The following is a 56,509-nucleotide window of genomic DNA, read 5'->3' as shown; positions in this document are numbered from 1 at the left end:
AGCGGATCGAAGAGCAATACATGGCGATGATCCACCGCATCCCGTCCTGCGAGGAAAGCGGTCTCAAGGACGATTTCAACGGCCCGATCTGCTACACGCCCGACGGCAACCCGCTGGTCGGCCCCGCGCCGGGGCTGCGCAACATGTGGCTGGCTGAGGGCTTCTCCTTCGGCATCACCGCTGCTGGCGGCACAGGCTATTACCTCGCGCAGCTGATGGTCGAGGGTGAGGCCGAAATCGACATGGCGAGCCTTGATCCCAAACGCTATTCCTCGAACTGGATGACCACCGAGTTCGCGGCGCGCAAGAACGAGGAGGCCTATGACCACGTCTATATCCTCCACCACCCTGACGAGGAACGCCCCGCCGCCCGCCCGCTGCGCACCGTCCCGGCCTATGACCGACAAAAGGCGCGCGGCGCGCAGTTCGGCTTTGTCAACGGCTGGGAGCGGCCCAATTACTATGGCCCCGTGGGCGCACCCGACACCTTCGACCATGACGCCCGCAGCTTCCGCCGGGGCGGCTGGTGGCAACATGCCGTGGACGAGGCAAAGGCGATCCGCGAGGGCGTCGGCCTGATCGACGCCACCGCCTTTACCAAGCACGTGATCAAGGGGCCGGGGGCCACCGCCTTCCTCGACTGGTTCACCTGCAACAAGCTGCCGAAAGTGGGCCGCATCAACCTGACCTATGCGCTCACCGATCACGGCACGACCCGCACGGAATACACCATCGTGCGCCTGAAGGAGCACGAATATTACTGCGTCTCCGCCGGAGCATGGACGGAATACGACGCCGATTACCTGCGCAAGGCGGCCGAGGACATGGCCCCCGAATTCGGCTATATCGAGATTCAGGACGTGACCACGCAATGGGGCGTCTTCGCCATCGCCGGTCCGAAATCGCGCGACGTGCTGCTTGAGGTGATCAAGGACGCCGACCCGGCAACGGCGCTCTCCAACAAGCGGTTCCCCTGGCTCTCCGCGCGGCAGATCGAACTGGGCATGTGCCCGGTCAACGCCATCCGCGTCGCCTATACCGGCGAGTTGGGCTGGGAATTGCACCATCCGATCGAGATGCAGAACTACCTCTTCGACCTGCTCGAAAAGGCGGGCGAAAAGCATGGGATGAAGCTGGTCGGCGCGCGCGCGCAAAACTGGCTGCGGCAGGAGAAATCCTATCGCGCCTTCGGCAATGAACTGGGCCGCGACGCCACGCCTTTGGAGGCCGACCTGCCCCGCTTTGTCGATCTCGACAAGGAGTTCCGCGGCAAGGCCAAGCTGGTCGAAACCGGCGTGCGGGTGAAATGCTGCACACTGCTGATCGACGGGCCCGAAGATGCCGATCCCTGGGGCCGCGAAGTGCTCTATACCGAGGACGGCACCCGCGTCGGTCGCCTGACCTCGGGCGGCTATTCGGTGGCCTTCGGGAAATCCATCGGCATGGGCTACGTCAAACCCGAACTGGCGGTTGAGGGCACGAAGCTGCAGGTCAAGATGCTCGACCGGCTCTGGGAGGCGACAGTCACCTGCGACAGCCCCTATGACCCGAAGAACGAGACCATTCGCAAGGATGGGTGAAACAAGCAGGGGGCACCTTCGGGTGCCCCCTCATTTTTCGTGCTGGCGCAACCACCTGCGCCAAGCGCCCACTGACCCGCGAAACACGTTGATATCAACGCCTCCCTCAACCCCCGGCACGATCCCGGTGCCGGTATATTGCCAGAACACCCAAGGGTGACCGGGATAGACCTGATCGGGCGTTTTCGCCACCGAGCGCAGCCAGAATTCCGCCCGTACCTGTCCGATGCCGGTCTGCGCATAGAATTCCGGCGTGGTGTAGATGATCGGGCGCTGGCCGTAGTGACGCTCGACGATATCGAGGAAGATCTCGGCCTGACGCCGGACCTCGCCCCCCGGCGGACGCACCGTGCAGGTGGGCGAAAACGGGTTCCATTCCATGTCGAGCACAGGCGGCAAGGCCTTGCCGCGTTTCGGCACATTACGGATAAACCAGCGCGCCTGCACCTCCGGTGCCGTGCAGAAATAGTAGAAATGATAGGCCCCGCGCGGCACACCGTGGCGCGCCGCCAGCTGCCAGTTGCGGTCGAATTGCGGATCTTTCAGATCGCCGCCTTCGGTCGCCTTGATAAAGGCAAATGCGGCCCCGGAGAGCGCCACGCGCCGCCAGTCGATCTCATTCTGGAACCGCGCCACGTCGATGCCGTGCACCGCATAGCTGGCCGGACCGCGCGGCCCGAAATCCACTGGATCGTAATCGCCAAACCACTCCGCCGAAACAGAAGGGGTGATCAGGCTGATCAGGCAAATGATAAAGACGCGCAACATCAGGCAAGACCCTAGAGCAATGAGGTTCACCAAAGGTTACCCGAAACGGGCCGAAAAGATCAGCCCGTTTCGCAAATATCTCGTGCCTCAGCGCATGAACTTGCCCAGAATATCGTCAAGCGGCGAGCCGTCGCCATCGGCATCCAGCATCTGGCTCAGCATACCGAGGCCGCCGCTTTGCTGATCCCCGGCCTTGCCGCCCATCAACCCGCCGATCATCCCCATCAGGCCCCCGCCCGAAGACCCGCCGGCCTGCATCATGCCGTCGATCTCGCTGTCGGGCATCTGTTTCTGCAAACCACCTTGCGCCATCGCGGCAAGCGCGGGCAGAAACTGGCTGACCGTACCCGCATCCACTCCGGCCCGGTTTGCTGCCTCCTGCGCAAGGCCCTCGGCCTCTTGCCGTCCGCCCATGATCTGCTCGAGAAACGCCATGCCCTGTGCCTGACCGTCCGGGCTGGCTGCGACAGAGGCATCGTCGAACATCTGCGCCTGCCCCTCGCCGCGCATGGCGCCCAGAACATTTTCCATACCGCCCTGCTGCACCCGTTGCTTGGCGGCGGATCCAATGGCCGGGGCCAGCATTCGAGTGAGCTGATCCGCAGTGCCCTGATCGAGCCCGAGCTGCGAGGCAAGTTGCCCCAGACCCTGACCGCCCTGCGCCTGCTGGAGAAGTTTCATGATCGACATTGGCTGACTCCTGTCACTGGTTAATCAATACTGTCAGCCAAGCATGGATCCATCCTATGACAAAGGGGAAGTTTCCGCCGCCCCGGCGCACGGATGCCTAACCTTGGCTCAACTCGTCATAGCAGGTGATCGCCTTGGCGGCATACATCATCGCCGGGCCACCGCCCATCTGGATCGCCATGGCGAGCACGTCGCCGACCTCTTCGCGGGTCGCCCCTGCGCGGATCAGCGCCTCCATATGCAGCCCGATACAGGGCTCGCATTTGGTGGCCACCGCGATACCAAGCGCCACAAATTCCTTGGTCTTGAAGTCGAGCATGCCGCCTTCCTTGACGGCCTTGCCAAGCCCGCCAAAGGCGCGGGCAGTATCGGGGATGAGCGCGTTGAGCGTGCGCAAATCCTCACGGGTGGTGTCGATGGTCTTGGACCAGCTCATGTCAGGGCCTTTCGGTGGCTGCGGTTGCACCTGCAAAACCACCCTTGCCGCGGCTTGGCCTTGATCCAGATCAGCCGGGACGCTCAGCCGCCAGAAAGAGGTTGTTGGCGGGCATGTGGCGAACCGGATGCAGGGTCAGACCCGCCTCGCGTAGCCATTCCTCCACCTCGGCCAGATCCTTGTATCCGATGGCCGGGTCTTGCGCCCTCAGGCTTGCATGAAACCGCGCGTCGCCCTCGGACGTGGCCTGCCCGTCGCGCAGAAACGGCCCGTAGAGCGCAAAGCGTTCGCCGGGGGCAAGCGCCTGCGCCGCCTCCGCGATGATCTGGCATGCCTCGGGCGTGCTGATGAGATGCAGAAGGTTGATCAGCACGATCAGCGCCTGACCCGCCTGCGCCTTGCCCCAGTCCGCTTCGGTCGCATCGAGCGCCATGGCGGCCCGCAGATTGGGCAGACCTGCCTCGGCGACATAGGCGTCGATGCTCGCACGCCGCGCAGGGTCGATCTCGGTCGGTTGCCAGATCAGGCCCGGCATCGCAGCGGCGAAGGCCACCACATGCTGCCCGGTGCCGCTGGCAATTTCCAGCGCGCGCCCCGTCTTGGGCGCGATCTCACACAGAGCTGCGGCAATCGCCGCCGAATTGCGCTCCGCCGAAGGTGCGTGCAGTTTCGCCCCCTCACCCGGATGCGCCACCGAGGCGGAAGGCGGCAAGGGGCGCGGGCCGTTCATCTCAGGCTTCTTCCGTGCGGTCGGTCGCAGGCGACGGCGCGGGGGTAAGTGCTGCAAGACGCTGATAAAGCGCGTCATCCAAGTCGAACGCAATCGCAGCCAGCGACGGCGCGATCTGCGCCGCCGAGCGGCCCGAGATGAGCGGCACAGGCCCGGCAGGATGGCGTGCGGCCCATGCTACGGCAAGCGTCGCGGGGTCGGTGCCAAGCTCTGCCGCGATTTCGACCAAAGCGACAGCTGCCTCGCGCATCCAGTCCTGACCGTAGCGGACAGCATAGCGTTCATTACCCGTCAGCCGCCCGGTCTCGCCGCGCGCATACTTGCCGGTGAGCAGCCCGCCCGCCAGCGGCGAATACCCGGCCACGACCATGCCCTCAGAGGCCGCCATCGGCAGGATTTCCACCTCGGCCTGCCGTTTGATGAGGCTGTACATCGGTTGCAGGATCGAGATTGCCAGATCAAACCGCGCCGCGATACAGGCCGCCTTCATCACCTGCCAGGCCGCGAAATTCGACAGACCCACATGGCTGATCTGGCCGCGCGACTTCAGGTCCGCGAAACATTCCAGCGTTTCCTCAAGCGGGGTGTCGGGATCGAACCGGTGCAAATACAGAATATCGACATGATCCATCCCGAGCCGCCGTCGCGAGAGATCGAACTGCGCGCGGAGATTGTCGGCCCCGGCCCCGCCCGAATACCCCGCCTTGGTGGCGATCACCAGCCGGTCGCGATGCGGTGCCGCGAACTGGCCCAGCAGGGTTTCGGACGCGCCATCGGTATAGAGATGCGCGGTGTCGAAATGGGTGATCCCCGCCGCGAGACAATCGTCGAACATGGCGCGGGAGGCGCTCTCATCCGCTGCATCGCCGAATTGCATGGTGCCAAAGGCAAAGCGGCTGGCCGGGGTTCCGTCGGGGGAAGTGATCTCTGTGCTCATAGAGTGAACATTGCCATGCGCGCCTTGCGAAGAAAAGGTGCCACCTTGCATCTCGCGGGCAAGAGTCATAGGCGGATGCGGAGTGAATGCGCCCCAAGGAGCCCACCCCGCATGAAGATGCACGAAACCTTCATCAAGCCGATGCACCCCGAGGGGCGCAAGTTCGTCGCGATCTTTGCCGCGATCACGCTGGTCCTGTTCATGCTCTGGGATGTGCTGGGCTGGGTGGGCGTCGGCCTCACCGTCTGGTGCTACTATTTCTTCCGCGACCCCGAGCGCGTGACCCCGCAGCGCCCCGGCCTGATCGTCAGCCCGGCAGACGGCATCGTCTCGCTGATCGAGCCTGCGGTGCCGCCCGCCGAGTTGGGCCTGGCAGATGCCCCGCTCACCCGGGTGAGCGTGTTCATGAGCGTCTTCAACTGTCACGTGAACCGCGCCCCGGTGGCGGGCAAGGTCCGTGCCGTCGCGTACCGCCCGGGCAAGTTTCTCAACGCCTCGCTCGACAAGGCGAGTGCCGATAACGAGCGCAACGGCATCGTGATCGAGATGGACGATGGCCGCCTGCTGCCCGTGGTACAAATCGCCGGGCTGGTGGCGCGGCGCATCGTCTGTTTCGTCGGCAAGGGCGGCGCGCTCTCGCGCGGCGAGCGGTTCGGGCTGATCCGCTTCGGGTCGCGTCTCGATGTCTACCTACCCGAAGGGATCGTGCCGCAGGTGCGCGTGGGGCAGACCATGGTCGCAGGCGAAACGGTGATGGCGGAGCTCGAGACGTGACAAAACCCCCGCGCAATACTCCCCGCAAGGAGGTTACGCTGGCGCAGCTTCTGCCCAACATGCTGACCGTGGCGGCGATCTGCGCGGGTGTCACGGCGATCAGGCTGGGGGTCCAGGGCGATTATGTGCGCGCGGTGCAGCTTCTTCTGATCGCAGGCGTGCTCGATGGGCTCGACGGGCGTCTGGCGCGGCTCTTGCGCAGCAGTAGCGCCATGGGGGCCGAGCTCGATTCACTGGCCGACTTCCTCAATTTCGGCGTCGCGGCCCCGCTGGTGATCTATTACTGGGGCTTGCAGGACGCGCGTCACGCGGGCTGGATCGCGGTGCTGTTCTTCGCCATCTGCTGCGTGATGCGCCTCGCGCGCTTCAACGTCAGCGCCAAGGAAGAGGGCGGCAAGGGTGGCTCGGGGGCCTATTTCGAAGGTCTCCCCTCGCCCGCAGGCGCGCTTTTGGCAATGCTGCCGATGTTCGTGACCTTTGCCGTGCCGGGCATGCCGCACCCGCCTGCGATCCTTGTCGGGATATACATGGCGGGCGTCGGCCTGCTGATGATCTCACCGGTGCCTGTCTGGTCGTTCAAGCGCACCAAAATCTCGCGCGAGAACGTCAAGTTCTTCCTCTTGGGCTTTGCCTGCGTCGCCGCCGCGCTCGTGCTTTTCACCTGGGCCGCGCTGATCGTGATGTGTCTAGCCTATGTCGCGATTGTCATCTGGGCGGCCTTGATCTGGTACCCAAAGGACCGATCTGGTTGAGTGGTGCAATGAGGTGAGCGATGGAACTTGATGCGGTAAGGAACTCCTACGCCCGATGGGCGCCGGTCTATGATGCGACCTTTGGCCGGATCACCCATGCCGGGCGGCGCGAGGCGGTGCGCCATATCAACGCGCGCGGCGGGCGCGTGCTCGAGGTGGGGGTCGGTACCGGTCTCTCGCTCGAGGCCTATGATCCTGCCCTTCAGGTCACAGGTTTTGACTACAGCGATGATATGCTGCGCAAGGCCCGCGCGCGTGTGGCGAGGCGCGGTCTGAAACATGTCGAGGCGCTGCACCAGATGGATGCGCGCAGCCTCGATTTTCCCGACTCCAGCTTTGACACCGTCGCTGCCATGCACGTCCTGTCGGTGGTGCCCGAACCCGAACAGGTGATGACAGAAATCGCCCGCGTCCTGCGCCCCGGCGGGCAGGTGGTGATCACCAACCATTTTCGGCACGAACGCGGGGTCTGGGCCGGTCTCGCCCGCGCCGCCGCGCCGCTCGAACGGGTTCTGGGCTGGCATTCGGATTTCGAGATCGACACTGTCCTGCAAGACCCGCGCCTGCACCTGATCACCCGCCGCGACCTCCCGCCGATGGGGATGATGACCTTCCTCGTGCTGGAAAAGCGGGTGAACTGAGCCCAAGAAAAAGCCCCGCCGGACGAGGCGGGGCTTTGGTTCGGCATATGGATGCGTATCAGTTCGGGATTTGCCCGCTGATCCCCTCGACATAGAAATCCATCCCCAGAAGCGTGCCGTCATCGGCGACCTCGCCCTCGGCCAGCCAGGCACTGCCGTCCTGCCGGTTGATCGGGCCGGTGAAGGGGTGATGTTCGCCCTCCGCCATCGCCTGCTTGAGCGCGAGCGCCTCGTCCTTCACATCCGCAGGCACCGCATCGGTGATCTCGCCGATCTCGACCATGCCCTTGTCGATGCCCTGCCAAACCTGCTGGCTCTCCCATGTGCCGTCAATCACCGCCTGCGTGCGCGCGATGTAATAGGGCGACCAGTTGTCGATGATCGAACTCACCCGCGGCAGGGGCTTGTATTCCGCCATGTCCGAGGCCTGCCCGAAGGTAATGACGTCGCCGGCCTTTTCCGCTGCCGCTTGCGGGGCGGTCGAATCGGTATGTTGCAGGATCACGTCTGCGCCCTGCTCGATCAGGGCCGTGGCCGCATCCGCCTCTTTCGCCGGGTCGAACCACGTATAGGCCCAGATGATCTTGAACTCGATCTCGGGGTTGACCTTTTTGGCGTGGAGATAGGCCGCGTTGATGCCGCGAATGACCTCGGGGATCGGAAACGAGGCGATATAGCCGACGATGTTCGACTTGGTCATCTTGCCCGCGATATGGCCCTGCACCGCGCGCCCCTCATAGAATCGCGCCGAATAGGTCGAGAGGTTGGGCAGGGTCTTGTACCCGGTGGCGTGCTCGAATTTCACATTCGGGAATTTCTCGGCCACAGCCACCGTCGGCTCCATGAAGCCAAAGGAGGTGGTAAAGATCAGATCCGCACCCTGAAGCGCCATCTGGGTGATCGCGCGTTCGGCATCTGCGCCTTCGGGCACGCTTTCCTGATAGACGGTCTCGACCTGATCGCCAAAGTGCTCCTCGATGGCCAGGCGCCCCTTGTCATGCTCATAGGTCCAGCCGCCATCACCGATGGGACCGACATAGATAAAGCCGACCTTGGTCTTGTCCTGCGCCACGGCCGTGGTCGCAAGGCCAAGCGCGAGCGCGGCCGAGGTCAGAAGATGCGTGAGTTTCATGCGGGGTCTCCCTGTGATTGATCTTATTGCGAGGCGTGAAAGATGCGGCCCAACGAGGCGGGCGCGCGTGATTTGTCGCCTGCCATGATGACCAGCACGAGGATGGTGATCAAGTAGGGCGACATGGAAAGATATTCGACCGGGATGGCAAAGCCAGCGGCCTGAAGATTGAGCTGCAGCACCGTGACCCCGCCAAAGAGCCACGCCCCCAGCAGAACCCGCCCCGCCTTCCACGAGGCGAAGACCACGAGCGCAAGCGCGATCCACCCGGCACCCGCCGTCATGCCTTCGGTCCACTGGGGCACACGAATGAGGCTGATATAGGCCCCGCCCAGCCCGGCGCAGGCCCCGCCGAAAAGGATCGCCGCAACCCTTATGCGCACCACCTTGTAGCCGAGCGCATGGGCCGCGTCATGGTTCTCACCCACCGCGCGCAGGATCAGCCCGGCACGGCTGTACTTGAGCACCCACCAGATCAGCCCCACCAGCGCGAGGCCCAGATAGACCATCAGGTCATGCGAAAAGAGAACCCGGCCCAAAAACGGGATATCGCCGAGCAGGGGAATATCCAGCTTGGCCACCGGCGGCGGCTTGATCCCCACATAGCCCTGTCCCAGCAGCGATGACAGGCCCAGGCCAAAGAGTGTCAGCGCCAAACCGCTCGCCACCTGATTGGCCAGCGCCACTTGCGTGAGCAAGGCGAACAAGAGTGCCAGCACCGCGCCGCCCCCCGCCGCCGCGACAAAGCCGATGGCAGGCGAGCCGGAATTGACCGCCACCGCGAACCCGCAGATCGCCCCGGTGATCATCATCCCCTCGACCCCGAGATTGAGCACGCCCGCGCGCTCCACCACCAACTCGCCCAGGGCGGCCAGCAGGATCGGCGTCGCCGCGACCATCAGCGAGGCGAGCAGCAGTTCAGGGCTGATCGATCCCATATCCATCACGCCACCTCCCGCCTAGCCAGTCGGATGCGGTAATTCGTCAGCACATCCACCGCCAGCAGGAAAAACAGCAGCATGCCTTGGAACAGCTGAATCGCGGCGGCAGGCAGGCCCATGTTGGATTGCGCGATCTCGCCGCCGATATAGGTCAGCGCCATCAAAAGCCCCGCCAGCAGGATGCCCAACGGGTGCAAGCGCCCGAGAAAGGCGACGATAATCGCCGTGAACCCATAGCCCGCGTTGAAATCAATGCTCACCTGGCCCGCAGGGCCGGACACCTCGAACATACCTGCAAGCCCCGCCAGCGCCCCGGCGGTGCCAAGGCACACCAGCACCAACCGCGCCGGGCGCACCCCGGCGAAGCGTGCGGCGCGCGGCGCCTGCCCGGTCAGGCGGATGTGATAGCCCAGAGAATGACGCGTCAGCAGCACATAGGCAAAGATCACCGCGATAAACGCCGCCACCACGCCCCAATGCATGCCTGTTCCTGTGATCAGTTCGGCGTTATGCGCGCTCTCGTATTGCCGCAGGTTGCGCGACCCGGGAAAGCCCATGCCCTCGGGGTTCTTCATCGGTCCGAGCGCCATGGCGGCCAACAACTGCTCCGCCACATAAACCAGCATCAATGACACCAGAATTTCATTGGTGCCAAAGCGCAATTTCAACACCGCCGGGATCATCGCCCATCCCCAGCCGCCAAGCGCCCCGGCCAGCACCATCAGCGGAAACACCAGCACGCTCTCGGTGGGGTAAAACGCCAGCCCCACCCCCGCGCCGGTCAGCGCGCCGACGATATACTGCCCCTCGGCCCCGATATTCCAGATCCCCGCCCGAAACCCGAGGCTGAGGCCGATGGCAATCAGGATCAGCGGCGCGCCCTTGATCAAAAGCTGCGGGCGGTAATAAAACGCGAACTCACCGAATAGCGGCTGCCAGAAGATCGTGGCGATCGCCTCGACCGGGTCCTTGCCAAGTGCCGCAAAAAGCGCGCCCCCCGCCAACATGGTGATCACCACCGCCAGAAGCGGCGTCACCCATGTCCAGAGCCGCGAGGGCTGCGGGCGCTTTTCGAACTTCAGCATCGCGCGCCCCCGGGTTTCTTTATGGCAGAAATACTCAAATCCGACGGCTCAGACATGCGCTACCTCCATGCCATGCGCGCCGCCCATCATCAGGCCGATCTCCTCGACGTTCAGGTCCTGCGCAGGCCGGATCTCCGACAACCGCCCCTCGTTGAGCGCGCCGAACCGGTCGGATATTTCCATCAACTCATCCAGATCCTGACTAATGCAGAGGATCGCGGCCCCATTGGCCGCCAGATTGAGCAGCGCCTGCCGGATCGCAGCGGCGGCGGCGGCATCCACACCCCATGTCGGCTGATTGACCACCAGCACTCTGGGGCGTTGCAGCACCTCGCGCCCGATCACGAATTTCTGCAGGTTGCCGCCCGACAGCGCCCGCGCCGCCACATCCGGCCCCGGTGTGCGCACATCAAACCGCTCGATGATGGCACGCGCAAACGCCCGTGACGCAGTCCAGCGGATAAACCCGCGCGCGGTCAGCCCCTCGCGCTGCGCACCCGTCAGAAACGCGTTTTCCGTCAGGCTCATATCCGGGGCGGCGGCATGGCCCAACCGTTCCTCGGGCGCAGCCAGCAGGCCCAATTCGCGCCGCGCGGTCGGACCAAACCGGCCGATGGGCGTGCCATTGAGCCGGATCGCCCCGGCGTCGCTCGGCAATTCCCCCGACAGCGCCGCCAACAACTCGTCCTGCCCGTTCCCCGCCACCCCGCCAAGGCCCAATATCTCGCCTGCCTGCACGCTCAGGTGAATATCCTTGAGCGCGGTGCCGAAGGCCGAGGGCGAGGCCACCGAAAGCCCGGTGATCTCAAGCGCCACCTCCCCCGGCGCGCGGGGCGCGCGTTCCGGCGCGGCAAAGCTCGATCCGACCATCATCTCGGCCATTTCGCGTGCCGAGGTCTCGCGCGGCAGACAGGTGCCCACGTTGCGCCCCTGCCGCAGGATCGTCGCCTGATCGCACAGGCTGCGGATTTCCTCCAGCTTGTGCGAGATATAGAGGATCGCCACCCCTTCGGCGCTCAACTTGCGCAGGGTCTGGAACAGGATTTCCACCTCCTGCGGGGTCAGCACGCTCGTCGGCTCGTCCATGATCAACAGGCGCGGGTCCTGCAACAGGCAGCGGATGATCTCGACCCGCTGCCGCTCGCCCGCCGACAGATCGCCGACAATCCGCCCCGGATCGAGCGGCAGGCCGTAGGTCTCCGACACATCCCTGATCCGCGTGGCAAGGTCGCGCAGGCGCGGCGGCTCTTCCATGCCGAGCGCCACGTTCTCGGCCACGCTCATCGCCTCGAAGAGCGAGAAATGCTGAAACACCATCGCCACGCCCGCCTTGCGCGCCGCATGCGGATCGGGCGGGGCGTAGGGCGCGCCGTGCAGGGCCATCGCGCCGCTATCGGGCTTCACCAACCCATAGATCATCTTGACCAGCGTCGATTTGCCCGCGCCGTTCTCACCCAACAGCGCATGCACCTCGCCCTCCATGATATCGAAGGACACGGCGTCATTGGCGACGACGCCGGGATAGGCCTTGGTCAGGCCCGAAATACTGAGCAGCGGCGTCGTCACGCGGTTGTCCCCTGATGGCGGGCGGCAGGTGTTTGTTGCCTCTTCAGTAACGCAGTGGCGGTGCCGACGGCAATGGCCTGCGGGTGTTTGCCAAGGCTTGGCTCACCGATCGGGCAGTCGATGCGCGCGATTTCGGCAGGCGCATGGCCAAGGGCCACCAGACGCTTGCGGAACCGCGCCCATTTGGTCGCCGACCCGATCAGCCCGCAACCTGCGAAACCGTGCTGCAAAAGGGCATGACAAAGCGCCAGGTCAAGCGCGTGCGAATAGGTGACGATCAGGTGCTGCGCCTCGCGCGGGGCATGCGCGACAAGCGTGGGCAGGTTGGGGGCGGGCCAGACCGTGACACCGTCCGGCACCACAGCCGGAAACCGCGCCGCGCCGGTATCGGCCCAGGTGACGCGAAAATCGGGCAGCGGGGCGAGTGTCGCGGCAAGCGCGCGCCCGACATGCCCCGCCCCCCAGATCCAGAGCGGGGCTGCGCGCGGGCGCACCGGCTCGACCATCCAGCCCTCGATCAGTTGCGGCGCGGGCAACTCGCCCCGGTCCCGCGCCCGCGCCAGCCTGCGCCGCACCGCGAGCGGGGTGTCATCGCCGCCCGTGACGGGGCGTGCAATCACGTCGCGCCCCTCCAATGTGGCAAGCCGCGCAGCATCATAAACCTCGCTCACCACCTCCACCGCGCCACCGCAGCATTGCCCCATATCGGGGCCCAGCGCATGGCGGCTCAGGCAGGTGGGTACGACTTGCGCCCGCGCGGCACGCGCCAGTTCATATTCCAGCGCCCCGCCGCCCACGGTACCCGATTGTCCCTCGTCCCAGACCAGCATCGCCGCCCCCACCTCGCGCGGGGCAGAGCCATGGGTCGCCGCGATCACCACCCGTGTCACCCGGCCATATTGCGCGACCGCTGCGTGTACGGCATCCAGATCAAAGCTCATGCGCGCATCCTCTCCACAGCCCGCAAGATTTGCTCCGGCGTCGCGGGGGCGTCGAGCGCCGGATAGCCCGTGCCACAGGACGCCACCGCATCCGAGAGCGCCAGAAAGGCCGAGATGCCCAGCATCAAGGGCGGCTCGCCCACGGCCTTGGAGCGGTAGATCGTCTCTTCCCGGTTTTGCCCCTCCCATAGCGCGACATTGAACACCTCCGGCCGATCCGAAAAGGCCGGGATCTTGTATGTCGACGGCGCATGCGTGCGCAGCCGCCCGGCCTTATCCCAGACCAGTTCCTCCATGGTTAGCCAGCCCGCGCCCTGCACATATCCGCCTTCGATCTGCCCGATATCGAGCGCGGGGTTCAGCGAGGTGCCGCAATCGTGCAGGATGTCCGCGCGCAGGATGCGGTTCTCGCCCGTCAGCGAATCGAGCACCACCTCAGTCACCGCCGCGCCATAGGCGAAATAATAGAACGGGCGGCCCTGCCCCCTGATCCGGTCCCAGGCCAGCTTGGGCGTCTTGTAGAACCCGGTCGAGGACAGGCTGATGCGATGCTCGTAACACAGCCGCGCGGCCTGCGCGAAACTCATCTCATGTGCGCTAACACGCACCGTGCCGCCGTCGAATGTCACGGCCTCGGGCACCTCCTGATGATAGCGCGCAAGGAACTCCGCCATTCGCTCTCGTATGGTGTCACAAGCGACCTGCACCGCCATGCCGTTCAGGTCACTGCCCGAACTTGCCGCCGTGGCCGAGGTATTGGGCACCTTGCCGGTATCGGTGGCGGTGATCCTGACCGCCTTCAGCGGCAGGCCGAACCGCGCGGCCGCCACCTGCGCCACCTTCTGAAACAGGCCCTGCCCCATCTCAGTGCCGCCGTGATTTAGCTGCACCGAGCCGTCCTGATAGACATGCACCAGCGCGCCCGCCTGATTGAGATGGCTGAGCGTGAAGGAAATCCCGAACTTCACCGGGCTGAGCGCGATCCCCTTCCGGAGCACCGGGTTACGCGCGTTCCACTCCGCCACCGCCGCGCGCCGGGCGTGATAGTCGGATGTCTCGACCAGCACGTCGGTCATCTCATGCAGGATGAAATCCTCCACCTCCTGCCCATAGGGCGTGCACTGTTTCTTTTTGGCGGAAATACTCTCGGGGGGAAGCGCAGCGCGGGGGGCGGACAGCCCCCCTCCATCCGCTGCCGCATAGTAGTTCCGCTGCCGCACCGCGAGCGGATCAAGCCCCAGCTCATGCGCCACATGGTCCATCACCCGCTCGATCCCGAGCATCCCCTGCGGCCCGCCGAACCCGCGAAAGGCCGTGGCCGAGGCAGTATTGGTGCGCAACCGGTGGCTCTCGATCCGGGCAGCAGGCAGGTGATAGGCATTGTCGGCATGCAGCATCGCACGGTCGGCCACCGGCAGCGACAGGTCCTGGCTCCAGCCGCAGCGCGCGTAATGGACGAACTCCACCCCTTTGAGCCGCCCGTCGGCGTCAAAGCCCACGCGATAGGTGATGCGGAACTCATGCCGCTTGCCGGTGATCACCATATCGTCGTCGCGGTCATAGCGCATCTTGCAGGGCCGCCCTGTCGCCATCGCCGCGACGGCACAGGCGACGGCCAGCGCATTGGCCTGGCTTTCCTTGCCGCCAAACCCGCCGCCCATGCGCCGCGTTTCGACCCGCACGGCATGCATGGGCTGCCCGATGGCATCGGCCACCTTGTGCTGCACCTCCGATGGATGTTGGGTCGAGGCATGCACCACCATGTCGCCGCCTTCCTGCGGCAGGGCGAGGGCGGCCTGGCCTTCGAGATAGAAATGCTCCTGCCCGCCCATCTCGATGACCCCGTCGATCCGGTGCGGCGCGGTAGCGATGGCTGACCCTGCGTCGCCCTTGGCATAGACGCGCGGCCCCTCTTCGAAACGGCTGTCAGCGGCGAGGGCGTCGTCGATGGTGAGGATCGGCGTAGCCTCATCATAGGCAACCTCCGCCTGCCGCGCCGCGCGGCGCGCGGCAAGGTGGCTCTCGGCGATGACCAGAAACAGCGGCTGGCCGTGATACTGCACCGCGCCGGTGCAAAGCAGCGGCTCGTCATGCGCCGAGGGCGAGCAATCGGCACCGTGCGGCAGATCGGCGGCCGTCAGCACCGCCACCACACCGGCGCTCTCACGCACGGCTGCCAGATCCATCCCGGTCACCCGCCCGCATGCAATCGCGCTCAGGCCAAAGGCCAGATGCAGCGTGCCGCGCGGGGTGGGGATATCGTCGACATAACGCGCAGCGCCCGTCACATGCAGGCGGGCGGCGTCATGCGGAAGCGGTTTGGCCACGCTCATGCCCGCACCTCCTGCACCGAGATGGCTGCGCCCTGATCCTCGAAGAAATAGCGCCGCAGGAGATTGCCCGCGACGCTCAGGCGGTAGTCCGCAGAGGCGCGCATATCCGAAAGCGGTGCGAAATCCTCGGCCCAGGCCTCCTGCGCGGCGTCGATGGTCGCCTCCGTCCAGGGCTGGCCCAATAGCGCCGCCTCGACATGGGTGGCGCGCTTGGGAATGCCCGCCATGCCGCCGAAACCGATGCGCGCGGCGCGCACATGGCCCTCCTTGACGGTGATGTTGAAACAGCCGAGAACCGCCGAGATGTCCTGATCGAACCGCTTGGAGACCTTGTAACAGCGCAGCCGGTCGGGTTGACGTGGCAAGCTCACCGCCTCGACAAACTCTCCAGGGCCGCGGTCCTGCTTGCCGTAGTCCAGAAAGAAATCCTCCAACGGCATCGCGCGGCGGGTATCGCAGTGACGCAGATGCAGTGTCGCACCCAGCGCGATCAACGCGGGCGCGTTGTCGCCGATGGGCGAGCCATTGGCGATATTGCCCCCCAGCGTCGCCGCCGCGCGCACCTGCTCGGAGCCGTAGCGCCGCAGCATCGCCGCATAGGACGGGTGATGCTGCGCGATCACCTCCATCAGCCGGGCGATGGTCAGACCGGCACCGAGGCGGATCTCGGTGTCACTGATCTCGACTGCCTGTAGATCGGCACAACCGTTCAGGAAAATCGGCCTCTCCAGATCGCGCAACTGCTTGGTCACCCAAAGCCCCACATCCGTCGCCCCGGCAATCAGCGTGGCGTGCGGATGAGCGGCAAAGAGCCGCGCCAGCTCATCCGTGGTTTTTGGGCGCCACGCCCGAGGGGGGCTGTCCGCCCCCCGCCCTTCGGGCCCCCCCGAGAGTATTTCTGCCAAGAAGAAACCAGGGTCGTCGCGCATCCAGTCCGGCACCGGCGCATTCTCGGCGGCGCGGGCGGCGCGCAGGATGGGGGCGTAGCCGGTGCAGCGACAGAGATTGCCGGCAAGCGCGCGGTCGTGATCGGTCTCGCCATTCATATGCGCGCAGGCCATGGAGGCGATGAAGCCCGGCGTGCAAAAGCCGCATTGCGAGCCGTGGCACTCGATCATCGCCTCTTGCACCGGGTGCAGCGCGCCATCCGGCCCGCTGATGCCTTCGACGGTGCGCACCGCCTTGCCCTGCAGCTGCGGCAGCAAGAGGATACAGGCGTTGAGCGGGCGCGCGCCGGTCTCGTCGCTGACGATCACCGTGCAGGCGCCGCAATCGCCTTCGTTGCAGCCCTCCTTGGTGGCGGTGAGGCCGCGCACCTCGCGCAGCCAGTCGAGCAGGGTCGTGGTCGGGGGAAGGCCCCCCGCATCCACGCACTCTCCGTTCAGAAGAAACGTGAGGGTCATGTCCGGTGCCTGCCGCCTTACCGAATACCTGCCCGTGATGTGCCTGACCTTCGATGCGGCGTAGAAGGCGGCGGGCCTGTCCTGTCGGTCTTCGATGAAAACGGTCGAACCGGCGTTTGGCAAGTCTTTTGTTTCGCGCGCGCCCTCAGTAAGGTTACCCTCATGAGCGCCAATCCCCGATTCATTCACCTGCGTGTCCACACCGAATATTCCCTGCTCGAAGGGGCGGTGCGGCTCAAGAAACTGCCCGGCCTGTGCGAGGCGGCGGGCATGCCCGCCGTGGCCGTCACCGACACCGGCAACATGTTTGCAGCCCTAGAGTTTTCCGTCTCTGCGCAAGCGGCGGGCGTGCAGCCGATCATGGGCTGTCAGGTCGACCTCGAATATGTCGCCACCAGCCCCGGAGAGCGGATCAAGCCGCCCTCACCCGTGGTCCTTCTGGCCCAGAACGAACGTGGCTACGAGAACCTGATGAAGCTCAATTCCTGCCTCTACCTGCGCGGCGACGGGCAGGTGGCGCACATCACGGTCGAGGAGCTGGAGCACCATGCCGAAGGCGTGATATGCTTGACCGGCGGGCCCGACGGCCCGGTGGGGCGGCTCTTGCAGGGTGGGCAGCGCCCGGCAGCCGAGGCGTTGATGGGGCGGCTGGCAGCAGGCTATGGCGACCGGCTCTATGTCGAATTGCAGCGCCACCCGGGCGAGAGCGGCGCACCGGAATCCGAGCGACTGACCGAGCGCGGCCTGATCGAGATGGCCTATGCGATGGACCTGCCGCTGGTGGCGACCAATGACGTCTATTTCGAGACACCGGACATGTACGAGGCGCATGATGCGCTCCTCTGCGTGGCCGATGGGGCCTATGTCGATCAGAGCGAGCCGCGCCGCCGCCTGACCCCTCAGCATTATTTCAAGTCGCAGGAAGAGATGGCGACGCTCTTCGCCGATCTGCCCGAAGCGTTGGAGAACACTGTCGAGATCGCCAAACGCTGCGCCTTCGGATGCTACCGGCGCGACCCGATCCTGCCGCGTTTCGCCGATGACGAGGTCGACGAATTGCGCCGTCAGGCACGCGCGGGGCTTGAGGCGCGGCTTGCCGTCATTCCCCATGCCGCCCCGGTCGAGGACTATGAAAAACGGCTCGATTTCGAGCTTGGCATCATCGAGGGCATGGGTTTTCCCGGCTATTTCCTGATCGTCGCCGATTTCATCAAATGGGCCAAGGACCACGATATTCCGGTTGGGCCGGGGCGTGGGTCCGGCGCGGGTTCGCTGGTGGCCTATGCGCTCACCATCACCGATCTTGACCCACTGCGCTACTCGCTCCTCTTCGAGCGGTTCCTCAACCCCGAGCGGGTGTCGATGCCCGACTTCGATATCGACTTCTGCATGGATCGCCGCGAGGAGGTGATCCAGTATGTGCAAGGAAAATACGGTCGCGACCGCGTGGGGCAGATCATCACCTTCGGTGCCCTGCTCTCCAAGGCCGCCGTGCGCGATATCGGGCGGGTGCTGCAAATGCCCTATGGGCAGGTGGATCGCCTCTCGAAGATGATCCCGGTCGAGGGCGTCAAACCGGTCAGCATCTCACAGGCGCTGACGCAGGAAGAGCGGCTGCGTGAGGCCGCGAAATCCGAGGAGGTGGTGGACCGGCTGCTGAATTACGGCATGAAGGTCGAGGCGCTGTTGCGCAACGCCTCCACCCATGCCGCGGGGGTGGTGATTGGCGACCGGCCTCTGGATGAACTGGTGCCGCTCTATCAGGATCCGCGCTCCGACATGCCCGCCACGCAGTTCAACATGAAATGGGTGGAACAGGCGGGTCTGGTCAAGTTCGACTTTCTCGGTCTGAAAACCCTGACCGTGATCCAGAACGCGATCGAGCAGATCCACAACGAGGGGCGCGACCTGCATATCGCCGCCGATGGCAGCACCATCTACGAGCCCTTCCCGGGGGCCGAAAACGATATCGGGCAGATCCCGCTCGACGACGAAAAGACCTACGAGCTTTACGCCCGCGCCCGCACCGTCGCCGTGTTTCAGGTGGAAAGTTCGGGCATGATGGACGCGCTCAAGCGGATGAAACCCACCTGCATCGAGGATATCGTGGCACTCGTCGCGCTCTACCGTCCCGGCCCGATGGAGAACATCCCGAAATACTGCGAGGTCAAGAACGGGCTGAGCGCGCGCGATAGCCTGCACCCCTCGGTCGATCACATCCTCGACGAGACGCAGGGCATCATCGTCTACCAGGAACAGGTGATGCAGATCGCGCAGGAAATGGCGGGCTATTCGCTTGGCGGGGCCGACCTCTTGCGCCGCGCCATGGGCAAGAAGATCCAGGCGGCGATGGATGCCGAACGGCCCAAATTCATCGCCGGGGCCAAGGACAACGGCGTCGACGATGCCAAGGCGCTCGAAGTCTGGAACCTGCTCGATAAATTCGCCAATTACGGCTTCAACAAGTCCCACGCCGCCGCCTACGCGGTGGTCAGCTATCAGACCGCTTGGCTCAAGGCCAATCACCCGGTGGAATTCATGGCCGGGGTCATGAACTGCGATATCCACCTCACCGACAAGCTGGCGGTCTATTTCCAGGAGGTGAAAAAGGGGCTGCGCCTCGACTGGCTGCCACCCTGCGTGAACCGGTCCGAGGCCACGTTCGTGGTGCGTCAGGGCGTGCTGCACTACGCGCTTGGCGCGCTCAAGAACGTGGGCGTCGAGGCGATGAAGCTGATCGTCGAGGGGCGCGGCGACAAACCCTTTGCCACGCTCTACGACATGGCCCGGCGGGTGGATTTGAAACGCATCGGCAAGCGGCCGCTTGAAATGCTGGCGCGCGCGGGCGGCTTCGACGAGCTGGACCGCAACCGCCGCCGGGTGTTCGAGAGCATCGAGGCGCTGATGAACTATTCCGCCGCGATCCATGAGCAGAAGAATTCGACGCAGGTTTCGCTCTTCGGTGACGCCGGTGAGGATCTGCCCGAACCGCGCCTTGTCCCGGTCGAGGATTGGCTGCCCGCCGAACGCCTGACCGAGGAATTCAAGGCCGTCGGCTTCTACCTCTCGGGCCACCCGCTCGACGATTACATGACCGTGCTCAAGCGACAGGAGGTCAGGACGCTCGACGAGGTGACCGCCCGCGCCGAGCAGGGGCCGTTTCTGGCCAAGATGGCGGGCGTCGTCGCCGGGCGGCAGGAACGTAAATCGGCGCGCGGCAACCGGTTTGCCTTTGCGCAACTCAGCGACACCACGGGCGGGTATGAGGTCACTATCTTTTCCGATGTGCTCGAGAAATCCCGCGATTTCCTGGAAACCGGCGCGCAGGTCGTGATCAGCGCCGAGGCCACGATGGAGAGCGATCAACTCAAACTCCTCTGCCGCTCGGTGCAGCCCATCGACGGGATGGTCCCCGATGCCGGGGCGGTGGGCTTGCGGATTTTCGTCGATCAGCCGGGGGTGATCGGATCGGTCGCGACGGTGCTGGAGGGGGCAGCCAAATCAGCCCGCGCCGGGGCCCCCGGACCGATCCATTTCCGCCTGATGGGCGAGGGTTTGCCCGGCGAGGTCGAGATCGACAGTGGCGTGGAATACCCCGTCACCCCCCAGATCAAGGGCGCGATCAAGAGCCTGAGCGGCGTGGTGATGGTGGAAGAAATCTGACGCCTTGATGGGCGTCATCCCGGGCTTGACCCGGGATCTCTGAGCCGCACGAGACTCCGTATCAAGTCCGGGGTGACACGGGTCTTCACAGGCCCCGTATCAGTAATGCGGCGGGCGCTCGTCGCCAAGGAACACGCTGCCCTCATTGTCCTCCCGCCGCGCCGCCTCGCGCTCCAGCAGCATCTGCACACGCCCGCGCAGCCAGTCGATCTCGCGGTCCTGCCGCGCGATGACATCCGACAGGTCATCGACGCTGCGCATGAGATGGGCGAGTTTCTCTTCCAGATCGGTCATGGCATCGCCTTACGCGCACGTGCGGGCGCGGTCAATCATGCGGCTTGCCTTGCCCCCGCGCAGCCCTTCGGCTAGACCGCGCCACGACAGCCGCCGCAAGGACGACACCCATGGCCAAGCCCAAGAAACAGCCCCGCCCCAAGGCCGAAACGCCGAAAGGGTTTCGCGATTATTTCGGCGCGGACGTGACCGAGCGCGCCGCGATGCTGAACGCCATCGCCGGGGTCTATCATCGCTATGGGTTCGACGCGCTGGAATCGAGTGCGGTGGAGACGGTCGAGGCGCTTGGCAAGTTTCTGCCCGACGTGGATCGCCCCAACGAGGGCGTCTTTGCCTGGCAGGACGAGGACGAGAAATGGCTGGCGCTGCGCTATGACCTGACGGCGCCGCTGGCCCGCGTCTATGCCCAGCACCGCAACGACCTGCCGACGCCGTATCGCCGCTACGCCATGGGGCCGGTCTGGCGCAACGAAAAGCCGGGGCCGGGTCGGTTTCGGCAGTTCTATCAATGCGATGCGGATACGGTGGGCACCGCGTCAATGGCCGCCGACGCCGAAATCTGCGCCATGCTCGCGGATGCGCTGGAAGAGGTCGGCATCCCTCGTGGTGACTACGTGGTGCGGGTGAACAATCGGAAAGTTCTGGAAGGCGTGTTGGATCGTATCGGACTAGCGAAAACCAAGATACAAGCCAATCCAAAGGATTTAGATGCAACTGTTTCAGATGCCTATGATGTGGCTATACGAAACGCCGTTATGCGCACCATCGACAAGTTCGACAAGGTGGGCGAAAGCGGGGTTCGAGAGCTACTGACAACTGGGCGTGAAGACGCCTCGGGGGCATTCATCGACGGGGTGGGTCTTTCCGATGCGCAGGCCGATCCGGTGCTTGTCTTTCTAACTTCCAAGGGAGAAAGTACTGCCGAAACGCTTGCCAACCTGCGCGCAGCGGTTGGGACGTCGGAAAGGGGCATTGAAGGCGTCAAAGAACTCGAAGAGATCACCACGCTGCTTGAAGCCCAAGGCTACGGCCCCGACCGCATCGTGATCGACCCCTCCGTCGTGCGCGGCCTCGGCTACTATACCGGCCCGGTCTTCGAGGCCGAACTGACCTTTGAAATCCTTGACGAAAAGGGCCGCCCGCGCCAGTTCGGCAGCGTCGCGGGCGGGGGGCGTTACGACGATCTCGTCGCGCGCTTCACCGGGCAGCAGGTGCCCGCCGTGGGTGTCTCCATCGGCGTCGACCGCCTCCTCGCCGCTCTGCGCGAAAAGGGCCGCATCGGGGGCGAGGCGCAAGGCCCCGTGGTCGTCACCGTAATGGATCGCGACCGCATGGCCGATTATCAGGCCATGGTCGGCGAGTTGCGCCAAGCAGGCATCCGGGCCGAGGTCTATCTCGGCAACCCCAAGAATTTCGGCAACCAGATGAAATACGCCGACCGGCGCAGCAGCCCGGTGGCGATCATCGAGGGCGGCGACGAAAAGGCGCGCGGCGTGGTGCAGATCAAGGACCTGATCCTTGGCGCGCAAATCGCCGAAAGCGCGACGCTGGAAGAGTGGAAGGAACGCCCCAGCCAATACGAGGTGCCGCGCGACCAACTGGTCGAAAAAGTCCGCGACATCCTGACGGGGCAAAGCTGATGCCGCACCGTGCCGCAATCCGCGCCGAGGCCGCGCGCCTGCGGGGCCTCTTCGAGGCGGCGGGGGCATTGCCCGTTGAAACCTCCGTTCTGCAACCCGCCGAAGTGCTCCTCGATCTTTATGGCGAGGATATCCGCGCCCGCGCCTACGTGACCTCGGACGCCCTGCGCGGCGAGCAGATGCTGCGCCCGGATTTCACCGTGCCGGTGGTGCAGATGCATATGGAGCACGGCGCGGAACCCGCGCGCTACACCTATTCCGGTGAGGTATTTCGCCGTCAGGAAGAGGATGCGGCCCGTGCCAATGAATACACGCAAGTGGGCTTCGAGATCTTCGAGCGCGTCGCGCCCGAATCGGCGGATGCCGAGGTGTTCTCGATGTTCTTCGATATCCTGCGCCCGCTCGGCCTGCGCGCCGCCACGGGCGATATCGGCATCCTGATGGCGGCGGTCGAGGGGCTGCGCACGACCGAGCGGCGCAAGGCGGCGCTCCGGCGGCATATCTGGCGGCCCCGCCGGTTTCGCGCGCTGATCGACCGGTTCTCGGGCAAATCCCCGGTGCCGGATCAGCGCGCGGCGCTTCTGACCGCAGCAGAGCCGATGGCCAGGGCCGAACCGATGATCGGGCTGCGCGGCCCGGATGAAATATCTAGCCGGATCAAGGCGCTGCGCGATGACGCCCAGACCGCCCCGATCTCGGCCACCGAGGTGGAACTGCTCGACGCGGTTCTGGCGGTGCGCGAGACGAGCGACAATGCACTGGAACGGCTGCGCGATATCGCCGTGGACCTGCCCGCGATTCAGGGCGCGGTGGACCGGCTGGCCAAACGACTGGAGGCGCTGACGGCGCGCGGTCTGGACATCACGAAACTGGATTTCGAGGCCAGCTACGGGCGCACGCAGATGGAATATTACGACGGCTTTGTCTTTGGGTTCTATGCGGAAAAACGCCCCGACCTGCCCCCCGTCGCGACCGGCGGGCGCTATGACGCGCTGACCCGGCAACTGGGGCAAGGCCGCGAGATTCCAGCCGTGGGCGGGGTCATCCGCCCCGGTCTGGTGCTGAGCCTTGGGGGTGCGACATGACCCTGAAACTCGGCGTGCCGTCCAAGGGGCGGCTGATGGAAAAAACCTTTGACTGGTTCGGCAAGCACGGCATCGAACTGGGCCGCGCCGGGTCCGAGCGTGAATATGCGGGCTTTGTCCAGGGCATCGACAACGTCGAACTTATCCTGCTGTCGGCCGGGGAAATCCCGCGCGAACTGGCCGCGGGGCGCATTCATCTGGGCGTGACCGGCACCGATCTGGTGCGCGAAAAACTTGGTCAATGGGAAAACAAGGTTGGCGAACTGGCCGAACTGGGCTTCGGGCAGGCCGATCTGGTGCTCGCGGTGCCACGCTGTTGGGTCGATGTCAGCCATCTCGACGACCTTGATGCCGCCGCCGCCGCGTTCCGGCTCAAGCACGGGTTTCGCTTGCGCATTGCCACGAAATATCACCGCCTCGTGCGCGATTTCCTGCGCGAGAACGGGGTCGCGGATTATCAGCTGGTCGACAGTCAGGGGGCGACCGAGGGCACCGTCAAGAACGAGACCGCCGAGGCCATCGCCGACATCACCTCGACCGGCGACACACTGCGTGCCAACCACCTGAAAATATTGGAAGACGGGATGATCCTGAAATCTCAGGCGACGCTCTTCAAATCACGCGTGGCCCCGATGGAGGATGCCGACCGGCACACGCTGCGGGCGCTCAAGAACCGCCTGCATCTCGACTGAGGCACGGCTAGCACCCGCCACGCAAAAGGGCGGCCCCGAAGGACCGCCCCCTTGTGCTCAATCCAGCCGGATCAGAAGCGGAAGGTCGCCCGCGCCTGAACCGTGGTCGCTTCGACGTCAGAGCCCGAACCGTTGAAGTCTTCGAACTCGTGATAGAGCACTTCACCACCGAGCGAGACTTGCTCAGTCACCATGTGCTCATACCCGGCACCGACGAAATACCCGTCATCGTCGCCAAGATTGTCGGTATCCGCCCAGGCATAGCCGCCGGTGGCATAGGCCAGACCGCGACCGATCTTGTAGCCGCCGCGCAGTTTGGCGCGGAACACTTCTTCGGCGGTTGCGACATTGCCGATATCGGCATCAAGGAAGTCATAGTCGAGGCCGGCACCGACGACGAACCCGTTCTGGAAGTCGTAGTCATAGCCACCGGTGAGACCACCGATCAGGCTGTCATCGTCATCGAACCCGTCGGCATCGACATTGGCCCAGCCAAGTTGACCACCACCGTAAAAGCCGGTCCAATTCGGCGAAAGTGGGGCCGCAGGGACGGGCGCCGGGGCCTCGATTACCGGCTCAGGGGCCGGTTCGGTCACGTTGCCTGCGAATGCGGGCGCTGCGAAAATCGCGGTCACTGTCGCGAGGGCTGTGGTTGTCTTCAGCATTGTTTTGTCCTTTCAGTGGTCTGTCACGCCCCGCAATCGCGTCACGATCCGGGGCACGGCGCGTGCCGTTGAGACGCATATCGGTCACCATACCACTGCCGACAAGGGCATGTGTCGCCCAGAATGGTCACGACCCTGTGAGTGGCAGGGATACGCTGAAATCTAACGAAAAATCGGCGGAAAACCGCAAAACCCTGTCTCTGACGCGCAACCATCGAGTGAATTCTGACGTCTTCCCCTTGAACCGAAAACAGCGGGCACGCTGGAGGACGCGCCCGCCGGTTGCGCCACCGTATGACCCGTCAGAAACGGTAGGCGGCACGGATCTGCACGGTGGTCGCCTCGATGTCGTTGCCACTGCCGTTGAAGCTGCCGAAGTCGTGATAGAGCACCTCGCCGCCGGTCGAAGTATCGACGCTGCCGAATCCTAGCTGCCCGCCGATATAGACGCCGGTCCAGTTGGCCGACCACCTCGGCGAGCGGGACTGCGTGGAGACAACCATGGACGCGCTCTGCGTCGCGCTGTCAAAGCTCAGATCCTGCGTGACGTCGAACCTCGGCGCGTCGGCCTCGGCGAGGGCCGGGGCCGCGAACAAGAGGGCGATAGCGACGCTGATGAAGGGGAGTTGGGGGCGCATGTCACTTGTCCTTTCGGGTCGTGGTCCGTCTGGAACAAGGATCAGCGCAGGGCGCATGCGGCGCAATGAACGATACGGTCGCGCAACGTCAATAGCGGGTGAGCGACGCGTGTGTCAGTTCGCGCCGGACTGGGGCAGCCTTCACAGCACCCCGATATCCGCCAGTGCCGCCGAGAGTTCCGGCGGCAGGCTGTCATCGCCCGCACGTGCAGGGCCGATATCCGCAGGCGCATCCGTCCCCGGCAGATAGCGCCAGCCCTGAAACGGGCGCCTCGTGGCCGTCGTGGTACGTATAAGCACCGGGTCGAGCACGATGGCGCAGCGGCGGATACCGTCGCCGCCCGTCACCTCGTCAAGCCGCAGGATTCGCTGACGGCATTGCACAAGCCCCTGAATGACCCAGTAGATCGACCCGCCGTCGAGCAGTTCCGTCTCGCGCTTTGGCCACATCCGGGTGACATGACAGGGATGGCCGTCCGGGGACTTGGCACGCGGGTTTTTATGCCATTCCATCAGCCCTTCGACCGATTTGGTGCCGACGCTGAGTTTGATGAGATGCAGAGCCACGCGCGAATCCTTTGGTTTCTCCATATATCGTAGCGGTCTCACCGGGCAGGGCAAGAGATGGTGGAAATCTCAAGGCGAGAGGGCTATTGTATCTCTCTGCCTCTGACGCAAGGGAATCGCCGCTCATGACCCGTTTTGCCGCCCCCATCGCGGAACAGATCTGGACTATGAAATACCGCTACATCACCGACGACGGCGGCGATGCCAGCGTCGAGGACACATGGCGGCGCATCGCACGCTCGCTGGCCGAGGTCGAGGCCGAACCGGACATCTGGGAAGATCGGTTCTACGACGCCCTCGAGGATTTCAAGTTCCTGCCCGCGGGCCGGATCACGGCAGGCGCGGGCACCGGGCGCAAGGTCACGCTGTTCAACTGCTTCGTCATGGGCACCATTCCCGACGACATGGGCGGCATCTTCGACAATCTGCGCGAGGCCGCGCTGACCATGCAGCAGGGCGGCGGCATCGGCTATGATTTCTCGACGATCCGGCCCAAGGGCGCGGTGGTTAAGGGCGTGTCGGCGGATGCCAGCGGGCCGCTCAGCTTCATGGATGTGTGGGACGCGATGTGCCGCACGATCATGTCCGCCGGATCGCGGCGCGGCGCGATGATGGCCACCATGCGCTGCGACCACCCAGATATCGAGGAGTTCATCGCCGCCAAGTCCGACGCCGCCCGGCTGCGCATGTTCAACCTCAGCGTTCTGGTCACCGACGCCTTCATGGAGGCGGTCAAGGCCGATGGCCCGTGGGAGCTGCAATTCGACGGTCGGGTCTATCACACCGTGCAGGCGCGGGACCTGTGGAACCGGATCATGCAGGCCACCTATGATTATGCCGAGCCGGGGGTGATCTTCATCGACCGGATCAATCAGGCCAATAATCTGGCCTATTGCGAGACGATCGCGGCAACAAATCCCTGCGGCGAACAACCCCTGCCACCCTATGGCGCCTGCCTGCTTGGCTCGATCAACCTGGCGCGACTAGTGCGCGATCCGTTCGGGGATGGCGCGTCGGTCGACGAAGACGAACTCGCCCGCCTCGTCGGGCTGGCCGTGCGGATGATGGACAACGTCGTGGATGCGTCGAACTTTCCGCTCGAGGCGCAGGCGCGCGAAGCACAGGCCAAGCGGCGCATCGGGCTGGGGGTCACCGGGCTCGCCGACGCGCTTCTGATGTGCGGTTTGCGCTACGGGGCCGAGGATGCCGTGGCACAGACCGAAAGCTGGCTGCGCGCGATTGCCCGGGCCGCCTATCTGGCAAGCACAGAACTGGCGAAGGAAAAGGGCGCTTTCCCGCTCTTTGACCGCGATGCGTTTCTGGCCTCGGGTACGATGCAGGCGATGGACGAGGACGTGCGCGCGGCGGTGGCCGAACACGGCATCCGCAACGCTTTGCTGACCTCGATCGCCCCCACCGGCACGATCAGCCTCTATGCCGGCAATGTCAGCAGCGGGATCGAGCCGGTCTTTGCCTATTCCTACACCCGCAAGGTCCTGCAAAAGGACGGCTCGCGCAGCGAGGAAGAGGTGGTCGATTACGCCGTGCAGATGTGGCGTGACCGGATGGGCGACGCCCCGCTGCCCGATCATTTCGTGAACGCGCAGACCCTCGCCCCCGAGGATCACGTGGCGATGCAGGCGGCGGCGCAGAAATGGGTCGACAGCAGCATCTCGAAAACCATCAACGTCCCCGAGGATATCGGTTTCGAGGCGTTCAAGGATGTCTACATGCAGGCCTATGAGACCGGCTGCAAGGGCTGCACCACCTACCGGCCCAATGACGTGACCGGCAGCGTGCTGAGCGTGAGCGAGAGCGCCGACAAGGTGCCCGGCGAGGGCGCGATGCCCACCGAGGGCGGCGAGGTGATCTACATGTCCGACCCGCTCGACCGGCCCACCGAACTCGAAGGCGCGACCTACAAGCTCAAGTGGCCCGACAGCAACCACGCGATCTACGTGACGGTGAACGATATCGTGTTGAACGGGCACCGGCGGCCTTTCGAGGTGTTCATCAACTCCAAGAACATGGAGCATTACGCCTGGACCGTGGCGCTGACGCGGATGATCTCGGCGGTGTTCCGGCGCGGGGGCGATGTCTCATTTGTGGTCGAGGAGCTGAAGGCGGTGTTCGACCCGCGCGGCGGCGCATGGATGAACGGCAAATACATCCCCTCGATCCTCGCCGCCATCGGCGGGGTGCTGGAACGGCACATGGTGCAGATCGGCTTTCTCGCGGGCGAGGGCCTCGGCCTCAAATCCGACCCCACGGCACAGGTAACGAACCTCGCCCCGCCCAAGGGCCCCGCCTGCCCCGCCTGCGGCAGCTACGACCTGCGCATGATCGAAGGCTGCAGGACCTGCGCAAGCTGCGGCCACAGCAAATGCGCGTAAGGGGTGATCTGCCACGTATTGAAATTGAAAGGACTATTTGTCCTTTTTGGATGGTTTTTTGGCCATTCTGATAAGCACAACGTGACCACCGAGACCACAAGCTTGGTCTCGTCTGTTCTTCGAAATAGACGACCATTTCACCCATTCAGCGGGAGCATTGAGTGGACCCGTGGTCTGCCCTGGGCACTGCGGGCTTTGACTTGCCGTTCAGGGCCGCCAGCGGATATCAGAGCGTAATCCCGCCCGTGAAATAGAAGTGGCAAGCTGAATGTCCTGGACGTTCTCCGTTATCGTTTGACTCCTCGTGGTGGCAGTTCGACTCTTGCTGAGTACATAGGTTCGCATTCACAGCGCGAAAAACGCTGTCGGCGCATTTCTTTCGACTTTCCGGACAGGAATGGGCTGTTAGGACTTGTCCGAAGGCGATCAATCCCGCCCATACGATGCCGCTCTGACAAGATCGCGACATCAGGTTTGTGCGATGCCGAAACGATCGCGTCTTTGTGCGCGCGAACTCCACAGCCGCCTCGGCGTTGATGATCGCACGAAAAAAGCCGCGGTCCGGGAGACCGCGGCTTGTACGAGGATATCGTAGAGATTTACCGGAAGGCGACCAGCAAGTCGCTGATTCGCGCTCCGTACCACCGGACAGATGTGTCCACGCAGTAGCCTTTTCTGACGCTCAGGGCGTCATTGGCGTGGGTCGAGCGCGCCGCGAGCGCTGCGCGAATTGACCTCAGTGACCGCCGAATGCGGCGAACATCCGGAAGATCGGATCCGGATTGCCCGTGCAGATCGCAGAGCGCGTCGAAGGCAGTCTCCTCGGCCAGAAGCCCGAGGAGATCGCAAAGCCCGGCACCGTGACGGCGCAGGAAGTCGAGTGCGTCGAGCGCGGCCTCGATGGTCTTCGTGGTCCCGTCATTGTCCGTGACGGGGGCTGAAGTGGTGAGCATGTTTGCACTCCCGACATCCAGCCCGTGGCGTGTGCCACGCGTTTCCTGCTGGTGTCAGATCGGCCTATGTCGGGGCGTGCGGCAGGTTGGTGTCGCGGCTCGGATGATCTCCTCGGTGGTTGATGTCTCGGGGTTCGGCGCTGGTAATCTGGACGTTGGCTCTTTCAGGCTAAGCAGAAGCAGAAATCTGTGGTCTATCGGTTTTTTTAGGAAAGAGGCCACATACTTGCCGTTGGCTTATGGCGCGCCCGGCGTTCTTAATATGCCGGGCGCGCAAGATCGCTCAGCCTGCGGTGGCTTCTGCCGCCCGGGCCGCACGCAAGCCGTCGAGCAACTGACAGATTTCCTCGACGGCCGGATCGAGCGGATCGATCTTGCTGAATTGCGCGGCCTCGACCCGGTCGAAATCGTGGACATGGCGCAGGGCCAACAGGTCCTCCAGCGCGTCGAGTTCCCGGTTCAGTCGGCGTGTCAATGGCGGAGCGAGGGAGAAGTCCTCGATCAGACGCTGGGCGCGCTTCAGGGCTGCTTGCCCGCCGAGCAGACGGGCGGCACAGGCCAGTGCGGCGCAGTTGGCAACGATGAATCCCGCGCAGGGCGAGGGGCTGGCGATATCTTTCGGCATTCCAGATGGTCCTTCTCATCAGGGCCGGCCTCCTGTGGACCGGCGTCAGAACGCCGCCGCGATGCCTATGTACGCTGCGTCGAAGATGAGATTGGCCAGTTTTCCAAAAGACGAAGGGAAAAGTCGTGCCTCGCAGATTCCCAGCACGACATCATAGAGCATGGCGGATACGGTATCCGGGCACTTGGGAGATGGACGAAAACGACCATCCCTCATTTACACCAGACGGAGAGGCTGAAGTGCTGTTTTTTCGAAATGTGGATCGGTCTACTTTACCAGAAGATAGCAGATTGGCATGAGGCTCAGGACTAAGCCCCGACATTATGGATGTGCCATTGATTGTTGTTTTTCAAACTGAACACACTTAGCTTTCATCCCACTCCGGAACTCGAGCTCGGCCAGTTATGCTGCAATGCAGCTTAATGAAGGTGAACCTTGGCCGATCCACCGCCATCTGCAAAGATCATCCGTTGGGAATGGTCGCTAAACTTTGGGTGATTGATTTGCTGAGCGGGACTGTTGAGATTGATCGTGCGCTTGGCAGAAACTGGGAACTCAAACCAGGAGTTCGAGGTTCTGCAGTTTTCTCGGAATGTGGAAATTACCGGCCATACCTGAGTCGACGCTGGGACGAAGGCAATATGGTCATGTGGTTATGTATGAACCCGTCTTCTGCGACCAATCTTGTTGACGATGCAACTTCTAAGAAGCTCACGCGACATTCACGGAGGTTGGGCTATGGAGGCATGTTCTTGCTAAATGTCATGGATTACCGCGAGACAGACCCTCTGCAAATACCTGCGGATGCCGAATGTTCAGATAGAAATCTTGGCTATATCATAAGATGTGCCGCGCTATCTCATACGGTGGTCTTGGCCTATGGAGGTCTTATGGGCCGACGAAGATGGCGTAATATTGCAGCAGCTGCCGTGGAGGCCTGCGGTGACATCCAACTGCGTTGCGTGCTTCGGAACGCAAATGGGTCTCCGCGGCATCCTCGTGGATTTCCATCGCAATTTCAGCTTCAAGATTTCGGGTAAGGAATATTGTTTTAGAGCCGCCCAAAGGTGCTTCTCACACCTCAGCCGTCCACTGCTTCGCTGCACTGCCGAAGCCGTCAGACTACGGCACCAGTTTGATGCGTGTGAACATCGATCTAAGGGCAAATCCAACCGGTAAGCGGCGGATCAGGCTGGTCAATTTTATCCTTGAGTGCCTCGCGCTCAGTGATAATTGCAGCACGCCTATCTCTCAGTAATTCTACGAGCTCGGCTGCATCAACTTCCGCCCTTTCCAATTGCTGGATGAGGCGGTCGCAGGTTCCGAACAGCATCGGAGGGCGCTCACGGACGAGCGCAGTGAAAACTTTGGTGGCTTGTTCTCTTCGTTCGTTGGCGTCGACACTATCGAACTGCGCGAAGACACGCTCAGCCGTCAAAATTAGCGTGAAATCCTGGCTCAACTTTTCCGCCATGTTTCTCAGATCTTTCTTTTCGGTCATCCAAAGTTTGAGATCCGAGACATCGTCGAGGATCGCGGGCGACGTCTGAGCCATACGGCCGAGCCAACGATCGAGCTCGTCTGTGTCAGATGCGAGTTCCAGCAGCGCAGCCCAAGCTTCTGGCATAAAATTCCCGGTACAACGCACTTTCAGACGCAACAAGATGTCCAAAACGTGCTCGGCGCTGGTGGCTCCGATGTCCGAAATAATGCGGGCCAACCGCTTTCCGTCACCATTGTATGCGACGTGCTCCCAAGCGAGTTCGAAAAGTGCGTGATCTGGCCGGCGTGCGATGAGCTCAACCACCGGCTCCCAGACTTCTTCGCCGCTGTGATGGGTGCCAAGCCACCAGAGGGGTTGAGGTTCACCACAGTAAACCATAACCACGGCTTCAAGAAGGTCCGACGGCATTGCATCAACCAACCGCTCCGGTGGCTGCGAAAGTTCGAGATCTCCCGGCAAAAGCTTACTGGCGATCGCTTCTGGGACTTCTGTTCGCGTAAGGGCGACCGCCTGAAGCCACCTATCATCCTCACAGCCGCTCGTGAGACGCTTGACGAGGGCTGCTCGCTCATCGGCGCGAAGCAGCGGCCAGTGGTCAATCAGATCTGCTGTGAAAGTGACTTTTGCGCCCGTGCCTGCAAAACCGAGAAGACGTTTAACACGGTCTTTCCGAAGCGCAGGCTCCGCTTCCGTCGCGCTTAGAAGGATGTCGGTCACCCCAAGGGAAGAGTCGCTTGGCAGGCGACCTGCGCGTTCGTTTCGCTCCAGCCAGTCGATCCAGCCATCGCAAAGGCCAACTACCGATGAGGCCGACAGAGCATCGACCGCGCTGCTCGCAACGGAAAATAGTCTCCCGTCGTTGAATACGGCGTTCTCTGGCAGCGTTTCCATGACGACCGGCATGAGCCGCTCGAATATGGGCCACGGCGGTAGTTCGCCGGTGTACTCTACTCGATTGAAAAGCACGAGGCGGTCAAGCATTGCGGCCGCGCCGGCCAAGGTTTTTGCGAGATTGACCAATCCATTGAGGAGTCGTTCTTGTCGATCAGGCATGCTGGATGTCCAGCATTGTATGGCGCCTTTAAGAGCTGCAAGGGCGCAACTCGGATGATCTTCCGCGAAGATTCGATCCAGAAGATCGTCGTCGCCCTGCCGTGGTTGCCTCAACCAGATCTCTATCGTCTCAGCCCGCAACGCCGCTTCATCAAAGCTAATCAGGCGACCGGCCATCGTGAGCGTCATGGTATCGCCGGCGGTGGCAAAGTAGCAAAGCACATTGGACGCATGCTCAGGTTTTACGATGCCTTCAGGGGCGTCAAGCAAGGCCAATTCCTTTAAGACTTCTTCCCGTGATATGGACCGAAAGGCCCGATCAAAATAGTCAGTTCCCGATTGCGTTCCGTAGGGGAGATGGGCCTCTCCGTTACTCCATTCGAGGTCCGTCAAGGTGATTGATGCAACAGAACGGATCCAGATCGGCAGTTCTTTCTGAAGTTTGGCAGGAAGCTCGGGCAATCGTTTCAAAAGGAACCGAAAACAAAGATCGCGGGTCGCGGGGAAAAACGACTTCAATCCTTCAATGGCCTCCTGAACCAACTTGCCTCGGGCCGAACTATCGGGATTGAGCCGATCAAAGATCCAATCAAGGTTGCGCGCCGTCGCGCGAGATGTCTGCGGCGATAGGCAGAAGAGTCCTCGACGAATGCCGTCTAAGATGACTTGGGCTCCGTGATAGGTGGTTTCTGCGAGAAGTGTCTCAGCTGCGGAACGGTAGAATGGATGGCTAAAGCCGACGTTTTGAATCCCGTCAATTTCAATAAGCCGCCGTCGTTCAAGCATGTCGAGGCCGTCCCTGTCGGCAGCAGCGAGTTCGGGGGGGGCGTCATACGCGGGAGCATCGCCTTTGGAAATAGATGGGCCGCCGATCGTCAAAACCGAGCCATTTAGATTTCGCTTGCTGGGGAGTCCCGTTCCCCCGTCACCTCGGACAAAGGCAAGGTCTATGAGGCCGATCGGCTCGCGCGGGGCGGTCGTTACAGACAGGCTGACAGTGAGTTCTTCCAGCCCATCTGCCGCTAACGTCTGACCGAGCTGAGCGGCGTCTTCTCGGGCAAGGCGCAAGACGTCGGCAATCGTAGCCGAAACGCCCAAGCGATGAGTGTTTGCAGCAAGGTACTCAATGCAGCCGGGTTCCAGTTGCAAATCACCATTCATAAGTGCGTCGCTCACGCGCTCGCGCAGCGTGGCCTCAACGGCACAGGTAGATGCAAGCGATTGCCACAAGCCGGTCAGGAAATCGGGATCAAATCGCTCCATGTCTCGCCAACGGCGATGTGCGGTCACGATTTGGTCCAGCGATTTCATCCGACTGGTTGCCAGCAACGGCTCGAGCCCCTGCACGACAAGGAGTTTCCTTTGCGCGGTGGTGCGAAGGATCAAATTGGTGAGGCGCGACAAGGAATTTGTCGCATGAGTTGAAATATGCGCTCCTCCGAGAGGATCGTCGAGAAGAGCGAACCGCAACGACGTCCCCGGTTCGAGTAGATAACGCTCAGCTGCCTCTACCTCGGAAAATTCCCGCACGTCGTAGCCATGCTGCATGAACTCTGACGCAATCCAGCGTGCCGCGTATGTCTTCCCAACTCGGGGTGTTCCCGAAAGCAAAAGCATGTTGTCGCGCGAAATCGCATCTACAAGCTCGGCTTCGTCACCTCGAGCGATATAGTTGGCCGGGCGTATCGGCGGAGGTGACGCTCTCTCAAGAACTTCTTTCAGAATTGCGAAAGCATCGGTTCTATCGTTTTTGGCTTGGACGACGGCCGAGCGGAGTTCAAGTAGTACTTGCCGCGTGCGATCGCTGGGAATTCCATGCTCTCGTTGCAAAAGTTCTTCGCAACGCGCTTGAAGCTCGATGTCGTCGACTTGGTCAAGGATGACGAAGCGGCTGAGCGCCTTGCGGACATCTTTCGAATCGAGTGAGGCTGCGAGGTCGGCATTGTGCTTTTGTCGTTTGTTCTTCAGCGGGCTATCTTCTTTGCCGACGACATCAGCATTGGAGATTGCTTCAATGAGGGCCTGAGCATGCTTCGCCTTGATGAGAGAAGAAGCATGAATCTCCCCCCGCCAGAACTTCCTTCCCAAATAGATCGAACTCGCGTCGTTTGCACGACCACTCATTACGAGTAGAACGAACCGGTTGGGATCAGATGTCAGACGTTCGAAGAGAGTGGGCCCAGCCTTGAGCGGCGGAGCGTGTACGAGGCAAGCTGCGACATTAGGAAGCGTGATTGCGCTTTCTGCGCCCTTTACCTGTATGTCACACCGAACAGTCTGCTCTCCATCTGTGTAGGTGAGCTCAGCATCTTCTCCACCATCAGGTTCAACATAGAATTCGACGCTTGATTTCTCAAAGAACCTCAGCATCATTTCGATGCAGACGAGATCTTGGAAAGCAAATTTTTGAGGGGCGGTGATTGCAATACTCATGGCAATGCAACTCTTACCCCATCCGACCTCGCTGACGAAAGCCTGATGTCGAAGTGGTTAGCCAATTCTTCAGATCGTGTCACACCGCATGGCTTAGCTCTTGGCGAGCCGGATGGAGCTCGGCGGGCCGAGTTCATCAGTCTGTTTGTGCGGCAAGCAGGCTGACGATAGGACGGTCGCAGACCGGCGCGAGCATTTCCACTGTCGTGTATCAGGAGCGCTTTAGCGCCCACTCCTCGGTCTGCTCCATCAGAATTGCGCCGACCAAACGTCAGGTGGGATCTTGATCCGATCTTGGGTCAGCAGTCACACGACCTTTCGGACTGGTTTAAGTTGGGCCTCGAAGGCGCTCGGCGTCAACCGAACAGAATCACAACCTGCTGAACTCACCCAAATCTTTTCCAAACAGGCTCTTAGGCCATGGCTCGTTCGAGCCTTTGCTTCCGACGCTCCCAATCGGGCATCACCTTGTCGAGAAGTTCGAAGAACGCCGCTCCGTGATGAGGCTCGGCCATATGGCAGAGCTCGTGGGTAATCACGTAGTCGATGGCATCGAACGGAGCCTGTACCAGACGCCGATTGAGCAGTAAGCGTCCGGCCGGCGACATGGACCCCCATCTCTGCCGGGTCTGGCGCACGATGAGACCTTTCGGCCGGAATTCCTTGGGATTTGGGAAGTGGCCGAGACAGAACTCGATCCGCTCGGGGAACTTGATATGGGCTCGATCCCGATACCATGCCTCGAGCAATTCCTGCGTCATTTGCGGCTTGGTCGGACGGTGAGTCTGCACGACGATGAAACCTCGGATCAGCTTCACGCTTTCTTGGACATGCGGGACGACCTTTAGCCGGTACTGACGCCCAAGGTAGAGATGCGTTTCTCCGGCGACGAACCTGCGCTCCGGCGTCCGCGGCAGGAACTGGGAGAAGTACCGTTGCTGTCTTGTAACCCATGCTGCCCGCTTCCGCAGCCTGGCTTCTATGGCGTCGAGCGTCGCGTCCGCTGGGGCCGCGATCACCACCGACGCGTCCGGCTCGACGGCGATCTCCAGTGTCTTCCTCGAGCGGCGAACGATCTCGTACCGGATCTCCTGCTCGCCGTACTGCAGGCAGTGCAACTCCCGCGTCATGCCGCGAACCGGGCCCGAGCAAGATCCATGATCTTCAGTTCGAGATCGTCGAGCACCTCCATGGGTAGGTCGATGCCCTGCTCGTCGCGCAGAACGTCGAAGAAGTAGTCGTCTATGGCGTTGCGCAGATTGTTCTGGGCCACTTCGTTCGACCAGATATCGACGATCAGTTGCGACTTGATAATGTCGATAATCTCCAGGGTGATGGATGCGGCTTCGGCGCAGGACACCGGCTCATCTTTCGTGGTTTTGAGTTGACCGTCGAGGACGCCGAAGAACGCCTGCGCATCCTCGTCGCCCCGGATGCTTTCCGGAACATCCCGGCCCCGATCCTTGCGTGCAACCTTGCTCGCGAGGTCCATGACGCTGTTCAGGTACTCGCGCTCGGACAGCCGCTTCTCGCGATAGGCGCGGATGGTCTCTTCGAGCAACTCGGAGAACTGCTTGTAGAACGCCGGGTCCTCGTCCATCTTCTCGGTGATTGCCCGCCGGGTCGCGCTGGCGATGCGATCGGCCCTCGAGGCCTGGGAGACCCCTGCCTCCTCGACGACAGCCTTCAGCGCTTCGGGATCGTTGATGTTGACCACCTCGATGATGGTCTCCGCCGGCATCGCCACGACGTGGTTATCGAGCAACTTCTGGATCTTCGGCTCGAACTCGCGGACATCGACCGTCTCCTGGTAGCGGAGCTGGACCGAGCGCTTGAGTTCTGAGAACTGCTTCCAGTCCCGCTTCAGGGTATCGACCTTGGCTTCGTCGAAGACATCAAACAGCTTGTCGGACGAGAGAGAGATGTGCAGGCACCGGCTGAATGCCTTGAGACGCGAGTAGAACTCGTGGCGCAGCGCCTCGTCAGCCAGGTGTTGCTCGAACTGCTCCATGTCCTTCTTGTTCCGGACCGGCTTGAAGAGATCCCAGAGCTGATCGTGCAATTGGGGCAGCTTGCGGATCTCCTCGCGGACGTCATGCACCGTCTCGTCTACAAGCACGAAGATGTCCGGATCGTCGTCCGATAGCTTGCTGTTCTTCAGCGCTGTGTCGAACTTGTTGATTATCGTGGTGACGAGGGGAGCCTTGTTTTGGACGAGCTCCAGAAGGTGAGCGCCGCTCGTCGCGCGGACCGGCTCAAGGTCGCAGGACTTGAAGGTCTCTTTGATCTGCTTGTCGAGATCATCGCGGTCTGTGACGATGATGATCCGCGGGTTGCCAATACTGCGTTCGAGGGCGAGCGAGCGCCCCAGCATCACCATCGTCAGCGACTTGCCCGAGCCCTGCGTGTGCCAGATCACGCCGCCCTTACGAGCGCCGCTGACATCATGCTGCTTGACCGTCTCGACTGCGCGCCGGATTCCGAAGAACTGCTGATGGCGCGCGACTTTGCGGACGCCGCCATCGAACACGGTGAAGCGTCGGATGAGATCGAGCAGCCGCTCGGGGCGGCACAGCGCGTACACTGTCCGGTCCTGAACCGTGATCGCGCGCTCGCCCTCGGCAGCCATCGCATCGAAGTACGCACGCGCGCCGACGAAGTCACCAGAGAAGATGGCATCCTTCTCCGGAGCTGTGAGCACGTGGTTTGCGAAGGGCGTGATGGCCTCGTCGGTGTCTTCCTCGTCGCGCCAAGTCTGCCAGAACTTCCGCGGTGTCCCGACGGTCGCGTAGCGCGCCTCGTTGCGGTTCATGCCGATCAGCAGCTGGGCGAAGTGGAAGAGCTGCGGGATGTTGTCCTCGTTCTGGTACCCGATCAGCTGGCTGTCCGCTTTCTTCAGGCTCTCAGTCGGCCGCTTGTTCTCGACTACAAGGATCGGAATGCCGTTCACGAAGGCGACGATGTCGCACCGCTTGGTCTGGCTCGAAGCGGTTCTCTCGACCGAAAACTCTGCAGTAACGTGAAAAACGTTGTTATCCGGCTGCTCCCAATCGATATAGCGGAACGAGTAGCTCTTTGAGTCGCCGTCGATGGACTTCGTGATCGTCGTGCCGAGGACGAGCGTGTCGTAGATGTCTTGGTTGGTACCCCGGAGCCCCTTCAGACGATCAGGTGTGGGCTTGAGCCGCCGGATCGCCTCGTGCGCGTCCTCGAGGTCGAAGCCGTACTCTCGGCCGCGATGCGTGTAGCGGTTGATGCGCATCAGCTGCTCGGCAAGCACATCGTCCAGCACGACGTTCCGGAGGCGCCCGCCGCGCAGGCGCAGGGCTCCCTCCTGTGAGAGCGGGGTGAACCCGAGCGCCACCAACAGCTGCAGCGCCGGGACCTGGGACTGATGCTTCTCAGCCGCAATGAATCCATCGTGGCTCATGCAGCCTCGTCGTCTTCAATTACCGCACCGTCCTCTTGATCGCCAGCGGCCGCCTTCGTGGGCTTGACGCCTACGGCAGCAGGTTTCTTGATCCACGTAAATGCTGCTTGGTAACCCAATGCACTCAGATCACGTACGGCTTGACGAAGCGTGACCAGGCTGAAAAAAGGCAGCTTGGGTAAGGAAACGACCGCATTGAAAGTCATCTGTCTGATGTACATCGTTTCCAAAGAAACGAAGTCCATACAAGACAGTGAAGCTGACACTACATCATCGAACCGAAGTCCTAGTAGCGTTGATATACAGACGTTGATCCATCGACTGAACCAAACCGCCCACATATCTCTTCAGATACCAATTTTTCAAAGAGCGTCGAAGCAAAACCAACCGGAAGCGCCAAACTACCTAGCGCAACCCGCCAATCATACCTCAGATATTTTCTACCGCCTCACAATCCAGAGCATCTGCCCCGTCCCGTTCCGCGTCCCAACAACACCTCAGCGCCGCCGGTGAAGGGGCTTTTACGGTTAGCTCACCAAACCCGCAACCCCCTTTTTCGCCTTTTGTCATGTTTTTTTCAAAGAAGCGGATTTTGCCGTGAATTTAATAGGTTAAGGAAAATTAACGTCGATTTCAGAGCGGCGTGCGCAACTTTATTTCGATGTCAATTTCGCGCCATTTCTACATATGGGGTTATCCACAGAGTTACCCCCAACAGAGCGTGATTTGCCCCGAAGACCCGGCCGGATTTCGGGCTCTACGGGCCGACTCACGCGCGCTGCACTCGCCGGCTTGCGCGCCACCGCAGCGCCAGCAGCCCCAGAATCGCCGCCAGGTAAATCAATGGCTCGATCTGAAACCCCTTGCTCAGCCAGATGAAATGCACAGCACCCAGCACCGCCACCCCATAGGTCAGCTTATGCAACCTCCGCCAGCGCCGCCCGAGGCGGCGCAGCGACCAGTCATTCGAAGTCGCAGCGAGGGGAACCATCAACAGGAACGCGGTGAACCCCACCGTCACATAGGGCCGCTTGACGATATCCGCCCAGATCTGCGCCAGGATCTGCACGTCGAGGACCAGCCAGACCAGCAGGTGCAGCCCCACATAGGTAAAGGCCAGCAGTCCGACCGCCCGGCGAAACCGGATCAGGTTGATCCCGAGAAACCGCCGCAGCGGCGTGATGCAGAGGCCCAGCACCAGAAGCTGCAACGCCACTTCGCCCAACTCCCGCTCCAGCGCCTTGATCGGTTCCGCCCCAAGGCCCCCTGTCAGCCCGAGCCAGAACGTCCAGACCGCGGGCACCAACAGGATCAGCCACACCGACCAGACCGGCACGCGCCGCGCCGCCACATTGATCCGGTCGACCACCATCAGAACTTCTGGGTCAGGTCCATGCCCTCATAGAGCGCCGCCACCTCGTCGCCGTAGCCATTGAACATCTGCGTCGGAATGCGCGGCGAGAAAAGCCCGCCGCCGATGCGCCGCTCGGTGGCCTGTGACCAGCGCGGATGGTCGACCTCGGGGTTTACGTTGGAATAGAACCCGTATTCGCGGGCATTGGCCTTGTTCCAGCTGGTCGGCGGCTCTTTGTCGGTCAGGGTGATCCGCACCACCGACTTGATCGACTTGAACCCGTATTTCCACGGCACGATCAGGCGCAGCGGCGCACCGTTTTGGTTGGGGATGTCGCGGCCATAGATGCCCGTGGCCATGATCGTCAGCGGGTGCATCGCCTCATCGAGCCGCAGCCCCTCGACATAGGGCCAGTCCAGAACAGGATAGCGCACACCGGGCATCTCATCGGGGCGCAGCACGGTCTCGAAAGCCACGTATTTGGCACCTGATTGCACGCCGGCGAGGTTCAAGAGATCCGCCAGTTCAAACCCGTTCCACGGCACCACCATCGACCACGCCTCGACACAGCGGAACCGGTAGAGCCGTTCCTCGACGGACATCTTCGCCATGATCTCGTCAAAGGCATAATCGCCGGGCTTGTCCACCATCCCGTCGATGCGCACGCTCCATGGCTCGATGGTCAGCGCATCGGCATAGCGGGCCGGGTCGCCCTTGTCGGTGCCGAACTCGTAGTAGTTGTTGTAGCTGGTGATATCCTCCCAGCTGTTGGGCTCCAGCGCATCGTCCTGCGCCTGCGCGGCCCCGGCACCGCCAATGAGGCCAAGGCCCGCCGCCCCCGCGATCATCTGCCGTCGGTTGAGATAGACGCCCTCGGGGGTCACGTCACGCTCGCGCAGCGTATTTGTCCAGCGATTGGCCATGTCATCCTCCTGATCGGTTTCCCCTCATATAGAGAGAGACACGCGTCATGCCAGCCAAGGGTTTCAGATCACCCGATCACAATGCCGCGTCCGGGTTGTAACTTGGCCGGATCTTGTTGAACGGAATCGAGGTGCCATCGGCCTGCACCAGACGCACATGCCGCCGCCGCATCTGGCGCGGTTCGGCCACGCCCACGGAATGGGCGATCATCTCGACCTCCTTGATCACCGATTGCGCGTAACTGGCGACCTTGACGTATTTGTCCTCGACAACCAGCCCGCGTTGCAAATGCTTGTCATGGGTGGTGATCCCGGTGGGACAGGTATTGCGATTGCACTTCAGTGCCTGAATACAGCCCAGCGAGAACATGAAGCCGCGCGCCGAGGTCACGAAATCCGCCCCCGCACAGAGCGCCCAGGCCACGTCGCCGGGGTTGATCAGCTTGCCGCTCGCGATCATCCGGATGCGCTCCTTGAGGCCGTAACGGTCGCGCAGGTCCACCATGCGCGGCAAGGCCTCGCGAATGGGCATGCCGACCAGGTCCATCAGCGGCATGGGCGCGGCCCCGGTGCCACCCTCGCCGCCGTCAATGGTGATGAAATCGGGCGCGCAATCGGTGCCGCGCGCGACGATCAGCTCGAACATCGCCTCCCACGCCTCCGACGATCCGACCACGGTCTTGAAGCCGACGGGCCGCCCCGTCACCTCGCGGATATGGACGATCATGTCCAAGAGCTCGCCGAAATCGTTGATCTCGGCATGGCGGTTGGGCGAAATGCTGTCCTTGCCGATCTCGATGCCCCGGATCTCGGCGATCTCGGAATTGACCTTCTCACCGGGCAGGATGCCACCCTTGCCGGGCTTCGCCCCCTGCGCCAGCTTCAATTCGAACATCTTGATACAGGGATTGTCCGACACCTCGCGCAACCTGTCATCGCTCAGCTTGCCCAGCGCATCGCGCACGCCGTATTTCGCAGTGCCGATCTGGTAGACCAGATCACAGCCCCCCTTGAAGTGGAACGGGCTCACCCCGCCCTCCCCGGTATTGAGCCAGATGCCCGCCTTCGCCGCGCCCCGGCTCAACGCCTCGACCGCCGGGCGCGAAATCGCGCCATAGCTCATGCCCGAGACGTTGAAAATCGACTTGGCCTTGTAGGGAATGGCCGCCGTCGGCCCGATCTCCATCGGGGCTGTCACCGCGAACTGATCATCAAGCGGCGGAAAGGCGGCGGGCACAAAGATCGGCGTGCCCGGCACCCCGAGATTGCGGGTGGAGCCGAACGCGATCGTGTTGCCCTTGCCCTTGGTGGCATGGCTCACCCAATCCCGCTGCGCGCGGTTGAACGGCATCTCCTCGCGGTCCATCGCAAAGAAATACTGCCTGAAAAATTCGCCCAGCTTGGTGAACAGCCCGCGAAACCGCCCGATCACCGGATAATTGCGCCGGATCGCGTCACCGGGCTGTGTCTTGTCGAGGATGTAGAACAGCACCGCGACCAGAACGACCGCCCCCAGAAGCAACACGAACAACAGCGCCAGAACCTCAAGGATCTGCGTCACATACCCCATTTGAAAATCTCCAATGATCCAATCTCCCGCGCGCGCGGTCACGCCTTGCAAACTGCGCCTTTCGCAGGGGTCAGGCAAGCCGTGAAATCACCCGGCATAGGCCTGTGACAGGGCGTTATCGCGCCATTCGGGCCATTGGCCCGGGCGCGGCACAATCACAGGACAGCCCGTTTGAAACGCCCCTGAAACGCAGGCGATTTTCCGCAGAATCACAAGAACGTGATTGGATGTTACAAGGCAACGAGGCTTAGCGAGCCAACCGATTTCGTCAAATCGCATCAGCGGAAATCCCCTGTGAACCAGTGGCACTTTCGGCGCGTAAGTCCCGCCATGATGCCACGCAGGCATCATCTGAAACTGATGCTCAAAAGGAGACGACACACATGTTTCGCAGAACCTATCTTGCCCTGACCGCAGCCACCCTGATGGCAGGCCCCGCCTTTGCCGATGACCATTCCAAGGACATCGTCGATATCGCCGCAGGCAATGACAGCTTCTCCACCCTCGTCGCCGCCGTGCAGGCCGCAGACCTTGTCGAGACGCTCAAGGGCGAAGGTCCGTTCACTGTCTTCGCTCCGACAAACGAGGCCTTCGCGGCGCTGCCCGAAGGCACGGTCGAAGACCTGCTCAAGCCCGAGAACAAGGACAAACTGACCTCGATCCTCACCTACCACGTGGTGCCGGGCAAGGTCATGTCTGGCGACCTGAGCGACGGCATGACCGCCGCCACCGTTGAGGGCGGCGAGGTCACCATCGGCACCGAGGGCGGTGTCACCGTCGACGGCGCCAACGTGGTGCAGGCCGATATCGAGGCCAGCAACGGCGTCATTCACGTCATCGACGGGGTGATCATGCCCAAGTAAGCGTGCAGCGCGCTCAAACCGGGGGGCGGCTCAAAGGGGCCGCCCCTTTTGTTTTCGGCAATCCCACCGCATCGCGCACCATCAGCCGCGACAGGATCACATCCAGCTCGCGCGCCACCTGCGCAGGCGCGGACAGATCGCGCAGGTGGCGCATCCGGTCCCGCGCCACATGCCAGTCGGCAGTATCGTAAATGCCCTGCGCCCGCGCGAACGCCTCGGCAATCGTGGCGGGCGCATGATCCTCGACCAGAAACGGATAATCCCGGCCCAGGTAGAACTCCGCATCATCGGTGTCGCGCGTCACCATCACATTGGCCCCGAAGGCGGCGGCGGTGAACCCCTTGGTAAACGGTTTCGCAAGATCGCGCGCCAGCGTCTGCGCATGATCCGGCGGGCGGATCGCGTAATGCAGGTTGAACCCGCACAGCCGGTCGAACCCGGCCTCGATCCCGCCCTCACCGCCCGCGTCGATCCGCGTGACATGCGCCGCGATGAGATCGGGAATGTAGACGTTATGCGGATGCCCCAGATAGGCGGCCCGCAGGCCACCCGGGTCCTCCATCTGCCGCCCGACAAGACGCGGATCATAATGATGCGTCAGATGCGCGACACCCGCGCGCCCATCCCCCGCCCCCCGGCGCGCCAGAAGCCGGTTCAAGATCGCCTCGCCCTTGCGCGAGGCCGCGATATGCAGATCGGCGTGGGGTGAAAAACAATCCCGCGCGCGCGCATCCACATAGTCGATCCCGACGCCCCGCGTCCGGCCACGCAGCATCTCCATCCCCGCCTCGCCGAGAATCGCCCCCGTGCCCTTGAGCAGGATCACGATCCGCCCCGACAGGCCCTCGGCAAAGGCATGCGCCCCGGCCTCGGTTTCGAGATTGGGCAGCGCCCGCACCGCAAATGTGTACCGGTCGCCCAGATACCGCCGCCCGATATCCGCCAGCTGATCGCATCGCATGATCTTGGAGCCGGCACGCCACAGCCGCCTGCGACAGATGAAGACGACCTCTTGCGTCACATGCCTGCCCGCCCCACGCTGCCCTAGACGCCCGCGTCGATCATCGCTCGGGCCAGAATCGGCACGGTCTCGGAATTCAGACCGGCGATGTTGATCCGGCTGTCACCGATCATGTAAATCGCATGATCCTCGCGCAGTCGCTCCACCTGCTCGGGCGTCGCCCCCAGCCGCGAGAACATGCCGCGATGCTGCGCGATGAACCCGAACCGGTCAGACCCCGACAGCCGCTGCAACTCGCCCGCCAACTGCTCGCGCAGTTTCAGCATGCCAAGCCGCACATCCTCCAGTTCCGCCTGCCAGTCGGCGCGCAGGTCGGCATCGGTCAACACCATGCTGACAAGGCGTGCGCCGTGATCGGGCGGAAAGGAATAGTTCTGCCGGTTGAGATAGGCGAGATTGCCCTGCGTGATCTTGCCAAGCGTCGCATCCTGCGCCACCGCCATCAGGATACCGGTGCGCTCGCGGTAGATGCCGAAATTCTTCGAACAGCTTGCCGCGATCAGCATCTCGGGGCAGTTCGCCGCCACAAAGCGGACGGCGCGCGCGTCCTCCTCCAGCCCGTCGCCAAAGCCCTGATAGGCGATGTCGATCATCGGCAGCGCACCCTTGGCGTTCAAGAGTTCCACCACCGCCGCCCATTCAGTCATGTTCAGATTGGCACCCGTCGGGTTGTGACAGCAGCCATGCAGCAGCACCACGTCGCCTGCGCGCACGCCCTCCAGATCGGTCAGCATCCCGGCGAAATCGACGGCGCAGGTGGCGCTGTCGAAATACCGATAATTCACCACCTCCATCCCCAGATGCGCAAGAATGCTCAGGTGGTTGGGCCAGGTCGGGTCCGACACGAACACCCGCGCGCCGGGGTTCACCATCCGGACCAGTTCGAACGCTTGCCGCACCGCCCCGGTGCCGCCGGGCGTGGCGATGGTCGAAACCTGATCGCGCGCCACCGCATCGCCCAGAACCAGCCCCACCATCGCATCCGTGAACGCCGGATCGCCTGCCAGCGCGGTATAGGCTTTCGTGCTCTCGATCTCCCAAAGCTGCTTTTCGGCGGCCTTCACCGCGCGCATGATCGGGGTCACGCCTTCGGGCGTCTTGTAGACACCGACGCCAAGATCGATCTTGGTCTCGCGCGGGTCCTCGCGATAGGCTTGGCCCAGCGCCAAAATCTTGTCTGCCGGTTTTTCCTTGAGTTGCTCGAACATCATGCCTCTCCAGTGGCGACGGGCAGCGTTGGAAACGCGCCCCATTCGGTCCATGACCCGTCATAGAGCGCGTGATCGGTCTTGCCGATCCGCTCCAGCGCCAGATTGATCACCGCCGCGGTCACGCCGGAGCCGCAGGAGGTGATGACCGGCTTGGCCATATCGACCCCGGCAGCGGCAAGGATTGCGCGCAACTCATCGGGGTCCTTCATCGTCATGTCCTCGTTCAAAAGCGAGGTATAGGGTACGTTCTTCGATCCCGGAATATGCCCGCTGCGCAGCCCCTCGCGCGGTTCCGGCGCCTCGCCGCGATAACGCGCGGCAGCGCGGGCATCGAGGATCTCGTAATCGCCCAGCTTGGCGGCGGCCGAGACCTGCGTGACATCCTTGACCATGTGGTTCTGACGCCGCACCGTCATGTGCCGGTCGCGGATCACCGGCGGCATATCCTCGATGGCGCGCCCCTCGGCCTGCCATTTCGGAAACCCGCCATCCAGAACGGCGATATTCTCCTGCCCCATCAGCCGGAACAGCCACCAGACACGCGCCGCGGAAAACAGCCCCTTGGCGTCATAGACCACCACCTGATGCCCGTCGCCCACGCCCATGGCGCGCAGCTTCGACATGAATTTCTCGACCGGCGGGGCCATATGCGGCAGCTCAGAGCGCGCATCGCTGATATCGTCGATATCGAAGAACCGCGCGCCGGGGATATGTCCGGCCTCGTATTCGGCGCGCCCGTCGCGCCCCTCGGCGGCCATGAACATGGTGCCGTCAAGAATGCGCAGGTCGGGGTCCTTCATATGGGCCGCCAGCCAATCGGTGGAAACAAGGGTTTTCGGATCATCAGTGGCCATATGCGCCCCCCGGGTTCAGACCCTGTCTGACTACAGTCTGACGGCGCAGAGGGCAAGACCGGGCACCGTCGCACCCGGCCCGGCGCAGCACTTACCTCAACAGCATTTTGCGGATCATCCCGAGGGCCAGCGTCACCGCGCCTCCGCCCACGGCCCCCGCGACAATCGTGGCTGTCAGAACACCCGCATCACCGCCACCGGCCAGACCGGCCAGATCGCCGGCCCCCGCCATCGCCATGAGATGCGCGGCACTCCCGCCGCCCAGAACACCCGCCAGCGAATTGCCGATCACGCCAAGGCTCATGGGCCTGAGCAGACCGCCCGCGATATTGCCGCCCACGGCCCCCGCGATAAGGCTCAGGATCAGTTCCATGTCAGGCTCCCTCCATGACCCGGCGACCGGGGCGCGGTCCCGCTCACAGCCCCTCTTTCAGCAATCTCTGCTTCTGCCGGTTCCAATCGCGCTTGGCATCGGTCGCGCGCTTGTCGTGGTTCTTCTTGCCCTTGGCGATCCCGATCTTCAGCTTGGCAATGCCGCGATGATTGAAATACAGCACCAGCGGCACCAGCGTCATGCCCTTGCGCTGCGTCTCGCTCCAGAGCTTGGACAGCTCCTTTTTAGACGCCAGCAACTTGCGCCGCCTCTTTTCGTCATGGCCGAATGTCTTGGCCTGCTCGTAGGGCGCGATATAGGAATTCACCAGCCACAGCTCGCCATTCTCCACCATCGCATAGCTCTCGGCGATATTGGCACTGTTGACGCGCAGCGATTTCACCTCGGACCCCTCCAGAATGATGCCGCATTCCAGATCGTCCTCGATGGCATAATCATAGCGTGCCCGCCGGTTCTCGGCGATCACCTTGTAGTTCGGATTTTCCTTTGCCTTGGCCATCCGGTCCTCCTATCGCCGCGCGCATCCACTGTCCAGCGGACCCATTGGTCAGGCCAGCGGATCAGGGGCGATGTTGCCACCACAGACCAGCACCGCGACCCGCTCGCCCGGCTCGGGGACATAGGCACCGCACAAGAGCGCGGCAAGGGCGGTGGCTCCCGCAGGCTCCACCAACTGCCGCATGTCGCGCCACAACAGCGCCTGCGCATCGGTGATCGCGGCATCGGGCACCAGGACACTCTCGATCCCCTGCGCCTGCGCCAGACCATGGCAGATCTCCCCGATCCGCCGCGCCCCGAGCGCATTGGCCGCGACCCCCGACACCTCCACATCAACCGGCCCACCGGCGCGCAGCGCGGCATGCAGCGCGCAAGATGTTTCCGGCTCCACCGCGACAACCTTGCGCCGCCCCTCCAGCCAGCCCAGCGCCCCGGCAATCAGCCCGCCACCGCCCACCGCAATCAGCACCGTATCGGCCGATAGCCCCTGCTCCTCCCATTCCGCCATAACTGTGCCCTGCCCGGCAACCGTCGCCTCGGCATCATAGGGATGCACCTGCATCGCCCCCGTCGCGGCCTGCCATTCGGCGGCGCGCTCGGCGGCCTCGGCATAGGCGCCCGGCACCACCGTCAGATCCGCCCCTTGCGCGCGGATAAGCGTGATCTTCGCCGGGCCCGCGATCTCGGGCACATAGATACGCGCCCGGTGCCCCAGCGCCGCCGCCGCATAGGCCACCGCCGCCCCGTGATTGCCGCCCGACGCCGCGACGATCCCCGCCTCCGGCACCTCGGCCTGCAACAGCGTGTTGAACGCCCCACGCGCCTTGAAACTCCCGGTATGCTGCATCTGCTCCAGCTTGAGCGCGACCTCGCGCCCGCCCAGATCAAGCCCCGCGACCGGCGTGCGCCGCACATGCCCCGCAATCCGCGCCCCCGCCTGAGAAATCAACGCCTGCCATGCCATCGCGCACACCTCTTTGCCTTTTCCGTATCATCACGGAGTCTGCGAACATGTCGAAAGCGACTTCAAGCGAATAACGCCCCCCGGTCGTTCGGCCTTGGTCACCCGCGCGGAACAAGGCGTGCTTGCACGCCGCCGCGCGAGCGCCCGACCGCCCGGACGGGCGGGCGCTTTTGCAGCGTCGCAACCCCGCATCATCGTTGCAGTATTTGGCTGCCATAAAGCGCGCCCCACGACCGTTGCAGCGCCCACCCGCGGTCGGTCGCCCGCGCGGCTCATCTCTTTGACGGCCAGGGTCCGCTATCCGGAAGCCAAAGCAACTGCGCCAATCCCCGCACCACAGCTATCCATCACGAAATGCGGAAAGCCGCCTTTTCTTGCCCGATCAAAGCCTATACGCCTGATATAAAAGACCCAAGCAAGGATCGCATGCGATGAAAGACGACCGCCTGAGCCAGTTCCGCGATGCCCATTCGGACCGGTCCACCGCCGAGCAGGTGCCAGACACCGCCCAGACCCGCGCCCCCGCCTATCGTCTCGCCTTCGCCGATGACGATTTCCTCTGCCGGGACGAGCTGCGCCCCGTGCGCCTGCAACTCGAGCTTCTGAAACCCGAGATGATCCTGAACGAGCGCGGCATTCAAAGCACCGTCGTCCTCTTCGGCGGCGCACGCATTCCCGAGCCGACGCACAAGGACACCGCCCGCACCAAGACGCTCGCCGACCTCTCGCGCTATTACGACGAGGCGCGCAAATTCTCGCGCCTGATGACCGAAAAATCCATGAGCACCTATGGCCGCGACTACGTGATCGCCACCGGCGGCGGGCCGGGCGTGATGGAGGCGGGCAATCGCGGCGCGGCGGATGCGGGCGGCGCCTCGATCGGCCTCAACATTGTGTTGCCGCATGAACAGGCCCCCAATGAGTATGTCACCCCCGGCCTGTGCTTCAACTTCCACTATTTCGCGATCCGCAAGATGCATTTCCTGATGCGCGCCCGCGCCATCTGCGTCTTTCCCGGCGGGTTCGGCACGCTCGACGAGACCTTCGAGGCGCTCACCCTCATCCAGACCGACCGCATGACCAAAGTGCCCTTCCTGCTCTTCGGCGAGGCATTCTGGCGCTCCATCATCAATTGGGAGGCCCTGTCCGAGGCGGGCACGATCAGCGCCGAGGATCTCGACCTCTTCCGCTTTGTCGAAACCGCCGACGAGGCGATGGAGATCATCGAGAACTGGCCCGAAGCGTGACGCGCCGCCCACCCGCGCGCTTCAGATGATCTCGTCCTCGTCATAGAGCGGCACGGCGTCGATATGGGCGCTGATGCCTTCGGCTGCAGCCTCTGCGCGGGGGGTTTCGGCGACGTGAAACAGCGCATCCCCCTCATAGACCACCGGCATGTTGGTGCGCCCGATGATAATGCCGCTTTCCTCGGCCACAACCTCGTTCTCGATATCGCCAAAGGCATTGGCGACCGCCCCCAGCACGGTGCCCGGCTGCACCGCGTCACCCACGGCGAGATAGCCGCGAAACAACCCGCCACGCGGCGCGCGATACCAGCTTGAACTGCGCGCGCCCACCGGCTGCCCCTTGGCACGCGGCACGCCCTTGGCCCCGATCATCTTGAGATGCCGCATCACCCGCAGGATGCCCGACACGCCCGCCCGCGCGGCAAATTCGTCGAACCGCAACCCCTCGCCGCCCTCATAGAGCAACACGTCGACACCTGCCTCCTCGGCGGCCATCCGCAACGAGCCGTCGCGCAGCTTCGACTCCATCATCACCGGCGCACCGAACGCGCGGCCCAATTCCTCCAGCCGGTCATTGCCGGGCGTGAGGCGAAGCTGCGGCAGGTTGGTGCGATGAATGGCCGCCGAATGCAGGTCGATGCCCACATCGGCGCGCATCACCACCTCATGCATGAAGATATGCGCCAGTTGCGACGCCATAGACCCCTCGCTCAGCCCCGGAAACACCCGGTTCAGATCACGCCGGTCCGGCAGGTAACGCGAATGGTTGAGAAACCCGAAGGTGTTGACGATCGGCACCGCCAGCAGCGTGCCCGCCATGGAATTGAGCGGCGCGGCACGCAGTAACCGCCGCACGATCTCGACGCCGATCACCTCATCCCCGTGAATCGCCGCCGAGACGAACATCACCGGCCCCGCGCGCTTGCCATGCACCACCTCCACCGACAGGTGCACCGGCGTGTGATTGGACAGCGTGCTGACCGGAATATCGACGCGGGCGCGGGTGCCGGGGGCCACGGTGGCACTGCCGATCTCGAAGGGTTTACGCTTTGCCATGCCATCCTCTCGTCCGTCTCGCTGGTGCAGGCTTAGGCAATCCGCGCGGTGCTGTCCATGCCACGCCCCGCTTGATCCCCGGCCCTGCGCCCGGCTATGGCAGACGAACCACGAGCGAAAGCGCCGCATGTCACATCTCCTGCCCCCTGCCTGCCCCGTCTGTCGCGCGCCTGATCCCGCGCCCTTCGGCCTGTTCGACGGCTTGGGATACTGGCGGTGCGATCACTGTCAGGCGCGCGGCCTGAACCCGGCGCATTACCCCGATACCGCGACCGAGCGCGCGGAATACGACAAGCACCAGAACGACATCCACGATCCCGGATATCGCGCGTTTCTCGACCGGCTCGCCGCCCCGCTCCGGACACGGCTGACCCCCACCGCACGCGGCCTCGACTACGGCTGCGGCCCCGGCCCGGCACTGGCGCATATGCTGCGCGAGGCGGGGCATGACATGGCCACCTACGATCCGTTCTATGCCGCCGACGCGACCGTGCTGGACGCACAATATGATTTCATCACCTGCACCGAAACGGCCGAGCATTTCCACGCCCCAGCCGACGAGTTCGACCGGCTTGGCGCGATGCTCCGCCCCGGCGGTTGGCTCGCGCTGATGACCACCTTCCAGACCGAGGACGCCCGCTTTGCCACCTGGCACTACCGCATGGACCCGACCCATGTGGTCTTCTACCGCGCCGCGACGCTGACGCATATCGCCGCCTCCCGCGGCTGGTCATGCGAGACCCCGCGCAAGGATGTGGCGCTGATGCAGGTGCCTGGACCATGACCAGCGCGCTGCACGACACACGGCTGGCGGCGGTGGTCGCGGCGGTCACGGAAACAGGCGCGCGCACGGTGCTCGATCTCGGCTGCGGCTCGGGCGATCTGATCCTGCGGCTGGCCCCCCTGGCCGCGATCACCCGGATCACCGGGCTCGACCTCGACTTGCCAGCCCTGCGCATATTGCAGGAACGGCTGGGCGATCTGCCCTTGGCCGCACGCGGCAAGGTGCAGATCGCCCATGCCTCGATGACCGCCCGGCATGCCGCCTTGCGCGGCTACGAGTGCGCCTGCCTCGTGGAAACCATCGAGCATCTGCCGCTCGCGGATCTCAACCGGCTGGAGCGGGCACTCTTCGGCGACATGCGCCCCCGACATGTCATCGTGACCACCCCCAATGCCGAGTATAACCCGGTTCTCGGCGTGCCCACCCACCGCTTCCGCCACCCCGGCCATCACTTCGAGTGGACCCGCGACCGCTTCGGCCAATGGGCCGACGGCGTGGCCGCGCGTAACGGCTATGACGTCACGCGCCGCGATATCGGCGGCGTGCATCCCACCCTCGGCGGCGCAAGCCAGATGGCGCGTTTCAGGCGTAGCGGGTGATGAAATTACGCAGGATGCGCTCGGGCGCATGCACCTCCGCCGCGCGGCACATGGCGATCAGCTCATCGGCGGTCTCGGGCGGGAAATAGCCCTTGTGCCGGTAAATGCGGATGCGCGTCTCGAACCCGGCGGCATCGGCCTCGGGGTGAAACTGCGTCGCGTAGACATTCGCGCCATACCGCACCATCTGGAACGGGCAGGTCGGCGAGGCGACAAGATGCACACAGCCCTCCGGCAAGTCCTGCAACGCCTCCTTGTGACCCACGAAAGCGGCAAAGCGACCGGGGATACCCTCCAGCAGCGGATCGTCACCGGCCTCGGCCGTGACGGTGCAATCGGCGGTGCCCACCGGCTCGCCATGGGCGCGCTTGGCGACATCGCCGCCCAGATGCTTGCCGAGGATGCCGATCCCATAGCAGCACCCCAGAAACGGAATATCCTCACCGGTGATGCGCGGCATCAGCGACAGCACCGCCGCCTCGATCCGGGCCTCCTGCGGGGTCTTGTCCTCGGGCGCATCACTGACGCAACCGGGGCCGCCACCGACGATCACCCCGGCGTAATCGGCCAGCCGCAGGTCGTCGGGCAGATCCTGCTGGTCCAGCCGGATACGGTGGGTCTGCGCCGCCTCCAGCTCGCCCTTGCGCAGGATCGCGGCATATTCGTCATCCGCCGCCTCGGTTTCGGGGCGCAGCTGAAGGATGAGAAAGGGCTTGGTCACGGGGCATCTCCTCGGGCTTTTAACTGGTTGCCCCGCAACGCGCGCGCCGTCAAGCCGCCACCTTGACGCCGACGCCCCCCGGGATAGGCTGCGCACATCTCGAAAAGGACCACACCATGCCCGGGACATTGCGCACACGGCCTCACACGGCATGACCCGCTCGCTCAGCCTTGCGGCCTATCTCGCCTATGCCCGGCGCGCCGGGCCATCCCCCACGCCCCCCGAGACGCCCCGGCCCGACGGCGCGGTGATCTGGGCGCACGCCGTCGATGCGGCCCGCGCCGACACGCTCGTTCACCTGGCCAAACGGCTGACCCAGACCCGGCCCGGCCTGCACATGGTGCTGACCGCCTCGGTGCCCGAACCGCGCCGCAGACGCGCCGGCGGCACGGTGATCTGGCAGGCCCTGCCCGAGGACAACGTGCCCGCCGCCGATGCGTTTCTCGATCACTGGCGGCCCGATATCTGCCTCTGGACCGGGGGCGATCTGAAACCCGCGCTGATGGTCTGCGCCGCGCGCAAGGACATTCCGCTCTACCTCGTGGATGCCGACGAGACGCTGCTGGAACGTCCGGTCTGGCGCTGGTTTCCCGATCTGCCACGCGCCGTGCTGGGCAGTTTCACCGAGATCCTCGCGCGCAGCGAAGCGGCGGCGCGGCAGGTGCGCCGCCTCGGCGCATCAGAGCGGATCGTGAGCGTGACCGGCCCATTCCAGGAAGGCGCGCTGACGCTGCCCTTCAACCCCTCGGATCGCGAGGAGATGGCCGTGCTGCTGCTTGGCCGACCGGTCTGGCTGGCGGCGATGGTGCAGGTGGACGAGCTTGACACGATACTGGCCGCCCACCGCGAGGCAAGCCGCGTAGCGCATCGCTGCCTCCTGGTGATCGTGCCCGACGACCCCGCCGACAGCCTCAACATACGGGGGCGTCTGGATAGCGAGGGCTGGCGCTATGTCACTTGGTCCGAGGGCGAGATGCCGAGCGAGGCAACCCAGATCGTTCTGGCCGATACGCGCGGCGAGATGGGGCTTTGGTACAGGCTCGCGCCGATCACCTTCATGGGCTCCTCGCTGGTCTCGGGCGAATACGGCCGCGATCCGAACGAGCCTGCGGCGCATGGCTCGGCCATCCTCTACGGGCCCAACGTGGCCCGCTACCTGCACCGCTATTCGCGCTACGCCGAAGCGGGCGCCGCGCGCATCGTGCGCGACACCGACACGCTGTCGGGCGCCGTGCAACGGCTGATGCCGCCCGACCAATCCGCCGCGATGGCGCATGCGGCATGGGACGTGGCCTCCAAGGGGGCTGCGGTGACCGACCAGATCGTGGACATGCTGCTCGACCGTCTCGACCGTCAGGACGCCGCACGATGAGGGCACCCGGCTTCTGGTTCACCCCACCCGACCGCCCCGATCCGCGCGCGCGCCTGCTGGCCCCACTAGGCTGGGCCTATGGCCGGATCACCACGCGCCGCGCGGGCCGCACGCCCAACTGGCGCGCGCCGGTGCCGGTGATCTGCGTTGGTAACCTGAATGCAGGCGGCACCGGCAAGACCCCGACCGTGCAGGCGCTGGTTACGCTGTTACAGGACCGCGGGCACACGCCGGTGATCCTGTCGCGCGGCCATGGCGGGCGGTTGCGCGGGCCGGTGGCGGTGGACCCGGGTTACCATACGGCTACGGATGTTGGCGATGAGCCGCTGCTCGCCGCCGCCTTCGCCCCGACCTGGATCGCCCGCGACCGCGCAGCGGGGGCGCGCGCAATCATGGCGCAAGCGCAGACCAGCGGCGCACAGATCGACTGCATCGTGATGGATGACGGTCACCAGAACCCGCAGCTTTCCAAGGACCTGTCTCTGGTCGTGGTCGATGCAGTCAAAAGCTTCGGCAACGGGCGCTGCATCCCTGCGGGGCCGTTGCGAGAACCAGTTCCATCGGGCCTGAAGCGCGCCGACCTTCTGCTGTCCATCGGGCCGCAGGCCGCGCAGGAAACCTTCCACGCAGCATGGGGCAACCTGTTCCATCCGCCAAACATACGTGCACGTATGGAGCCATTGCAGACCGGCATGGACTGGCGCGGCGCACGGCTGCTGGCCTTCGCCGGGATCGGCCATCCCGAGAAATTCTTCGCCACGCTACAAGGTCTGGGGGCCGACCTCGTGCGCGGCGAGGCGCTTGAGGATCATCAGCCTCTGACCACCGCGCTGATGACCCGCCTGACGCGCGAGGCACAGCTGCGCGGCGCACAACTGGTCACCACCGAAAAGGACGCCGTGCGCCTGCCGCCCGAGTTTCGACGTCAGGTGCTCAGCCTTCCCGTGCGATTGCGGATCATGGACAGCGCCCCGCTCGACGCGGCACTCCGCCGCGTCGGGCTGTGACAGGCAGCCTTACTCGGCGAGTTTCTCGTCGATGATACCCTTGAGCTCGTCATAGGCCATGTTGGAATATTTCTGCTCGTTGATGATCAGCGTCGGCGTGGAGTTCACCTCATGCGCCTCGGCGTTCTCCTGATACCACGCGACCAGCGCCTTGGCCTTGGCCTCGTCATTCAGGCAGGCGTCGAGCGCGTCGGGCTCGATCCCCGCGACCTTGCCGATGCGACGCAGGTTCTCGGCGATCTCGGCGGGCTGGCCGTTGGTCCATTCGCGCTGCTGCTCATAGAGCATGTCGGAGATGCCAAAGAACTTCTCTTCCCCGCCGCAGCGCGCCACCATCGAGGCCCACAGACCGAACCGGTCGAAATACACATCGCGATAGATGAAATGCACCTTGTCGGTCTCGATATAGTCAGCCTTCAGCTCCTTGAGCGGACCATTGTGGAAACTGGCGCAATGCGGGCAGGTGAAGGACGCATATTCGATGATCGTCACCTTGGCATCCGCCGGGCCCATCGTCATTTCGGTGACCTGCGAGGTATCGGCGTCCTGCGCCTGAACGGGGCCTGCAAGCATGGCAAGGGCCAACGCCCCGGTTGCGATCAGTTGTTTCATCGTCTCACCTTTGTCTGTTCGGAAAGTTCAGCGTTGCGATCTGGCTAATACGTTGCGCGCCAGCGATTCCAGCGCGGCCCGCAAACCGTCATCACTCACCGGCGCGGCCAGTTCAGTGGCAGCCCGGGTGGTTTCGGGGGCGGGCGCGACCGGGGTCTTGGCCTTGGGGCGGTGATCGAAATCCACCTGCCCGTCGGCAAAGCCAGTGGGGGCCGTCTGGGTGATGCGGATGCGCGAGATGGCGTTATAACCGTAGACGGCGTTGACCCGCTCGCGCAGCTGTTCCTTCTGCATCTCCAGCATCGGCGCCTGCGCGCCGGTGGTCAGCACGGTCAGCGTCGCACCCATCCCCTGCCGGGCATAAGACACCTCGACCGGCCGGGCGATGGCGGCGATATCCTCGCCCGCGATCTCGGCCCAATGGGTCAGCAGGCGCGACTGCGCGAACCCGCGCGTTTCCGACGCACGGCGAATGCTGGGCTGCAGCAGCGCCGAGGTGCGCTTGAACCCGTATGTCGTCTGCTTTCGGCTGGCCATGCTTGGCACCCTCCTCATTGGCGCTAATCTATGCCATGTGGGCCCGGATGCCAGACCTGATTGAGAGATGGGTAATAAACTATGCGTTATGCCGCCGATCCGCATGACCTGCTGCGCTGGTATGACGCCCATGCCCGCGCCCTGCCATGGCGCGTCTCGCCCGCCGACCGGGCGGCAGGTGTGCATCCCGACCCCTATCGCGTCTGGCTCAGCGAGGTCATGCTGCAACAGACCACGGTTGCCGCCGTGAAGGCGTATTTCGAGCGGTTCACCACGCTCTGGCCCACCGTGGGTGATCTGGCGGCGGCCCCGGATGCGCAGGTGATGGGCGAATGGGCCGGGCTTGGATATTACGCGCGTGCGCGCAACCTGCTGAAATGCGCGCGCGTGGTGGCAGAGGACCACGGCGGCACCTTCCCCGACACGCACGCCGGGCTGATGGCCTTGCCGGGCATCGGCCCCTACACGGCGGCGGCCATCGCCGCCATCGCCTTTGACCGGCCCGAAGTCGTGGTCGATGGCAATGTCGAGCGGGTGATGGCCCGGCTGCACGACATCCACACCCCCCTGCCCAAGGC

52 protein-coding genes and 1 pseudogene (2 of these 53 running past the window's edge) are annotated in these 56,509 nt (G+C 63.6%); 17 read left to right on the top strand and 36 right to left on the bottom strand.

Annotated features, from left to right (window positions below; genetic code table 11):
- A protein-coding gene (locus tag PVU19_RS01830; protein WP_050662297.1) for a GcvT family protein crosses the window boundary here: on the top strand, positions 1–1,580 show its 3' portion. Its footprint begins 928 nt before the window's first position; only the last 1,580 of its 2,508 coding nucleotides appear in the window; its start codon lies off the left edge, out of view; it ends in the stop codon at positions 1,578–1,580.
- A gap of 30 nt (positions 1,581–1,610) precedes the next feature.
- Here PVU19_RS01830 and PVU19_RS01825 read toward each other — a convergent pair whose 3' ends face one another.
- From PVU19_RS01825 to PVU19_RS01805, 5 genes are all read right to left on the bottom strand, one after another.
- Positions 1,611–2,348, bottom strand: coding sequence for a glycoside hydrolase family 25 protein (locus PVU19_RS01825; RefSeq protein WP_050662298.1), 738 nt, complete (start codon positions 2,346–2,348; stop codon positions 1,611–1,613).
- Positions 2,349–2,435: 87 nt separating this feature from the next.
- Positions 2,436–3,038: a DUF937 domain-containing protein gene (locus PVU19_RS01820; RefSeq protein ID WP_235575757.1), complete on the bottom strand. Its 603-nt coding sequence runs from the start codon at positions 3,036–3,038 to the stop codon at positions 2,436–2,438.
- Positions 3,039–3,135: 97 nt separating this feature from the next.
- A complete protein-coding gene (locus PVU19_RS01815; protein ID WP_050662299.1) occupies positions 3,136–3,474 on the bottom strand; it encodes a carboxymuconolactone decarboxylase family protein in 339 nt (112 codons plus the stop codon).
- Positions 3,475–3,544: 70 nt separating this feature from the next.
- On the bottom strand, positions 3,545–4,204 hold the full coding sequence (locus tag PVU19_RS01810) for a DUF938 domain-containing protein (protein ID WP_050662300.1): 660 nt from the start codon (positions 4,202–4,204) through the stop codon (positions 3,545–3,547).
- A gap of 1 nt (position 4,205) precedes the next feature.
- Entirely contained in the window at positions 4,206–5,141 is a 936-nt protein-coding gene (locus PVU19_RS01805) for an aldo/keto reductase (protein WP_050662301.1), read from the bottom strand.
- A gap of 111 nt (positions 5,142–5,252) precedes the next feature.
- Between PVU19_RS01805 and PVU19_RS01800 the strand changes: the two genes are divergently transcribed.
- Genes PVU19_RS01800 through PVU19_RS01790 form a run of 3 tightly spaced genes read left to right on the top strand, consistent with a single transcriptional unit; the run spans position 5,253 to position 7,308 of the window.
- Entirely contained in the window at positions 5,253–5,915 is a 663-nt protein-coding gene (locus PVU19_RS01800; protein WP_050662302.1) for a phosphatidylserine decarboxylase, read from the top strand.
- A 59-nt stretch (positions 5,916–5,974) separates the two neighbouring features.
- On the top strand, positions 5,975–6,667 hold the full coding sequence (locus tag PVU19_RS01795; protein ID WP_050662330.1) for a CDP-alcohol phosphatidyltransferase family protein: 693 nt from the start codon (positions 5,975–5,977) through the stop codon (positions 6,665–6,667).
- Positions 6,668–6,687: 20 nt separating this feature from the next.
- Entirely contained in the window at positions 6,688–7,308 is a 621-nt protein-coding gene (locus tag PVU19_RS01790) for a class I SAM-dependent methyltransferase (protein WP_050662303.1), read from the top strand.
- 58 nt (positions 7,309–7,366) lie between these two features.
- Here PVU19_RS01790 and PVU19_RS01785 read toward each other — a convergent pair whose 3' ends face one another.
- Genes PVU19_RS01785 through xdhA form a run of 7 tightly spaced genes read right to left on the bottom strand, consistent with a single transcriptional unit; the run spans position 7,367 to position 16,709 of the window.
- Entirely contained in the window at positions 7,367–8,440 is a 1,074-nt protein-coding gene (locus tag PVU19_RS01785) for a BMP family ABC transporter substrate-binding protein (protein WP_050662304.1), read from the bottom strand.
- A 23-nt stretch (positions 8,441–8,463) separates the two neighbouring features.
- The gene (locus tag PVU19_RS01780; protein ID WP_050662305.1) at positions 8,464–9,384 is read right to left on the bottom strand and encodes an ABC transporter permease; all 921 of its coding nucleotides are present in this window, start codon (positions 9,382–9,384) and stop codon (positions 8,464–8,466) included.
- On the bottom strand, positions 9,384–10,466 hold the full coding sequence (locus PVU19_RS01775) for an ABC transporter permease (RefSeq protein ID WP_050662306.1): 1,083 nt from the start codon (positions 10,464–10,466) through the stop codon (positions 9,384–9,386). Before PVU19_RS01775 ends, PVU19_RS01780 begins: the two co-directional genes overlap by 1 nt.
- 48 nt (positions 10,467–10,514) lie before the next feature.
- A complete protein-coding gene (locus PVU19_RS01770; RefSeq protein ID WP_050662307.1) occupies positions 10,515–12,032 on the bottom strand; it encodes an ABC transporter ATP-binding protein in 1,518 nt (505 codons plus the stop codon).
- Positions 12,029–12,973: a xanthine dehydrogenase accessory protein XdhC gene (xdhC, locus tag PVU19_RS01765; RefSeq protein ID WP_050662308.1), complete on the bottom strand. Its 945-nt coding sequence runs from the start codon at positions 12,971–12,973 to the stop codon at positions 12,029–12,031. Before xdhC ends, PVU19_RS01770 begins: the two co-directional genes overlap by 4 nt.
- Positions 12,970–15,306, bottom strand: a complete 2,337-nt coding sequence (gene xdhB / locus PVU19_RS01760) for a xanthine dehydrogenase molybdopterin binding subunit (RefSeq protein WP_050662309.1) — start codon at positions 15,304–15,306, stop codon at positions 12,970–12,972. Before xdhB ends, xdhC begins: the two co-directional genes overlap by 4 nt.
- The gene (xdhA, locus tag PVU19_RS01755; RefSeq protein WP_050662310.1) at positions 15,303–16,709 is read right to left on the bottom strand and encodes a xanthine dehydrogenase small subunit; all 1,407 of its coding nucleotides are present in this window, start codon (positions 16,707–16,709) and stop codon (positions 15,303–15,305) included. Before xdhA ends, xdhB begins: the two co-directional genes overlap by 4 nt.
- A gap of 162 nt (positions 16,710–16,871) precedes the next feature.
- Here xdhA and dnaE point away from each other — a divergent pair, with 162 nt between their 5' ends.
- Positions 16,872–20,372: a DNA polymerase III subunit alpha gene (gene dnaE, locus PVU19_RS01750; RefSeq protein WP_050662311.1), complete on the top strand. Its 3,501-nt coding sequence runs from the start codon at positions 16,872–16,874 to the stop codon at positions 20,370–20,372.
- A 99-nt stretch (positions 20,373–20,471) separates the two neighbouring features.
- Here dnaE and PVU19_RS01745 read toward each other — a convergent pair whose 3' ends face one another.
- Positions 20,472–20,666, bottom strand: a complete 195-nt coding sequence (locus tag PVU19_RS01745; protein ID WP_050662312.1) for a SlyX family protein — start codon at positions 20,664–20,666, stop codon at positions 20,472–20,474.
- Between the two features lie 110 nt (positions 20,667–20,776).
- Between PVU19_RS01745 and hisS the strand changes: the two genes are divergently transcribed.
- The 3 genes from hisS to hisG are packed head-to-tail and all read left to right on the top strand — an operon-like array spanning position 20,777 to position 24,083.
- The gene (hisS, locus tag PVU19_RS01740; protein ID WP_050662313.1) at positions 20,777–22,306 is read left to right on the top strand and encodes a histidine--tRNA ligase; all 1,530 of its coding nucleotides are present in this window, start codon (positions 20,777–20,779) and stop codon (positions 22,304–22,306) included.
- Positions 22,306–23,391: an ATP phosphoribosyltransferase regulatory subunit gene (locus PVU19_RS01735; protein ID WP_050662314.1), complete on the top strand. Its 1,086-nt coding sequence runs from the start codon at positions 22,306–22,308 to the stop codon at positions 23,389–23,391. Before hisS ends, PVU19_RS01735 begins: the two co-directional genes overlap by 1 nt.
- Positions 23,388–24,083 carry an ATP phosphoribosyltransferase gene (hisG, locus tag PVU19_RS01730; protein ID WP_050662315.1) on the top strand — a complete coding sequence of 232 codons (696 nt, stop codon included), beginning with the start codon at positions 23,388–23,390 and terminating at the stop codon, positions 24,081–24,083. The genes PVU19_RS01735 and hisG overlap by 4 nt, the downstream gene beginning before the upstream one ends.
- A gap of 71 nt (positions 24,084–24,154) precedes the next feature.
- On the opposite strand, the gene PVU19_RS01725 is transcribed toward hisG, so the two are convergent.
- From PVU19_RS01725 to PVU19_RS01715, 3 genes are all read right to left on the bottom strand, one after another.
- Positions 24,155–24,748 (bottom strand): outer membrane protein, encoded by a 594-nt coding sequence (locus tag PVU19_RS01725; protein WP_050662316.1) that lies wholly within the window; start codon positions 24,746–24,748, stop codon positions 24,155–24,157.
- 302 nt (positions 24,749–25,050) lie between these two features.
- A complete protein-coding gene (locus tag PVU19_RS01720) occupies positions 25,051–25,386 on the bottom strand; it encodes a hypothetical protein (protein WP_050662317.1) in 336 nt (111 codons plus the stop codon).
- A gap of 141 nt (positions 25,387–25,527) precedes the next feature.
- Positions 25,528–25,977, bottom strand: coding sequence for a DUF1489 family protein (locus PVU19_RS01715; RefSeq protein ID WP_050662318.1), 450 nt, complete (start codon positions 25,975–25,977; stop codon positions 25,528–25,530).
- A gap of 101 nt (positions 25,978–26,078) precedes the next feature.
- Between PVU19_RS01715 and PVU19_RS01710 the strand changes: the two genes are divergently transcribed.
- Entirely contained in the window at positions 26,079–28,346 is a 2,268-nt protein-coding gene (locus tag PVU19_RS01710) for an adenosylcobalamin-dependent ribonucleoside-diphosphate reductase (protein ID WP_050662319.1), read from the top strand.
- 599 nt (positions 28,347–28,945) lie between these two features.
- Here the strand turns inward: PVU19_RS01710 and PVU19_RS01705 are convergent.
- Both PVU19_RS01705 and PVU19_RS01700 read right to left on the bottom strand, forming a co-directional pair.
- Positions 28,946–29,299 (bottom strand): hypothetical protein, encoded by a 354-nt coding sequence (locus tag PVU19_RS01705; RefSeq protein WP_050662320.1) that lies wholly within the window; start codon positions 29,297–29,299, stop codon positions 28,946–28,948.
- A 283-nt stretch (positions 29,300–29,582) separates the two neighbouring features.
- Positions 29,583–29,924, bottom strand: a complete 342-nt coding sequence (locus PVU19_RS01700) for a hypothetical protein (RefSeq protein ID WP_050662321.1) — start codon at positions 29,922–29,924, stop codon at positions 29,583–29,585.
- Between the two features lie 404 nt (positions 29,925–30,328).
- On the opposite strand from PVU19_RS01700, the gene PVU19_RS19375 reads away from it, so the two are divergent.
- Positions 30,329–30,964, top strand: coding sequence for a DUF1643 domain-containing protein (locus tag PVU19_RS19375; protein ID WP_082237515.1), 636 nt, complete (start codon positions 30,329–30,331; stop codon positions 30,962–30,964).
- A 116-nt stretch (positions 30,965–31,080) separates the two neighbouring features.
- Here PVU19_RS19375 and PVU19_RS01695 read toward each other — a convergent pair whose 3' ends face one another.
- The 8 genes and pseudogenes from PVU19_RS01695 to PVU19_RS01665 form a co-directional block, all read right to left on the bottom strand.
- Entirely contained in the window at positions 31,081–34,914 is a 3,834-nt protein-coding gene (locus PVU19_RS01695; RefSeq protein ID WP_050662322.1) for an nSTAND3 domain-containing NTPase, read from the bottom strand.
- A gap of 136 nt (positions 34,915–35,050) precedes the next feature.
- Positions 35,051–35,185 (bottom strand): annotated as a pseudogene (locus PVU19_RS19340) (IS256 family transposase); the annotation flags it as partial.
- A 142-nt stretch (positions 35,186–35,327) separates the two neighbouring features.
- Positions 35,328–36,044, bottom strand: a complete 717-nt coding sequence (locus PVU19_RS01690; protein WP_050662323.1) for a M48 family metallopeptidase — start codon at positions 36,042–36,044, stop codon at positions 35,328–35,330.
- Positions 36,041–38,344, bottom strand: a complete 2,304-nt coding sequence (locus tag PVU19_RS01685) for a type I restriction endonuclease (RefSeq protein WP_050662324.1) — start codon at positions 38,342–38,344, stop codon at positions 36,041–36,043. Before PVU19_RS01685 ends, PVU19_RS01690 begins: the two co-directional genes overlap by 4 nt.
- Positions 38,341–38,589: a hypothetical protein gene (locus PVU19_RS01680; RefSeq protein WP_274789870.1), complete on the bottom strand. Its 249-nt coding sequence runs from the start codon at positions 38,587–38,589 to the stop codon at positions 38,341–38,343. Before PVU19_RS01680 ends, PVU19_RS01685 begins: the two co-directional genes overlap by 4 nt.
- Before the next feature lie 524 nt (positions 38,590–39,113).
- A complete protein-coding gene (gene msrQ / locus PVU19_RS01675; RefSeq protein WP_050663971.1) occupies positions 39,114–39,716 on the bottom strand; it encodes a protein-methionine-sulfoxide reductase heme-binding subunit MsrQ in 603 nt (200 codons plus the stop codon).
- On the bottom strand, positions 39,716–40,621 hold the full coding sequence (gene msrP, locus PVU19_RS01670; RefSeq protein ID WP_050663972.1) for a protein-methionine-sulfoxide reductase catalytic subunit MsrP: 906 nt from the start codon (positions 40,619–40,621) through the stop codon (positions 39,716–39,718). Before msrP ends, msrQ begins: the two co-directional genes overlap by 1 nt.
- Before the next feature lie 76 nt (positions 40,622–40,697).
- Positions 40,698–42,191 (bottom strand): FMN-binding glutamate synthase family protein, encoded by a 1,494-nt coding sequence (locus PVU19_RS01665; protein ID WP_050663996.1) that lies wholly within the window; start codon positions 42,189–42,191, stop codon positions 40,698–40,700.
- A 383-nt stretch (positions 42,192–42,574) separates the two neighbouring features.
- On the opposite strand from PVU19_RS01665, the gene PVU19_RS01660 reads away from it, so the two are divergent.
- A complete protein-coding gene (locus PVU19_RS01660; protein WP_050663973.1) occupies positions 42,575–43,054 on the top strand; it encodes a fasciclin domain-containing protein in 480 nt (159 codons plus the stop codon).
- Positions 43,055–43,067: 13 nt separating this feature from the next.
- On the opposite strand, the gene PVU19_RS01655 is transcribed toward PVU19_RS01660, so the two are convergent.
- The 6 genes from PVU19_RS01655 to PVU19_RS01630 form a co-directional block, all read right to left on the bottom strand.
- Positions 43,068–44,015, bottom strand: a complete 948-nt coding sequence (locus PVU19_RS01655; protein ID WP_050663974.1) for a hypothetical protein — start codon at positions 44,013–44,015, stop codon at positions 43,068–43,070.
- A gap of 83 nt (positions 44,016–44,098) precedes the next feature.
- A complete protein-coding gene (locus PVU19_RS01650) occupies positions 44,099–45,283 on the bottom strand; it encodes an amino acid aminotransferase (RefSeq protein ID WP_050663997.1) in 1,185 nt (394 codons plus the stop codon).
- Positions 45,283–46,140, bottom strand: coding sequence for a 3-mercaptopyruvate sulfurtransferase (gene sseA / locus PVU19_RS01645; RefSeq protein WP_050663975.1), 858 nt, complete (start codon positions 46,138–46,140; stop codon positions 45,283–45,285). Before sseA ends, PVU19_RS01650 begins: the two co-directional genes overlap by 1 nt.
- Positions 46,141–46,231: 91 nt before the next feature.
- Positions 46,232–46,513 (bottom strand): hypothetical protein, encoded by a 282-nt coding sequence (locus tag PVU19_RS01640; RefSeq protein ID WP_050663976.1) that lies wholly within the window; start codon positions 46,511–46,513, stop codon positions 46,232–46,234.
- A 43-nt stretch (positions 46,514–46,556) separates the two neighbouring features.
- Positions 46,557–47,033, bottom strand: coding sequence for an SsrA-binding protein SmpB (smpB, locus tag PVU19_RS01635; protein WP_050663977.1), 477 nt, complete (start codon positions 47,031–47,033; stop codon positions 46,557–46,559).
- 48 nt (positions 47,034–47,081) lie between these two features.
- Positions 47,082–47,996, bottom strand: a complete 915-nt coding sequence (locus PVU19_RS01630) for a threonine/serine dehydratase (protein WP_050663978.1) — start codon at positions 47,994–47,996, stop codon at positions 47,082–47,084.
- Positions 47,997–48,427: 431 nt separating this feature from the next.
- Here PVU19_RS01630 and PVU19_RS01625 point away from each other — a divergent pair, with 431 nt between their 5' ends.
- Positions 48,428–49,243: an LOG family protein gene (locus PVU19_RS01625; RefSeq protein WP_050663979.1), complete on the top strand. Its 816-nt coding sequence runs from the start codon at positions 48,428–48,430 to the stop codon at positions 49,241–49,243.
- 21 nt (positions 49,244–49,264) lie between these two features.
- Here the strand turns inward: PVU19_RS01625 and PVU19_RS01620 are convergent, their stop codons facing one another.
- On the bottom strand, positions 49,265–50,299 hold the full coding sequence (locus PVU19_RS01620) for a succinylglutamate desuccinylase/aspartoacylase family protein (protein ID WP_050663980.1): 1,035 nt from the start codon (positions 50,297–50,299) through the stop codon (positions 49,265–49,267).
- A 127-nt stretch (positions 50,300–50,426) separates the two neighbouring features.
- Here PVU19_RS01620 and PVU19_RS01615 point away from each other — a divergent pair, with 127 nt between their 5' ends.
- Positions 50,427–51,083 carry a class I SAM-dependent methyltransferase gene (locus PVU19_RS01615; RefSeq protein ID WP_050663981.1) on the top strand — a complete coding sequence of 219 codons (657 nt, stop codon included), beginning with the start codon at positions 50,427–50,429 and terminating at the stop codon, positions 51,081–51,083.
- Entirely contained in the window at positions 51,080–51,682 is a 603-nt protein-coding gene (locus PVU19_RS01610; RefSeq protein WP_050663982.1) for a methyltransferase domain-containing protein, read from the top strand. The genes PVU19_RS01615 and PVU19_RS01610 overlap by 4 nt, the downstream gene beginning before the upstream one ends.
- On the opposite strand, the gene PVU19_RS01605 is transcribed toward PVU19_RS01610, so the two are convergent.
- On the bottom strand, positions 51,666–52,403 hold the full coding sequence (locus PVU19_RS01605; protein ID WP_050663983.1) for a glutamine amidotransferase: 738 nt from the start codon (positions 52,401–52,403) through the stop codon (positions 51,666–51,668). The two genes, PVU19_RS01610 and PVU19_RS01605, sit on opposite strands and share 17 nt — an antisense overlap.
- A 151-nt stretch (positions 52,404–52,554) precedes the next feature.
- On the opposite strand from PVU19_RS01605, the gene PVU19_RS01600 reads away from it, so the two are divergent.
- Together PVU19_RS01600 and lpxK are read left to right on the top strand one after the other, a co-directional pair.
- On the top strand, positions 52,555–53,775 hold the full coding sequence (locus PVU19_RS01600) for a 3-deoxy-D-manno-octulosonic acid transferase (protein WP_050663984.1): 1,221 nt from the start codon (positions 52,555–52,557) through the stop codon (positions 53,773–53,775).
- Positions 53,772–54,782, top strand: a complete 1,011-nt coding sequence (lpxK, locus tag PVU19_RS01595) for a tetraacyldisaccharide 4'-kinase (protein WP_050663985.1) — start codon at positions 53,772–53,774, stop codon at positions 54,780–54,782. The genes PVU19_RS01600 and lpxK overlap by 4 nt, the downstream gene beginning before the upstream one ends.
- Positions 54,783–54,791: 9 nt before the next feature.
- Here lpxK and PVU19_RS01590 read toward each other — a convergent pair whose 3' ends face one another.
- Both PVU19_RS01590 and PVU19_RS01585 read right to left on the bottom strand, forming a co-directional pair.
- Positions 54,792–55,394 carry a DsbA family protein gene (locus PVU19_RS01590; protein WP_050663986.1) on the bottom strand — a complete coding sequence of 201 codons (603 nt, stop codon included), beginning with the start codon at positions 55,392–55,394 and terminating at the stop codon, positions 54,792–54,794.
- Between the two features lie 27 nt (positions 55,395–55,421).
- A complete protein-coding gene (locus tag PVU19_RS01585) occupies positions 55,422–55,931 on the bottom strand; it encodes a DUF721 domain-containing protein (RefSeq protein WP_050663987.1) in 510 nt (169 codons plus the stop codon).
- A gap of 81 nt (positions 55,932–56,012) precedes the next feature.
- Here PVU19_RS01585 and mutY point away from each other — a divergent pair, with 81 nt between their 5' ends.
- A protein-coding gene (gene mutY, locus PVU19_RS01580) for an A/G-specific adenine glycosylase (RefSeq protein ID WP_050663988.1) crosses the window boundary here: on the top strand, positions 56,013–56,509 show its start. The gene runs 565 nt beyond the window's last position; only the first 497 of its 1,062 coding nucleotides appear in the window; its start codon is at positions 56,013–56,015; its stop codon lies beyond the right edge, outside the window.

It is taken from the genome of Roseovarius tolerans (genome assembly GCF_028885395.1).
Taxonomy (GTDB): Bacteria; Pseudomonadota; Alphaproteobacteria; order Rhodobacterales; family Rhodobacteraceae; genus Roseovarius; species Roseovarius tolerans.
This window is presented reverse-complemented; position numbering and strand designations above follow the sequence as displayed.

Bases quoted from the DNA above. Each gene is read 5' to 3' on its own strand.
- PVU19_RS01825 (WP_050662298.1), bottom strand. From the start codon at position 2,348: ATGTTGCGCGTCTTTATCATTTGCCTGATCAGCCTGATCACCCCTTCT.
- PVU19_RS01820 (WP_235575757.1), bottom strand. From the start codon at position 3,038: ATGTCGATCATGAAACTTCTCCAGCAGGCGCAGGGCGGTCAGGGTCTG.
- PVU19_RS01815 (WP_050662299.1), bottom strand. From the start codon at position 3,474: ATGAGCTGGTCCAAGACCATCGACACCACCCGTGAGGATTTGCGCACG.
- PVU19_RS01810 (WP_050662300.1), bottom strand. From the start codon at position 4,204: ATGAACGGCCCGCGCCCCTTGCCGCCTTCCGCCTCGGTGGCGCATCCG.
- PVU19_RS01805 (WP_050662301.1), bottom strand. From the start codon at position 5,141: ATGAGCACAGAGATCACTTCCCCCGACGGAACCCCGGCCAGCCGCTTT.
- PVU19_RS01800 (WP_050662302.1), top strand. From the start codon at position 5,253: ATGAAGATGCACGAAACCTTCATCAAGCCGATGCACCCCGAGGGGCGC.
- PVU19_RS01795 (WP_050662330.1), top strand. From the start codon at position 5,975: ATGCTGACCGTGGCGGCGATCTGCGCGGGTGTCACGGCGATCAGGCTG.
- PVU19_RS01790 (WP_050662303.1), top strand. From the start codon at position 6,688: ATGGAACTTGATGCGGTAAGGAACTCCTACGCCCGATGGGCGCCGGTC.
- PVU19_RS01785 (WP_050662304.1), bottom strand. From the start codon at position 8,440: ATGAAACTCACGCATCTTCTGACCTCGGCCGCGCTCGCGCTTGGCCTT.
- PVU19_RS01780 (WP_050662305.1), bottom strand. From the start codon at position 9,384: ATGGATATGGGATCGATCAGCCCTGAACTGCTGCTCGCCTCGCTGATG.
- PVU19_RS01775 (WP_050662306.1), bottom strand. From the start codon at position 10,466: ATGCTGAAGTTCGAAAAGCGCCCGCAGCCCTCGCGGCTCTGGACATGG.
- xdhC (WP_050662308.1), bottom strand. From the start codon at position 12,973: ATGAGCTTTGATCTGGATGCCGTACACGCAGCGGTCGCGCAATATGGC.
- xdhB (WP_050662309.1), bottom strand. From the start codon at position 15,306: ATGAGCGTGGCCAAACCGCTTCCGCATGACGCCGCCCGCCTGCATGTG.
- xdhA (WP_050662310.1), bottom strand. From the start codon at position 16,709: ATGACCCTCACGTTTCTTCTGAACGGAGAGTGCGTGGATGCGGGGGGC.
- dnaE (WP_050662311.1), top strand. From the start codon at position 16,872: ATGAGCGCCAATCCCCGATTCATTCACCTGCGTGTCCACACCGAATAT.
- PVU19_RS01745 (WP_050662312.1), bottom strand. From the start codon at position 20,666: ATGACCGATCTGGAAGAGAAACTCGCCCATCTCATGCGCAGCGTCGAT.
- hisS (WP_050662313.1), top strand. From the start codon at position 20,777: ATGGCCAAGCCCAAGAAACAGCCCCGCCCCAAGGCCGAAACGCCGAAA.
- PVU19_RS01735 (WP_050662314.1), top strand. From the start codon at position 22,306: ATGCCGCACCGTGCCGCAATCCGCGCCGAGGCCGCGCGCCTGCGGGGC.
- hisG (WP_050662315.1), top strand. From the start codon at position 23,388: ATGACCCTGAAACTCGGCGTGCCGTCCAAGGGGCGGCTGATGGAAAAA.
- PVU19_RS01725 (WP_050662316.1), bottom strand. From the start codon at position 24,748: ATGCTGAAGACAACCACAGCCCTCGCGACAGTGACCGCGATTTTCGCA.
- PVU19_RS01720 (WP_050662317.1), bottom strand. From the start codon at position 25,386: ATGCGCCCCCAACTCCCCTTCATCAGCGTCGCTATCGCCCTCTTGTTC.
- PVU19_RS01715 (WP_050662318.1), bottom strand. From the start codon at position 25,977: ATGGAGAAACCAAAGGATTCGCGCGTGGCTCTGCATCTCATCAAACTC.
- PVU19_RS01710 (WP_050662319.1), top strand. From the start codon at position 26,079: ATGACCCGTTTTGCCGCCCCCATCGCGGAACAGATCTGGACTATGAAA.
- PVU19_RS01705 (WP_050662320.1), bottom strand. From the start codon at position 29,299: ATGCTCACCACTTCAGCCCCCGTCACGGACAATGACGGGACCACGAAG.
- PVU19_RS01700 (WP_050662321.1), bottom strand. From the start codon at position 29,924: ATGCCGAAAGATATCGCCAGCCCCTCGCCCTGCGCGGGATTCATCGTT.
- PVU19_RS19375 (WP_082237515.1), top strand. From the start codon at position 30,329: ATGCTGCAATGCAGCTTAATGAAGGTGAACCTTGGCCGATCCACCGCC.
- PVU19_RS01695 (WP_050662322.1), bottom strand. From the start codon at position 34,914: ATGAGTATTGCAATCACCGCCCCTCAAAAATTTGCTTTCCAAGATCTC.
- PVU19_RS01690 (WP_050662323.1), bottom strand. From the start codon at position 36,044: ATGACGCGGGAGTTGCACTGCCTGCAGTACGGCGAGCAGGAGATCCGG.
- PVU19_RS01685 (WP_050662324.1), bottom strand. From the start codon at position 38,344: ATGAGCCACGATGGATTCATTGCGGCTGAGAAGCATCAGTCCCAGGTC.
- PVU19_RS01680 (WP_274789870.1), bottom strand. From the start codon at position 38,589: ATGGACTTCGTTTCTTTGGAAACGATGTACATCAGACAGATGACTTTC.
- msrQ (WP_050663971.1), bottom strand. From the start codon at position 39,716: ATGGTGGTCGACCGGATCAATGTGGCGGCGCGGCGCGTGCCGGTCTGG.
- msrP (WP_050663972.1), bottom strand. From the start codon at position 40,621: ATGGCCAATCGCTGGACAAATACGCTGCGCGAGCGTGACGTGACCCCC.
- PVU19_RS01665 (WP_050663996.1), bottom strand. From the start codon at position 42,191: ATGGGGTATGTGACGCAGATCCTTGAGGTTCTGGCGCTGTTGTTCGTG.
- PVU19_RS01660 (WP_050663973.1), top strand. From the start codon at position 42,575: ATGTTTCGCAGAACCTATCTTGCCCTGACCGCAGCCACCCTGATGGCA.
- PVU19_RS01655 (WP_050663974.1), bottom strand. From the start codon at position 44,015: ATGCGATGCGATCAGCTGGCGGATATCGGGCGGCGGTATCTGGGCGAC.
- PVU19_RS01650 (WP_050663997.1), bottom strand. From the start codon at position 45,283: ATGTTCGAGCAACTCAAGGAAAAACCGGCAGACAAGATTTTGGCGCTG.
- sseA (WP_050663975.1), bottom strand. From the start codon at position 46,140: ATGGCCACTGATGATCCGAAAACCCTTGTTTCCACCGATTGGCTGGCG.
- PVU19_RS01640 (WP_050663976.1), bottom strand. From the start codon at position 46,513: ATGGAACTGATCCTGAGCCTTATCGCGGGGGCCGTGGGCGGCAATATC.
- smpB (WP_050663977.1), bottom strand. From the start codon at position 47,033: ATGGCCAAGGCAAAGGAAAATCCGAACTACAAGGTGATCGCCGAGAAC.
- PVU19_RS01630 (WP_050663978.1), bottom strand. From the start codon at position 47,996: ATGGCATGGCAGGCGTTGATTTCTCAGGCGGGGGCGCGGATTGCGGGG.
- PVU19_RS01625 (WP_050663979.1), top strand. From the start codon at position 48,428: ATGAAAGACGACCGCCTGAGCCAGTTCCGCGATGCCCATTCGGACCGG.
- PVU19_RS01620 (WP_050663980.1), bottom strand. From the start codon at position 50,299: ATGGCAAAGCGTAAACCCTTCGAGATCGGCAGTGCCACCGTGGCCCCC.
- PVU19_RS01615 (WP_050663981.1), top strand. From the start codon at position 50,427: ATGTCACATCTCCTGCCCCCTGCCTGCCCCGTCTGTCGCGCGCCTGAT.
- PVU19_RS01610 (WP_050663982.1), top strand. From the start codon at position 51,080: ATGACCAGCGCGCTGCACGACACACGGCTGGCGGCGGTGGTCGCGGCG.
- PVU19_RS01600 (WP_050663984.1), top strand. From the start codon at position 52,555: ATGACCCGCTCGCTCAGCCTTGCGGCCTATCTCGCCTATGCCCGGCGC.
- lpxK (WP_050663985.1), top strand. From the start codon at position 53,772: ATGAGGGCACCCGGCTTCTGGTTCACCCCACCCGACCGCCCCGATCCG.
- PVU19_RS01590 (WP_050663986.1), bottom strand. From the start codon at position 55,394: ATGAAACAACTGATCGCAACCGGGGCGTTGGCCCTTGCCATGCTTGCA.
- PVU19_RS01585 (WP_050663987.1), bottom strand. From the start codon at position 55,931: ATGGCCAGCCGAAAGCAGACGACATACGGGTTCAAGCGCACCTCGGCG.